Origin of the sequence: Asticcacaulis solisilvae (assembly GCF_052327315.1) — a bacterium.
Taxonomy (GTDB): Bacteria; Pseudomonadota; Alphaproteobacteria; order Caulobacterales; family Caulobacteraceae; genus Asticcacaulis; species Asticcacaulis solisilvae_B.
On sequence record NZ_CP166196.1, the window covers coordinates 4025366 to 4080378 of the forward strand.

At 64.1% G+C, this 55013-nt stretch carries 58 protein-coding genes, 1 tRNA gene and 1 pseudogene (2 of these 60 running past the window's edge); 30 read left to right on the forward strand and 30 right to left on the reverse strand.

Translation table 11 applies throughout. The features are described 5' to 3' along the window. Positions 1 to 538: the 5' portion of a M3 family metallopeptidase gene (locus AB8717_RS18860; protein WP_443748863.1), read on the reverse strand. It extends 1496 nt beyond the left edge of the window; only the first 538 of its 2034 coding nucleotides appear in the window; it begins with the start codon at positions 536 to 538; its stop codon lies off the left edge, out of view. Between the two features lie 194 nt (positions 539 to 732). On the opposite strand from AB8717_RS18860, the gene AB8717_RS18865 reads away from it, so the two are divergent. Beyond that, positions 733 to 1005, forward strand: a complete 273-nt coding sequence (locus AB8717_RS18865) for an usg protein (protein ID WP_443748864.1) — start codon at positions 733 to 735, stop codon at positions 1003 to 1005. Between the two features lie 5 nt (positions 1006 to 1010). Here the strand turns inward: AB8717_RS18865 and AB8717_RS18870 are convergent, their stop codons facing one another. From AB8717_RS18870 to hrcA, 3 genes are all read right to left on the reverse strand, one after another. Continuing rightward, on the reverse strand, positions 1011 to 1163 hold the full coding sequence (locus AB8717_RS18870) for a hypothetical protein (protein ID WP_443748865.1): 153 nt from the start codon (positions 1161 to 1163) through the stop codon (positions 1011 to 1013). 147 nt (positions 1164 to 1310) lie between these two features. Next, positions 1311 to 1928, reverse strand: coding sequence for a nucleotide exchange factor GrpE (gene grpE / locus AB8717_RS18875; protein WP_443748866.1), 618 nt, complete (start codon positions 1926 to 1928; stop codon positions 1311 to 1313). 34 nt (positions 1929 to 1962) lie between these two features. Beyond that, complete coding sequence (hrcA, locus tag AB8717_RS18880) at positions 1963 to 3057, reverse strand: heat-inducible transcriptional repressor HrcA (protein ID WP_443748867.1); 1095 nt, start codon at positions 3055 to 3057, stop codon at positions 1963 to 1965. 131 nt (positions 3058 to 3188) lie between these two features. Here hrcA and AB8717_RS18885 point away from each other — a divergent pair, with 131 nt between their 5' ends. The 3 genes from AB8717_RS18885 (at position 3189) to rph (ending at position 4517) form a co-directional block, all read left to right on the forward strand. After that, positions 3189 to 3413 (forward strand): hypothetical protein, encoded by a 225-nt coding sequence (locus AB8717_RS18885; protein ID WP_443748868.1) that lies wholly within the window; start codon positions 3189 to 3191, stop codon positions 3411 to 3413. Positions 3414 to 3475: 62 nt separating this feature from the next. Beyond that, a complete protein-coding gene (locus AB8717_RS18890; protein ID WP_443748869.1) occupies positions 3476 to 3694 on the forward strand; it encodes a hypothetical protein in 219 nt (72 codons plus the stop codon). A 106-nt stretch (positions 3695 to 3800) separates the two neighbouring features. Further along, on the forward strand, positions 3801 to 4517 hold the full coding sequence (gene rph / locus AB8717_RS18895) for a ribonuclease PH (RefSeq protein ID WP_443750923.1): 717 nt from the start codon (positions 3801 to 3803) through the stop codon (positions 4515 to 4517). On the opposite strand, the gene AB8717_RS18900 is transcribed toward rph, so the two are convergent. Together AB8717_RS18900 and AB8717_RS18905 are read right to left on the reverse strand one after the other, a co-directional pair. After that, a complete protein-coding gene (locus AB8717_RS18900; protein ID WP_443748870.1) occupies positions 4514 to 4726 on the reverse strand; it encodes a helix-turn-helix domain-containing protein in 213 nt (70 codons plus the stop codon). The genes rph and AB8717_RS18900 overlap by 4 nt on opposite strands. Continuing rightward, positions 4723 to 5244: a DUF2975 domain-containing protein gene (locus AB8717_RS18905; RefSeq protein WP_443748871.1), complete on the reverse strand. Its 522-nt coding sequence runs from the start codon at positions 5242 to 5244 to the stop codon at positions 4723 to 4725. The genes AB8717_RS18900 and AB8717_RS18905 overlap by 4 nt, the downstream gene beginning before the upstream one ends. 115 nt (positions 5245 to 5359) lie before the next feature. Between AB8717_RS18905 and rdgB the strand changes: the two genes are divergently transcribed. The 7 genes and pseudogenes from rdgB to AB8717_RS18940 all read left to right on the forward strand — a co-directional run bounded on the left by rdgB (position 5360) and on the right by AB8717_RS18940 (position 11342). After that, a complete protein-coding gene (gene rdgB, locus AB8717_RS18910) occupies positions 5360 to 5974 on the forward strand; it encodes an RdgB/HAM1 family non-canonical purine NTP pyrophosphatase (protein WP_443748872.1) in 615 nt (204 codons plus the stop codon). Beyond that, positions 5967 to 7097, forward strand: a complete 1131-nt coding sequence (gene hemW, locus AB8717_RS18915; RefSeq protein ID WP_443748873.1) for a radical SAM family heme chaperone HemW — start codon at positions 5967 to 5969, stop codon at positions 7095 to 7097. The genes rdgB and hemW overlap by 8 nt, the downstream gene beginning before the upstream one ends. Before the next feature lie 19 nt (positions 7098 to 7116). Then, complete coding sequence (locus AB8717_RS18920) at positions 7117 to 7329, forward strand: hypothetical protein (RefSeq protein ID WP_443748874.1); 213 nt, start codon at positions 7117 to 7119, stop codon at positions 7327 to 7329. Beyond that, positions 7326 to 8195, forward strand: coding sequence for a 16S rRNA (cytidine(1402)-2'-O)-methyltransferase (gene rsmI / locus AB8717_RS18925; RefSeq protein WP_443748875.1), 870 nt, complete (start codon positions 7326 to 7328; stop codon positions 8193 to 8195). The genes AB8717_RS18920 and rsmI overlap by 4 nt, the downstream gene beginning before the upstream one ends. After that, positions 8182 to 8577 (forward strand): YraN family protein, encoded by a 396-nt coding sequence (locus tag AB8717_RS18930; protein WP_443748876.1) that lies wholly within the window; start codon positions 8182 to 8184, stop codon positions 8575 to 8577. Before rsmI ends, AB8717_RS18930 begins: the two co-directional genes overlap by 14 nt. A 59-nt stretch (positions 8578 to 8636) precedes the next feature. After that, a complete protein-coding gene (gene gshB, locus AB8717_RS18935) occupies positions 8637 to 9590 on the forward strand; it encodes a glutathione synthase (RefSeq protein WP_443748877.1) in 954 nt (317 codons plus the stop codon). 203 nt (positions 9591 to 9793) lie between these two features. Next, a pseudogene (locus AB8717_RS18940) lies at positions 9794 to 11342 on the forward strand (YifB family Mg chelatase-like AAA ATPase). Here the strand turns inward: AB8717_RS18940 and AB8717_RS18945 are convergent. Both AB8717_RS18945 and AB8717_RS18950 read right to left on the reverse strand, forming a co-directional pair. Further along, positions 11339 to 11872 (reverse strand): SRPBCC family protein, encoded by a 534-nt coding sequence (locus AB8717_RS18945; protein WP_443748878.1) that lies wholly within the window; start codon positions 11870 to 11872, stop codon positions 11339 to 11341. The pseudogene AB8717_RS18940 and the gene AB8717_RS18945 overlap by 4 nt on opposite strands. Then, complete coding sequence (locus AB8717_RS18950; RefSeq protein WP_443748879.1) at positions 11869 to 12243, reverse strand: ArsR/SmtB family transcription factor; 375 nt, start codon at positions 12241 to 12243, stop codon at positions 11869 to 11871. The genes AB8717_RS18945 and AB8717_RS18950 overlap by 4 nt, the downstream gene beginning before the upstream one ends. Positions 12244 to 12318: 75 nt before the next feature. Here AB8717_RS18950 and AB8717_RS18955 point away from each other — a divergent pair, with 75 nt between their 5' ends. The 3 genes from AB8717_RS18955 (at position 12319) to AB8717_RS18965 (ending at position 16408) form a co-directional block, all read left to right on the forward strand. Then, entirely contained in the window at positions 12319 to 13056 is a 738-nt protein-coding gene (locus tag AB8717_RS18955; RefSeq protein ID WP_443748880.1) for a YoaK family protein, read from the forward strand. Between the two features lie 69 nt (positions 13057 to 13125). Beyond that, on the forward strand, positions 13126 to 14643 hold the full coding sequence (locus tag AB8717_RS18960) for a response regulator (RefSeq protein ID WP_443748881.1): 1518 nt from the start codon (positions 13126 to 13128) through the stop codon (positions 14641 to 14643). 49 nt (positions 14644 to 14692) lie between these two features. Then, entirely contained in the window at positions 14693 to 16408 is a 1716-nt protein-coding gene (locus tag AB8717_RS18965) for an AmpG family muropeptide MFS transporter (protein WP_443748882.1), read from the forward strand. On the opposite strand, the gene AB8717_RS18970 is transcribed toward AB8717_RS18965, so the two are convergent. Then, positions 16405 to 18690 carry an NADP-dependent malic enzyme gene (locus tag AB8717_RS18970; RefSeq protein WP_443748883.1) on the reverse strand — a complete coding sequence of 762 codons (2286 nt, stop codon included), beginning with the start codon at positions 18688 to 18690 and terminating at the stop codon, positions 16405 to 16407. The two genes, AB8717_RS18965 and AB8717_RS18970, sit on opposite strands and share 4 nt — an antisense overlap. A 231-nt stretch (positions 18691 to 18921) precedes the next feature. Between AB8717_RS18970 and mutS the strand changes: the two genes are divergently transcribed. The 3 genes from mutS (at position 18922) to AB8717_RS18985 (ending at position 25519) form a co-directional block, all read left to right on the forward strand. Next, entirely contained in the window at positions 18922 to 21627 is a 2706-nt protein-coding gene (gene mutS / locus AB8717_RS18975; RefSeq protein ID WP_443748884.1) for a DNA mismatch repair protein MutS, read from the forward strand. Between the two features lie 43 nt (positions 21628 to 21670). Then, positions 21671 to 24544, forward strand: a complete 2874-nt coding sequence (locus AB8717_RS18980) for a [protein-PII] uridylyltransferase (protein WP_443748885.1) — start codon at positions 21671 to 21673, stop codon at positions 24542 to 24544. Positions 24545 to 24655: 111 nt separating this feature from the next. Then, positions 24656 to 25519 (forward strand): hypothetical protein, encoded by an 864-nt coding sequence (locus tag AB8717_RS18985; RefSeq protein ID WP_443748886.1) that lies wholly within the window; start codon positions 24656 to 24658, stop codon positions 25517 to 25519. A 143-nt stretch (positions 25520 to 25662) separates the two neighbouring features. On the opposite strand, the gene rplS is transcribed toward AB8717_RS18985, so the two are convergent. The 4 genes from rplS to AB8717_RS19005 are packed head-to-tail and all read right to left on the reverse strand — an operon-like array spanning position 25663 to position 29453. Continuing rightward, a complete protein-coding gene (gene rplS, locus AB8717_RS18990; RefSeq protein ID WP_443748887.1) occupies positions 25663 to 26091 on the reverse strand; it encodes a 50S ribosomal protein L19 in 429 nt (142 codons plus the stop codon). Positions 26092 to 26131: 40 nt separating this feature from the next. Then, the gene (gene trmD, locus AB8717_RS18995) at positions 26132 to 26848 is read right to left on the reverse strand and encodes a tRNA (guanosine(37)-N1)-methyltransferase TrmD (RefSeq protein WP_443748888.1); all 717 of its coding nucleotides are present in this window, start codon (positions 26846 to 26848) and stop codon (positions 26132 to 26134) included. A 45-nt stretch (positions 26849 to 26893) separates the two neighbouring features. Next, complete coding sequence (gene nrtS / locus AB8717_RS19000; protein WP_443748889.1) at positions 26894 to 27121, reverse strand: nitrate/nitrite transporter NrtS; 228 nt, start codon at positions 27119 to 27121, stop codon at positions 26894 to 26896. A 13-nt stretch (positions 27122 to 27134) separates the two neighbouring features. Next, positions 27135 to 29453, reverse strand: a complete 2319-nt coding sequence (locus AB8717_RS19005) for a TonB-dependent receptor (RefSeq protein ID WP_443748890.1) — start codon at positions 29451 to 29453, stop codon at positions 27135 to 27137. Positions 29454 to 29683: 230 nt separating this feature from the next. Between AB8717_RS19005 and AB8717_RS19010 the strand changes: the two genes are divergently transcribed. Next, entirely contained in the window at positions 29684 to 31168 is a 1485-nt protein-coding gene (locus AB8717_RS19010; protein WP_443748891.1) for an ankyrin repeat domain-containing protein, read from the forward strand. Positions 31169 to 31247: 79 nt separating this feature from the next. On the opposite strand, the gene rpoN is transcribed toward AB8717_RS19010, so the two are convergent. The 7 genes from rpoN to AB8717_RS19045 all read right to left on the reverse strand — a co-directional run bounded on the left by rpoN (position 31248) and on the right by AB8717_RS19045 (position 36929). Further along, entirely contained in the window at positions 31248 to 32771 is a 1524-nt protein-coding gene (rpoN, locus tag AB8717_RS19015) for an RNA polymerase factor sigma-54 (RefSeq protein WP_443748892.1), read from the reverse strand. Between the two features lie 384 nt (positions 32772 to 33155). Continuing rightward, a complete protein-coding gene (lptB, locus tag AB8717_RS19020) occupies positions 33156 to 33953 on the reverse strand; it encodes an LPS export ABC transporter ATP-binding protein (protein WP_443748893.1) in 798 nt (265 codons plus the stop codon). A gap of 12 nt (positions 33954 to 33965) precedes the next feature. Next, a complete protein-coding gene (locus tag AB8717_RS19025) occupies positions 33966 to 34517 on the reverse strand; it encodes an LptA/OstA family protein (protein WP_443748894.1) in 552 nt (183 codons plus the stop codon). Then, the gene (gene lptC / locus AB8717_RS19030; protein ID WP_443748895.1) at positions 34514 to 35227 is read right to left on the reverse strand and encodes an LPS export ABC transporter periplasmic protein LptC; all 714 of its coding nucleotides are present in this window, start codon (positions 35225 to 35227) and stop codon (positions 34514 to 34516) included. The genes AB8717_RS19025 and lptC overlap by 4 nt, the downstream gene beginning before the upstream one ends. Positions 35228 to 35248: 21 nt before the next feature. Further along, a complete protein-coding gene (locus AB8717_RS19035; RefSeq protein ID WP_443748896.1) occupies positions 35249 to 35869 on the reverse strand; it encodes a ribonuclease D in 621 nt (206 codons plus the stop codon). Positions 35870 to 35958: 89 nt separating this feature from the next. After that, positions 35959 to 36414: a hypothetical protein gene (locus AB8717_RS19040; RefSeq protein WP_443748897.1), complete on the reverse strand. Its 456-nt coding sequence runs from the start codon at positions 36412 to 36414 to the stop codon at positions 35959 to 35961. Further along, positions 36411 to 36929, reverse strand: coding sequence for a hypothetical protein (locus AB8717_RS19045; protein WP_443748898.1), 519 nt, complete (start codon positions 36927 to 36929; stop codon positions 36411 to 36413). Before AB8717_RS19045 ends, AB8717_RS19040 begins: the two co-directional genes overlap by 4 nt. 101 nt (positions 36930 to 37030) lie before the next feature. Here AB8717_RS19045 and AB8717_RS19050 point away from each other — a divergent pair, with 101 nt between their 5' ends. Then, positions 37031 to 38059: an aldo/keto reductase gene (locus AB8717_RS19050; protein ID WP_443748899.1), complete on the forward strand. Its 1029-nt coding sequence runs from the start codon at positions 37031 to 37033 to the stop codon at positions 38057 to 38059. A gap of 3 nt (positions 38060 to 38062) precedes the next feature. Here the strand turns inward: AB8717_RS19050 and AB8717_RS19055 are convergent, their stop codons facing one another. The 5 genes from AB8717_RS19055 to AB8717_RS19075 all read right to left on the reverse strand — a co-directional run bounded on the left by AB8717_RS19055 (position 38063) and on the right by AB8717_RS19075 (position 39983). Beyond that, positions 38063 to 38404 carry a hypothetical protein gene (locus AB8717_RS19055; protein WP_443748900.1) on the reverse strand — a complete coding sequence of 114 codons (342 nt, stop codon included), beginning with the start codon at positions 38402 to 38404 and terminating at the stop codon, positions 38063 to 38065. Between the two features lie 22 nt (positions 38405 to 38426). Further along, positions 38427 to 38699: a GNAT family N-acetyltransferase gene (locus AB8717_RS19060; RefSeq protein ID WP_443748901.1), complete on the reverse strand. Its 273-nt coding sequence runs from the start codon at positions 38697 to 38699 to the stop codon at positions 38427 to 38429. Between the two features lie 7 nt (positions 38700 to 38706). Continuing rightward, the gene (locus tag AB8717_RS19065) at positions 38707 to 38862 is read right to left on the reverse strand and encodes a hypothetical protein (protein WP_443748902.1); all 156 of its coding nucleotides are present in this window, start codon (positions 38860 to 38862) and stop codon (positions 38707 to 38709) included. Positions 38863 to 39255: 393 nt separating this feature from the next. Then, positions 39256 to 39331: transfer RNA gene (locus tag AB8717_RS19070), tRNA-Ala, on the reverse strand. Positions 39332 to 39491: 160 nt separating this feature from the next. Further along, positions 39492 to 39983: a TIGR02300 family protein gene (locus AB8717_RS19075; protein WP_443748903.1), complete on the reverse strand. Its 492-nt coding sequence runs from the start codon at positions 39981 to 39983 to the stop codon at positions 39492 to 39494. A 154-nt stretch (positions 39984 to 40137) separates the two neighbouring features. Here AB8717_RS19075 and aroA point away from each other — a divergent pair, with 154 nt between their 5' ends. After that, positions 40138 to 41415: a 3-phosphoshikimate 1-carboxyvinyltransferase gene (aroA, locus tag AB8717_RS19080; protein ID WP_443748904.1), complete on the forward strand. Its 1278-nt coding sequence runs from the start codon at positions 40138 to 40140 to the stop codon at positions 41413 to 41415. A gap of 57 nt (positions 41416 to 41472) precedes the next feature. On the opposite strand, the gene AB8717_RS19085 is transcribed toward aroA, so the two are convergent. Beyond that, on the reverse strand, positions 41473 to 42120 hold the full coding sequence (locus tag AB8717_RS19085) for a hypothetical protein (protein ID WP_443748905.1): 648 nt from the start codon (positions 42118 to 42120) through the stop codon (positions 41473 to 41475). 114 nt (positions 42121 to 42234) lie between these two features. Between AB8717_RS19085 and cmk the strand changes: the two genes are divergently transcribed. The 4 genes from cmk to mscL all read left to right on the forward strand — a co-directional run bounded on the left by cmk (position 42235) and on the right by mscL (position 45966). Further along, the gene (cmk, locus tag AB8717_RS19090) at positions 42235 to 42876 is read left to right on the forward strand and encodes a (d)CMP kinase (protein ID WP_443748906.1); all 642 of its coding nucleotides are present in this window, start codon (positions 42235 to 42237) and stop codon (positions 42874 to 42876) included. 200 nt (positions 42877 to 43076) lie between these two features. Then, a complete protein-coding gene (rpsA, locus tag AB8717_RS19095) occupies positions 43077 to 44765 on the forward strand; it encodes a 30S ribosomal protein S1 (RefSeq protein ID WP_443748907.1) in 1689 nt (562 codons plus the stop codon). A 407-nt stretch (positions 44766 to 45172) separates the two neighbouring features. Beyond that, a complete protein-coding gene (locus AB8717_RS19100; protein ID WP_443748908.1) occupies positions 45173 to 45475 on the forward strand; it encodes an integration host factor subunit beta in 303 nt (100 codons plus the stop codon). Positions 45476 to 45555: 80 nt separating this feature from the next. Further along, on the forward strand, positions 45556 to 45966 hold the full coding sequence (mscL, locus tag AB8717_RS19105; RefSeq protein ID WP_443748909.1) for a large-conductance mechanosensitive channel protein MscL: 411 nt from the start codon (positions 45556 to 45558) through the stop codon (positions 45964 to 45966). Positions 45967 to 46044: 78 nt separating this feature from the next. On the opposite strand, the gene AB8717_RS19110 is transcribed toward mscL, so the two are convergent. Further along, positions 46045 to 46992, reverse strand: a complete 948-nt coding sequence (locus AB8717_RS19110) for a glucokinase (RefSeq protein ID WP_443748910.1) — start codon at positions 46990 to 46992, stop codon at positions 46045 to 46047. Between the two features lie 13 nt (positions 46993 to 47005). Then, positions 47006 to 47953, reverse strand: a complete 948-nt coding sequence (locus AB8717_RS19115) for a glucokinase (RefSeq protein ID WP_443748911.1) — start codon at positions 47951 to 47953, stop codon at positions 47006 to 47008. A 121-nt stretch (positions 47954 to 48074) separates the two neighbouring features. Here AB8717_RS19115 and AB8717_RS19120 point away from each other — a divergent pair, with 121 nt between their 5' ends. The 6 genes from AB8717_RS19120 to AB8717_RS19145 all read left to right on the forward strand — a co-directional run bounded on the left by AB8717_RS19120 (position 48075) and on the right by AB8717_RS19145 (position 54214). Next, entirely contained in the window at positions 48075 to 48737 is a 663-nt protein-coding gene (locus AB8717_RS19120; protein WP_443748912.1) for a phosphoribosylanthranilate isomerase, read from the forward strand. Positions 48738 to 48814: 77 nt separating this feature from the next. Next, entirely contained in the window at positions 48815 to 50047 is a 1233-nt protein-coding gene (gene trpB, locus AB8717_RS19125; RefSeq protein WP_443748913.1) for a tryptophan synthase subunit beta, read from the forward strand. Next, positions 50047 to 50862 carry a tryptophan synthase subunit alpha gene (trpA, locus tag AB8717_RS19130; RefSeq protein ID WP_443748914.1) on the forward strand — a complete coding sequence of 272 codons (816 nt, stop codon included), beginning with the start codon at positions 50047 to 50049 and terminating at the stop codon, positions 50860 to 50862. Before trpB ends, trpA begins: the two co-directional genes overlap by 1 nt. 24 nt (positions 50863 to 50886) lie before the next feature. Continuing rightward, positions 50887 to 51819 carry an acetyl-CoA carboxylase carboxyltransferase subunit beta gene (locus tag AB8717_RS19135; protein WP_443748915.1) on the forward strand — a complete coding sequence of 311 codons (933 nt, stop codon included), beginning with the start codon at positions 50887 to 50889 and terminating at the stop codon, positions 51817 to 51819. Between the two features lie 88 nt (positions 51820 to 51907). Next, a complete protein-coding gene (locus AB8717_RS19140; protein WP_443748916.1) occupies positions 51908 to 52873 on the forward strand; it encodes a TraB/GumN family protein in 966 nt (321 codons plus the stop codon). A 39-nt stretch (positions 52874 to 52912) separates the two neighbouring features. After that, positions 52913 to 54214 (forward strand): bifunctional folylpolyglutamate synthase/dihydrofolate synthase, encoded by a 1302-nt coding sequence (locus AB8717_RS19145; protein WP_443748917.1) that lies wholly within the window; start codon positions 52913 to 52915, stop codon positions 54212 to 54214. Here AB8717_RS19145 and trxA read toward each other — a convergent pair. Together trxA and addA are read right to left on the reverse strand one after the other, a co-directional pair. Continuing rightward, positions 54211 to 54537 carry a thioredoxin gene (gene trxA / locus AB8717_RS19150; protein ID WP_443748918.1) on the reverse strand — a complete coding sequence of 109 codons (327 nt, stop codon included), beginning with the start codon at positions 54535 to 54537 and terminating at the stop codon, positions 54211 to 54213. The two genes, AB8717_RS19145 and trxA, sit on opposite strands and share 4 nt — an antisense overlap. A 78-nt stretch (positions 54538 to 54615) precedes the next feature. Further along, a protein-coding gene (addA, locus tag AB8717_RS19155) for a double-strand break repair helicase AddA (protein WP_443748919.1) crosses the window boundary here: on the reverse strand, positions 54616 to 55013 show its end. 3109 nt of this gene lie beyond the right edge of the window; only the last 398 of its 3507 coding nucleotides appear in the window; its start codon lies off the right edge, out of view; it ends in the stop codon at positions 54616 to 54618.

Sequence of the window (55013 nt, forward strand, 5' to 3'; positions counted from 1 at the left end):
TGGCGCGCGTGTCGTCGTCCTTGTCGACGCCACTGAGGCGATAATTGGTCAGCTGCTTTTTCAGCGTAAAGGCGGTCTTGGCGTCCAGGCCCTTGGCCGGGATCGCCGCCAGGCGGTCGTAGATCGGCCGTGAAAGGCCGATCGCCGTGCCGAGGTCCGAGAGCCTGGGCAGACAGGCTTCGGCGGCATCGCGGACTTCCTTGACCGTGCTGGTCTGCGACACCAGGTACATTTCGTTGTTGGCGTCGCCGACGATCAGGTTGAGCGTGTCGTAGGACTTGTAATCGCCGGCGATGGTCGCTGCGCCTTTACGCGCTTCCAGTGCCTTTTCGGCCTTGGTGCCCAGCGCCAGGGCAGCGTCGCAGCGGGCCGTGATCGCGGCCGGCGAGGTTTCGGTGACCGGCAACTGGGCCAGGAAGGCATTGGCTTCGGCATCGAGCGGCGAAACCGCCGGCTTGGCTTTCGGTGCCGCATAGGCGGAGGCGGCGGTCCCGGCCAGCAGGACAGCGGCAAGAGTAAGGCGGAGGCGATTGGACATGGAGTGCCCCTTCATTTCAGGAAGCGGCGAGTTAAGCACAATTGTAACAATTGGCAACCGGGCAAGGCCGGCGTTTGGCAGCACTCGCTGTCAGTTGCTGTTAATTATTTGTAATTAAACAGTTTTTAACAGAAAATAACTTGAAGTCCAGCACCATTTTGTTACGCTGACCAGCCTCTGTTGAGGAGTAGCCTATGCGTGTTTCGCCAGAGTTCGAGCGCCAGATGCGCGGGTACGGCATGACCACCGCGCACATTCTCTATCACATGCCCGATTTCCATTCGGTCCTGCAAACCTATGTCTGGCAGGACTACGATATCGCCCCGGACTTTCCGGCGCTGAAGAAGTTTCTCGATTTCTGGGAGGCCCATCTCGACGGGCCGCTGCATTCGGTCCGCTACGCGCACAAGTCGCTGATCGGACCCAGCGAATGGCGGGCCATCGACGGCGAATTCCACCTGCACTGACCGCGTCAGCGCAAGGCCAGCCAGGCCATCCCGGCGGCAATCGCCACCATTATGATCAGGGCGGCAAGCATGGGCAGCAACCGCTTGCGCGGGCTGCGCGGCCTGTTGTGATTGTGCGGGCCTGAGCCCCCCTCGTGTGCAAGACGCAATCGGGACATGCCGACGGTCTCCATCCCCTGTTTTCAATAGCTACGGCGGGAATAGGCCCGCCCCGGAATCCCGTCAAGAGTGTCGTCTGTGAAATATTTCAGACACGAAAAAAGCCTCCGGCACAACCGGAGGCTTTTCGGCAATCAAAGGGCGGGTCAGGCCTGGGTGTCGATCCGGTCGCCGGCGTCTTCACCCGAGGCGTCATAGCCGTTCTTTGCAGCGTTTTGGGCCGGCTGGGAGGCCGCCGCCGTCTTGGCCGCCACGGCGACCATGGCCGGGCGGATGACGCGGCCGAACAGCTCGTAACCGGCCTGCATGACCATGATGACGCCGCCGCCTTCGACCTCGGTCGACGGCTGCTCCATCACCGCCTGGTGCAGGTTCGGGTCGAAGCGGTCGCCCTTGAGCGGCGCGATCTTCTTGACGCCGTTCTTTTCGAAGGCGCCCGCCAGTTCCTTTTCCGTCATGTCGATGCCGGCCACGAAGTTCTTGAACGCGGGGTCTGCGATGTCGGCCGGAACCGACGACAGGGCGCGGCTCAGCACGTCGGCGACGTTGAGCAGGCTGGTGGCGAAACGCTGGATGCCGTAGGCGCGGGCATCGTTCGATTCGCGCTCGGCGCGGCGCTTCACGTTCTCGACCTCGGCGGCGTAGCGCATGGCCTGTTCCTTGAGCTGCGCGTTTTCGGCCTGCAGCTCTTCCAGCGCCTTGTTGAGCAGGGCGGTGCCGTCCTCTTCCAGGTTGCTTTCAGGCGTGCCGGTATCTTCGCTCATATCAAAGTCGTCCTTACATCACGGGCAAAGGCCCCTAATCGAGGAGCCGGCCCAATAGCTTTGCGGTATAGTCCACAAGTGGGATGATACGTGCGTAATTCAACCGGGTGGGCCCGATGATGCCGATGGCGCCGACCACCCTGGGTCCGCCCGTCCGGCTTTCACGCATCATGTAGGGCGCTGCAATAACAGCCGAGCCCGACAAAGAAAACAGTTTCGATTCGGCGCCGATGAAAATTCTGACGCCCTGGGCGTCCATGACGTCGTCGAGCAGGTCGATCAGCTCTTCCTTTTGCTCGAGATCGTCGAACAGCGAGCGTACCCGTTCCAGGTCCTCCAGCGTCTCGGCGCCTTCCAGCAGGTTGGAGCGGCCACGCACGATCAAGGCGCGTTTTTCCTGGTCGCCGCCCGACCAGACGGCCAGTCCGGCTTCGATCAGCGCCGCGGCCGCCTCATCCAGACGCAGGCGTTCCGTGTCGAGTTCCGCCTTGAGCAGCGTCCTGGCCTCGCCCAGGGTGCGGCCCTTCAGCCGCGCATTGAGATAGTTCGACGCCTCCATCAGCACGGACGGCGTCGTGCCTGGTGCCAGCGGCATCAGGCGGTTTTCGACGCGGCCGTCGTCATAGACCAGCACGGCCAGCGCCTGGTCGATGCCCAGCGAAATGAATTCGACGTGCTTGACCCCCGATTCGAAGACCGGCGTCATGACCAGGCCCGCGCCCCCGGCCAGGCCCGACAACAGGTTGCCGGCTTCGTGGAGCGCCGCGTCGAAGGTCCGGCCCTTGGCCATCAGCCGCGCCTCGATATCCTGCTTGGCGTTTTCGCTGAGGTCGCCGATTTCGAGCAGGCCATCGACGAACAGGCGCAGGCCCTGGTGGGTCGGCAGGCGGCCGGCCGAGATATGCGGCGCCGACAACAGGCCCAGCGCCGACAGGTCCTGCATGGTGTTGCGGATCGAGGCCGGCGACAGGTGCACGCCGCCGCGCGACAGGGTGCGCGAGCCCACGGGCTCACCGGTTTCGAGATAGGTTTCGACGATCTGGCGAAAGACTTCGCGCGCACGCTCATCGAGCTCGCTCAGCGGCGCGGCGGAATTCATCAGGCTTTGAAAACGCGGAGAGTGACGCATGCGCCCCATATGGTCTTGACGAAGCTATTTTACAAAAGACAGGCGATTCCGCCAAGGTTTAAAGAACGCATGGCTTCCTTATTGCATCCGGCGTCACAAGCTTGCAAAACTTCCATCTTATGGATGCCGTCATGACCCGTATCGCCCTGCCCGCCGCCCTCCTTGCCGCGACCTGTGCGCTTGGCGCCTGTTCGATGGCCCCGGCCTCATCCTCGTCCCTGGCCTCGACCGGCTATCACCCCAAATACCTGCCGGCGGCCGACGTCATCGCCGCCAGCGAAAAGAGCGGGAAATTCGGGGGCGCCACCTATATCTGCGGCGACCGTGACTGCGCCACCGCCATCCGCGCGGATTAGTCCAAACTTAGCCACAAACGCCGGTAATATCGTCCCCCATAACAACCTTTATGGGGGCAGATATGAAACGAACCCTGGCGATCCTCGCCGCCGCCGGCCTGGCCTTGGGCGGTTGCGCCGATCTCGACCGCATGGGCAAGCCGGCGACCGACTATGACGGTCCCGACAAATCCGGTCCGCCGCCCCATTGTGCAAAGCCCCAGGACCCGCCCAAGGGCGACCATCCCAGTACGCCGTCACCGTCCGAAAAGGATGCAAACGAAACCTGTCGCGGTCTCTGAAAGTAAAGGGTTTTCACGGGTCCAGTAAGCTGTTAGGCAGGCGGCACCGTCCCCCTGATCCAGAGCCGTCATGTCCCAGTTCGAAGCCCTTTCCGCCCTCAAGACCATCCGTCCCTCGAACCGCAAACCCGATCAGCTGCGCGACGTGGTGATCGAAACCGGCGTGACGCGTTACGCCGAAGGGTCGTGCATGGTCAGCTTCGGCCACACCAAGGTCCTGGTCACCGCCTCGCTGGAACAGGGCGTGCCGTCCTTCCTCAAGGGCAAGGGCCAGGGCTGGGTCACCGCCGAATACGGCATGCTGCCGCGCTCGACCCACACGCGTTCGCGCCGCGAAGCGGCTGCCGGCAAGCAATCGGGCCGCACCCAGGAAATCCAGCGCCTGATCGGCCGCTCGATGCGCGCCATCATCGACCTGAAGGCGCTCGGCGAACGCCAGATCACGCTCGACTGCGACGTCATCCAGGCCGACGGCGGCACGCGTACCGCTTCGATCACCGGCGCCTGGGTGGCGCTCAGCATGGCGTGCGACAAGCTGGTAGCGGACAAGGTCATCGAATCGAGCCCGATCATCGACCAGGTCGCGGCGATTTCGTGCGGCGTCTTCGAGAACACGCCGGTGCTCGACCTCGACTACGACGAGGACTCCAACGCCGAAACCGACGCCAACTTCGTCATCACCGGCAACGGTCATTCGGTCGAGATCCAGGCGACGGGTGAAAAACGCGGCTTTTCGCGCGACGAATTCAACGCCCTGTTCGATCTGGCGCACGCCGGCTGCAAGACCCTGTTCGAGCTGCAGAACAAGGCGCTCGGCCGTTAATTCGGTTCGTCTTCGCTATATTCCAGGATATCGCCGGGCGTGCACGACAGCGCCCGGCAAAGGCAATCGAGCGTCCGTAAGCGCAGCGCCATGGCGCCCTGGTCGCGCAGAACCTCGAGGTCGCGCACGGTGATGCCTGTACGGTCGGACAGCTCCACGATCGACAGGCGCTTGCGCGCCAGCATGTCTGCCAGGCGGATGCGGATCATATGGTCAGGTCCGCTTCCTGGCGCAGGCGCGCGCCTTCCTTGAAGATTTCGGCCAGGACGAAGACCACCAGCACCGAGAACCACGCCGTCACCGCGCGCAGGCCGTAACCCTGGTCGAGGCGCACATGCATCACGTGCTCCATGAAGGCGCGGCCGACATAGCTGAGGATTTCGAGACCGGCCAGGCCGAAGCCGATCCAGCGCAGGCGCCGTGTATTGTCCGGATGGAAGGCGTCGCCGGCGGCCAGGGTCGAAAACACCTGGCGCGTCAGGTGCGTCACCAGCAGATAGCCGCCAAGCGACAGAGCAAAGGCAAGCATCATCAGGGCTTCCATACCCGACGACATGTCGGCCGACAGGTCGAAGCGGCGCACCATTTCGGCGGCCATGTTCGGCATGACCAGCAGGGCGACCGCCGCCAGGACCACCACCACCAGAAGGCTCAGCAAACCGTAATAGACGACGTCGAGCGCGGTCTTGAGCAGGCTTGAGATCGAACGCGGGCCGAGGAAGCGCATAGGGGGTCCGGAGCGGTGAAGGACGGTCCTTCATCCCATAAATCGCAGGCTTCGCACAACGGCTCTTTTCATTTGCCGTGCCTCGGTTACAAGACGGCCCGAATAAGGAGCCGTCATGAGCCTGTCGCTGATCCCCGGTCAAAAGCTGATCGCCGCCACCCACAATCCGGGCAAGGCGGTCGAAATCGCCGCCATCCTGAACGGCCGCTTCGAAATTGTGACCGCCGGCAGCCTCGACCTGCCGGAGCCCGAAGAGACCGAAACCACCTTTGTCGGCAACGCCATACTGAAAGCCCGCCACGCGGCACTGCGCGCCGGCATGGTGGCGCTGGCCGACGATTCGGGCCTGAGCATCGCGGCGCTGAACGGCGATCCCGGTGTCTACAGCGCGCGCTGGGCGGGGCCCGACAAGGATTTCACCCGCGCCGCCGAGGTCATCTGGCACAAGATGGACGTCGCCCGTGAGCAGCAGGGCGACGCCTTCACCACGGCCGCCTGGTTCACCTGCGCCCTGGCCGTCGCCTGGCCGGAAGGCCATGCCTGCGTCTTCGAAGGCCGCATCGACGGCACGCTGGTCAAGCCGCGCGGCGCCAAGGGCTTCGGCTACGATCCGATCTTCCAACCCGAAGGCTTCGAGACCACCTTCGCCGAAATGGACGCCGACGCCAAGGACGCCATCAGCCACCGCAGCCGCGCCTTCGCGCAGCTGAAGGCGGCGCTCATTGACTGAGCCCGTCAGCCTTTACGTCCACTGGCCGTACTGCGCGCGCATCTGTCCCTATTGCGATTTCAACGTCACGCGCGACCGCGGCCAGGCGATCCAGCGCACCCTGTTCGACGCCATCCTGACCGACCTGCGCACCCAGGCCGAAGCGATCGGCCCAAGGCGGCTGGCAAGCGTCTTTTTCGGCGGCGGCACGCCATCATTGCTGCCGCCGGAGTGGGTCGCGGACCTGGTCGCCGAGGCACGCAGGCTCTTTCCAGCCGCGGAGCCGATCGAAATCACGCTGGAAGCCAATCCGACCGACGCCGAGATCGGCCGCTATCGCGCCTTTCATCAGACCGGCATCAATCGCCTGTCGCTGGGCGTGCAGTCGCTGGACGACGACGCGTTGAAATTCCTCGGCCGCAACCATTCCGCCGCCGAAGCCAGACGCGGCATCGAAACCGCGCAAGGCGCGTTCGGCCGCGTGTCGCTCGACCTGATCTACGCCCTGCCCGGCCAGTCCGCCGAAGCCTGGCGCAAGGCGTTGACGGACGCCGCGGCGCTCGGCGTCGAACATATCTCGCCGTATCAGCTGACCATCGAATCCGGCACGGCGTTCGGCCGCGCGGTCCGCCGCAAGCTGTGGGCGCCGCCAGACGAAGAGACAGCCGAAGCCTTCTATTTCGCCACGCAGGACACGCTGGAACGTTCAGGCTTTGAAGCCTACGAGGTGTCGAACCACGCGCGCGGCCCCGCCGCGCGGTCGCAGCACAATGTGCTGATCTGGGAAGGCGTCGACTATATCGGCGTCGGGCCGGGCGCTCATGGCCGCCTGACGAAGGCCGGCATCCGCCACGCCACGACAGCGCTCAGCGATCTTAAAACCTATATTGCCCGCGTGAACGAGACGGGCACCGGCCACGACAGCGAAGCGCTGAACGCCATCGAAGCCCAGGAAGAAGCCGCCATGCTGGGCCTGCGCCTGATCGAAGGGCTGGACCTTGCCCGTACGCCCGACCTGGGCCTTGGCACTCGCGCCGCGCCCCTGATCGCCGACGGTTTCATGGCGATCGATGGCAACCGCCTGCGTGCCACGGCAAAAGGCCGGGTCGTGCTGGACAGGCTGCTGTTCGAACTCCTATCATAGGCGCCGGAGACTTTTATTCATGACCAGAACCGGCCTTATCGCCTACATCATCGCCTTCGCCGTCGCCGTGGCCCTGTTCGCCGCCAATGCGCTCGGCCTGTTCAAGGACATTCCGCACGGCTTCCAGATCGCCGTCGTCGTCTTTGCCGTCGTCTGGGTCGCGGCGCGCATCGTGCTCGGCCGCATGGGCCACCTCAAGGGCGGACGCGGCCGGACGCGGCCGGATCAATGACAGAGGCCTTCTTCGCCCCGCCGCCGCGGCCCGTCACGCCCGGCCTCTACGTCGTGGCCACGCCGATCGGGAACCTGCGCGACATCACGCTGCGCGCGCTCGACGTCCTGCGCGCCGCCGATGTGGTGCTGGCCGAGGACACACGCGTCGCCGCCAAGCTGCTGTCGGCCTACGACCTGAAAAAGCCCTTGCTGCGCTATGACGACCATGCGGGTCCGGCGGTCCTGCCGGAAATCATCGAGCGCCTGCACGCCGGCCAGGTCGTAGCGCAGATATCGGACGCCGGCACGCCGCTGATATCCGACCCGGGCTTCCGCCTGGTCGAGGTGGCGCGCGAAACCGGCGTCAACGTCCATCCGATTCCCGGCGCGTCTTCCGTATTGGCGGCGCTGTGCCTGGCGGGCCTGCCGACCGACCGCTTCCTGTTCGCCGGCTTCGTGCCGAACAAACAATCGGCGCGCCAGACCTTTTTCGGGGACTTCATCACGCAAAACGCCACGCTGGTCTTCTTCGAAACCGGCCCGCGACTGCATGAGTCCCTGACGGACATGCTCGCCGTCTTGGGCGACCGCGAAGCCTGCGTCTGCCGCGAACTGACCAAGCTTTATGAGAATGCCTATCGCGGCACCCTGTCGGCCCTCGCCGCCGACCCGCACCTGCAGGAACCCAAGGGCGAGATCGTCATCGTCGTGGCGCCGGCGCCCGAGGAAAAGCCGTCAGTCGACTCGCTCGACGACGCGCTGAAACTGGCGCTGGAACACTATTCTCCGTCCGACGCGGCAAAGCAGCTGGCCCAGGTGTTCGGCATTCCGCGCAAGGTCATCTATGAAAAGGCCCTGGCGCTAAAGAGCCATGACCGTGGATAGAGCCGCCGCCCGGTCGGCACGCGGCAAAAAGGCGCGCCGGCGCGGGCGGATGCTGGAATATGTCGCCCTGGTCCACCTGATGCTGAAGGGTTATCGCATCCTGGGGTTTCGCCTTCCCATGCCGCAAGGCGAGATCGACATCCTGGCGCAGAAGGGCAAACGCCTGGCCGTGATCGAGGTCAAGTCGCGCGGCGATGCCGACGCCGCCCTGACAGCCGTGACGGCGATCCAGCAGGACCGGCTGTGGGAAGCGGGGCTGGCGCTTCAGGAAACCCGCCCGCAGCTGGCGGCGCTCGATCTCAATATCGATCTCTATACGCTCACGCCCGGCCGATGGCCGCGCCACACCAAAAACGCCTTCGAAAAGATAGAGCGGTTTTAGCCTTGCGCCGCCCCCTCCCGCACCGCATATGAGCGGGGCAAAATTCTGAGAGGTTTCCCATGCCGCTGCGCGTCGCCGTCCAGATGGACCCGATCGAGAAGATCAATATCGGCGGGGATACGACCTTTCTGCTGATGATGGCGGCGCAGCGGCGCGGACACCAGCTGTTCGTCTACGAACCCCGCCACCTGACCCTGCTCGACGGCAAGCCCTTCGCCCGCGCCCGGCCCGTCTCCCTGCGCGAAGTCAAGGGCGACCACGTCACGGCCGGCGACTATCAGGACCTCGACCTGTCGAAGGATGTCGACGTCATCCTGATGCGCCAAGATCCGCCCTTCGACATCGCCTACATCACCGCCACCTACTTCCTGGAAGTCGTCCACCCGAAGACGCTGGTCGTCAACAATCCGACCAGCGTTCGCGACGCCCCGGAAAAACTGCTGGCGACGCGTTTCCCCGGCCTGCAACCGCCGACCATCATCTCGTCCGACTACGAAGCCCTGCACGCCTTCTTCGAAGAGCACGGCGACTGCATCCTGAAGCCCCTGCACGGCGCCGCCGGCAACGGTATCATCAAGCTCAAGGCCGGCGACCGCAATCTCGACGCCCTCGTCGAATTGATGGGCAGCATCAGCCGCGAACCGGTCATCCTGCAAAAGTTCATCCCGGCGGTCAGCGCCGGCGACAAGCGCATCATCCTGATCGACGGTGAGATCGTCGGCGGCATCAACCGGGTGCCCGAAGAGGGCGCGGTGCGCTCGAACCTGCGCGTCGGCGGGCGGGCGGAAAAACTGGTCCTGACCGACCGCGACCGCGAGATCTGCGAGACGCTGAAGCCGGTGCTGAAAGAAAAGGGCTTGATGTTCGTCGGCATCGACGTTATCGGCGACTACCTGACCGAGATCAACGTCACCTCGCCCACCGGCGCGGTCCAGATGAAGGCCTTCGAAGGCATTGACGCCGGCGACGCTTTGTGGGATCGCATCGAGGAAACCCGCCGTTCGGCCGGTTGAGTTGCCTTTACGGCAACTCGGGATATACGCGAAATTTTGCACATTTTTCCGAAGTTTCCCCCGCGTTAACTTTTTAATTCCTCATAAGTTCATTTTTCGTTCTTGATTTGTATTTTGTCCCGCCCTAGGGTGTGGATAATTTCGAGTCATTAGGAAGTAATGTCCGACGATTCGAGTGGCCTTCACGCGGATCAGGGGGATTCATGCCGGCGCGAGTGACGACGATCGCTTTCGAAGGCGCCGAGGTGCGCAGGATCGAGGCCGAGGTCGTCCTGACGAAGGGGCATGTCGCCTTCCAGGTGGTCGGATTGGGCGACAAGGCCGTCGCCGAAAGCCGCGAGCGGGTGCGCGGTGCCTTTGCCGGCATCGGGCTCGGCATTCCGAACCAGCGGATCGTCGCCAACCTGTCGCCGGCCGACATGCCCAAGGAAGGCACCCACTACGACCTGCCCATCATGCTGGCCCTGATGGTGGTGATGAACCTGATCCCGCAGGATGCGCTCGACAGCTATGTCTGCGTCGGCGAGATGAAGCTGGACGGCCGGATCGCGGCCATTGCCGGCGCCCTTGCCCGCGGCGATCGCCGCCAATGGCTGGGGCATGGGGCTGATCTGCCCGCACGACAACGGGCCCGAAGCCATGTGGGGCGGCAACGACACCGTGCTGGCGCCGAAATCGATCATCGCGCTGATCAACCATTTCAAGGGCACGGCCATTCTGGAGCGGCCCGTGCGCGGCGAGCTGGCGGCCGGAGCACAGCCCTTCGACCTGCGCGAGGTCAAAGGCCAGGAAGTGCCCAAGCGCGCCCTGGAAGTCGCGGCGGCCGGCGGTCACAATCTGCTGTTCGTCGGCCCGCCGGGCTCGGGAAAGTCGATGCTGGCGCAACGCATGCCCGGCATATTGCCGCCGATGAGCTCGCACGAACTGCTCGAAACCTCGCAGATCTGGTCGATGGCCGGCCTGATCGCCAAGGGCGAGCTGACGCGCGAACGGCCGTTCCGCGCGCCGCACCATTCCGCCTCCATGGCCGCCCTGACTGGCGGCGGCATGCGCGCCAAGCCGGGCGAAGTCTCGCTGGCGCACAACGGCGTGCTCTTCCTGGACGAATTGCCGGAATTTTCGCCGCAAGCGCTCGATGCGCTCAGGCAACCCCTTGAAACCAACGAAGTCGTCGTCGCCCGCGCCAACCACCACATCAGGTATCCTGCGCGGGTCCAGCTGATATCGGCGATGAATCCGTGCAAGTGCGGCTACGGCGGCGTCGGAAAAGGGGCGTGCGGCAAGGCGCCGCGTTGCCTGCGCGACTACCAGGGCCGGGTATCGGGACCGCTGATCGACCGCATCGACCTCCAGATCGACGTGCCGCCGGTCACCGCCGCCGACCTGGCCCTGCCGGCGCCGGCCGAAGGCAGCGCCGAGGTCGCCGCCCGCGTCGCCGTGGCGCGGAAAATCCAGTCGGACCGGGCCGAAGCCCTGAACCTGCCAGCCGGCAACGCGCTTAACGCCACGGCCTACGGGTCGGGACTGGAAGCCATCGCGGTTCTCGATCCGGCGGCCAAGGCGCTGTTGACCCAGGCAGCCGAACGCAACGGGCTGACGGCACGGGGCTGGACGCGGACGCTCCGGCTGGCGCGGACGATCGCCGATCTCGAACAGTCGCCGAACGTCCTGCGCCGCCATATCGCCGAAGCCCTGATCTATCGCCGGACGACCGCGCCGGAGACAGGCGCGGTCACCAGCCTGCAGATTTAGGCCGGCAGGCGCTTGTCGTAATCGGCCTTGAGGCGGGCCCAGCCATCCCAGAACGGCGCCGGATTGCGGCCTTCGAGGCGCGCCGCCATGATGTCGAGGTGCATGTGCCAGCCGGCGCTGACGCTGAGCAGGTAACCGCGGTTCGGGACGCCGCTGTGCGTCAGGGTCAGCAGGACCTGGTCGCCCCTGGCGGTCAGTTCGAACGTTACGCCGCCCGACTCGCTCCAGGTGATGGCCAGCTTGTGCGGCGGATCGTACACGACAACGCGGCCTTCCATGCGGTGCTCCTCCCCGAAGCCGTCGGGACGGCGGCCCGGCGGATCGGTCAGTTCGTCATTGCGCCAGATGAATTCGAAGGCGCCGTCAGTCTTCATTTCCATCGGTCCGGCGGCCAGCCACAGGCGTCGCAGGCTTCCGTCGGTCAGATAGTTCCAGATGCGGTCGATGGGTCCGGGCAGCAGGCGCTCGATCTTCAGCGTCTTCGGTTCGGTCAGCACGCCGTAGGCGTCAGCGGTGGCAAGTCCGGTCATTGGTCTTCTCCTTTGGGATTCAACGGATTTGAAGTTTTCGCGGCGTCTTCCTCGCGAAGCAGCCGTTCGAGCACATCCAGACGGCTGTTCCAGAAGCGCTCATAGACACTCAGCCACTGATGGGCCGTGGCCAGCGGGCCGGGATCGAGACTGCACAGGTGCGTGCGTCCCCGGACCTGGCGGCGGATCAGGCCGGCGACTTCGAGCACCTTGATGTGCTTGGACGCCGCCGCCAGCGTAATCGAAAAGGGCTCAGCCAGTTGGCTGACCGTCCGTTCACCGCCGGTGAGGTCACGCAGCATCTGCCGCCGCGTGGCATCGCCCAGGGCATGGAAAACGGAATTGAGTTGGGGTGTTTCATGTTCAACCATGTGGTTGAATGTAGATCGCCGACTTTTTATTGTCAACCATTTGGTTGAATAATTTTCCCGGCCTATATCCGGACCATGACCTATCGCCCCGCCAATCCCCAGGACAGCCTGCCGGTCGCGATCCTGCTGATCTTCGCGGCGGGCACGCTCGACGCCTATACCTTCGTGGCGCACCACGCCGTCTTCGCCAACGCCATGACCGGGAATCTGGTGACCCTGCTGGTGCGCGCCATGGAAGGCGACTACACAAAGGCCTACAGCTACCTGGTGCCGCTGATCGCCTATGCCTTCGGTGTCGCTGCGGCTCATGCCCTTCGTCAATGGCCGTTCCGGCGCTGGATTCCGTCGCCCTCGCGCACCTCGCTGGCCATCGAAATCCTGTTCCTGGCCGGGCTGGCCATTATCGGCGACCATATCGGTGACGCGGCCGTCGCCGGCATCGCCTTCGTCGCCGCCATCCAGGGGACCAGCTTCACCCGCATCGGCGGCTTTGCCTTCACGTCGGTGTCGACCAGCGCGAACCTGCGCCATTTCCTGGAAGGCCTGCTCGACTGGACGGTGTTTTCCCGCCTGCGCCACGCGCCCAGGGACTCAGGCGACACGCCGCCGGACCGGGTCGTCCGCGCCCGCCGTTTCGCCGGCTATTACGGCAGCCTTTTCGCCTTCTTCGTGGCGGGCGCCGGCATCGGCGCCCTTGTGACCCACGCCTGGCCGGAACAGTCCCTGTGGCTGCCGGTCGTCTGCCTGAGCACAGCCCTGGCCCTGTGCCTGCCGTGGAACGTGCGCCTCCAGCACCTGTTCCGCGAGGAATAACCTCCCGCCTGCAAACCCCGTCTTAAACCTTGTGGTCTATGCTGCCTGGACAAGGATAGGGAAAACGCAGTGACCACAGACAGCGGCAATACCGAGAACGGCCAGTCGGCGGAAGAGCGCCTGAAGGCGCGCGAAAGCTTCTTCCGCCTGATGAGCCACGAAATCCGCACCCCGCTCAACGGTGTCATGGGCATGCTGTCGCTGCTGTCGCGCACGCAGCTGTCGCCCGACCAGAAATCCTACATCGCCACCGCCCAGGAATCGGGCGAGCACTTGCTGACGCTGGTCAACGACTTCCTCGACTATGCGCGCATCGACGCCGGCAAGATCGAGCTGGAGACGACGGAGGTCCATCTCGAACCCCTGCTGCAGGGCGTGGCCGAGCTGCTGTCGCCGCGCGCCCACATGAACAATATCGAGATCGCCTGGTCGCTCGATCCGCGCCTTGAATTCATCGTCGCCGACGAAGGCCGCATCCGCCAGATTCTGTTCAACCTCGCCGGCAACGCGCTGAAGTTCACCCAGAAGGGCGGCGTGCTGATCCAGGTCACGCTGACCGGCGACGGCATGATCCGCTTCGCCGTGCGCGATACGGGTCCCGGCATCGCCGAGGAAGCCCGCACGCGCATCTTCGAGGAATTCGGCCAGGTCGATCCCAGCCACGCCACGCGTTACGGCGGCGCGGGCCTGGGCCTGGTGGTCGTGAAAAAGCTGGTCGAAGCGATGAACGGCACGGTCACGCTCGACAGCGAACTCGGCGCCGGTTCGATGTTCAGCGTCCAGTTCCGCGCCCCTTACGGCGTGCGCCCGAAAAAGCCGCTGGTCCGCCCGCTGCACGAAGTCACCCTGGTCTCGCACAACAGCATCCTGGCCGACAGCGCCAAAAGCCATCTGACCGCCTTCGACGGGGGCCTGCGCACCGTGCCGTCGCTCGACGGCCTTGCGCTCGACGATACGCTGGTGCTGCACGACCGCGCGGCCTGCAAGGGCCCGATGCCGGCGCCTTCGCCGCGCAGCCTGATCCTGCTGGCGCCGGAAGAGCGCGACGAGATCGAGGCCTGGCGCGAACAGGGCTGGGCCGGCTACCTGATCAAGCCCCTGCGCCGCGGCTCGCTCATCGAGCGCCTCGACGCGCTCAGCGACATCCGCGCCGCCAGCCCGGCCGCCGCCGCGCAGGACGAACGCATCGCCTCGGAAACCGCCCAGGACAAGGTCGTCCTGCTGGTCGAGGACAACCCGGTCAACGCGCTGCTGGCGCAGATCCTGCTGCAACGCGAGGGCTGCCGCGTCGAACGCGCCGCCTCGGGCGAAGAAGCGATCGACATCATCGCGACGCGCGCCTTCGACCTGATCTTCATGGACCTGGGCCTGCCGGGCCTCGACGGCATCGGCACAACGCGCGCCTTGCGCGCTTCGGGCTGCAAGACGCCGGTCATCGCGCTGACGGCCAACGCCTATGAGGAAGACCGCCGCGCCTGCATGGCGGCCGGCATGAACGACTTCCTGACCAAGCCGATCGAGATCGCCGCCCTGCGCGCGCGTCTGGCGACCTGGACGCAGAGCCAGCCCCAGGCCCGCTCAGCCTAGACAGACTCTTCAAAGCCGAATACCGTCGTCCTGAAAAAGGACGACAAGAATGAGCGAAAGCCCGCAGCCGACGACCCCGCGCCAATCGACCTGGGCGGCCATCACTGCCTATGCGAAGCCCAAGCCGATGCTGATGCTGGGGCTCGGCTACGCCACCGGCATTCCGTACCTGCTGATCGGCGACACGCTTAACGCCTGGCTGCGCGTCGACAATGTGTCACTCAGCGTCATCGGCTTCTTCATCCTGGTCAGCTTCTCGTACGCGCTCAAATTCATGTGGGCGCCGCTGATCGACCGGCTGGACATTCCCTTCCTGACGGCAAAGCTCGGCCACCGCCGCAGCTGGATGATCGTGTTGCAGGTGCTGATCGCCCTCAGCCTGATGGCCATCGCCGCGTCGGATCCCCGGACACAGCTGATCCAGCTGGCCCTGTTCGCCACCCTGACCGGCTTCTTCGGCGCCACGCACGACATCGTGCTGGACGCCTGGCGGATCGAGGCCGCCGAGACCCGCGAAGAACTCAGCGTCATGACCGCGGCTTACCAGTGGGGCTATCGCACGGCCTTCATCGTCTCCGGCGCGGTCCCGCTGCTCTTGGCGACACGCATCGGCTGGCCGGCCGCCTACGCCATCATGGCGGCGATGATCGGCCTCGGCTGGATCTGCGTGTGGTTCGCGCCGAAGGGCGCGCCGCACACCCCAAGAGCCATCCATTACGAAGGCGTGCCGATACGCCCGATCCTGGAAGGCTTCGAATGGATAGTGCGTGGGCTCATCATCGTCGCGGCCGCCGTAATCATGGGGTCGGGCCTGACCGGAAAGCCCGACCTGATCGACGGGATTCTCGGCCTCGCCGGCATCCAGCATAAGCCGTTCGACATCCTTTTCACCACCCCGGCCACCGGCTGGATGCTGCAGATTCCCTTCGCGCTCGGCGGCCTCTGCCTGATGATCGGCGCCTGCTGGCCGCTGCCGTGGAAGACGCGGCCCGGCGCCTATTTCCATACGGCCTTCATCCTGCCCATGGAAGACTTTTTCAAGCGCTTCGACAAATGGGCCGTGTTCATCCTGCTGCTGATCTGCGTCTACCGGGTCAGCGAATTCACGCTTAACATCGCCAATCCCTACTATCTCGATCTCGGCTTCTCGCTCGATGCGGTCGGCGCCATGCGCAAATTCTACGGGGCAGCCATGACCATGGTCGGCGTTGTGATCTCGGGCTGGATCATGGCGCGCATGGGCCTGCGCACCGCGCTGATCGTCGGTGCAGTGACAGGCCCGCTCAGCCATGTCGGCTTCATGATCCTGGCCTGCGCCGGACATAATTTCGAGGCGCTCGCCCTGGCCCTGGCGCTCGACAATATCTGTGCCTCGATCCAGGGCACGGTATTGATCGTCTACATGTCGACCCTGGTCTCGGCGGAATTCACGGCCCCGCAATACGCCTTGTTTTCCAGCTTCTACGCCATCCTGGGCAAGCTGGTGGCGTCGCAGTCGGGCCGCATCGTCGAATCGTCCGCCAAGGCCGCCGATACGGGCGGCTTCAGCGCATTGTTCAAGGGATTGATGGGTCACCTGACGCCCGACGCCTATGTCACGGCGGCGCAGAAGCTGGGCGTCAGCGTCCCGGCCATGGGCGCGGGCTATTTCGCCTTCTTTGCCTACACGATCGTCGTCGGCTTCATCGCCGTGGCCATGAGCGTCTGGCTGTTCGTGCGCTACAAGCCGCAGGCAACCGAAGCGCCCGCGGCTCTGGACGGTTAACTGCGGTGCGCCGCTGATCTGACGTCGTATGCCGCAAACGTCGCCATGGCGAGGATCTTGGACACACTGTCGGACAGCTGGCAGATCTGCACGGGCTTGGACAGGCCGAGCAGCAGCGGGCCGATGACGGTCGCGCCACCGAGCGCTTCGACCAGCTTGGTCGAGATCGAGGCCGACTGGATGGCCGGCATGATCAGGACGTTGGCCGGCGCGGTCAGGCGCTGGAACGGATAATTGGCCCACATGGCCGGATCGAGCGCCACGTCGGGCGGCATCTCACCTTCGAACTCGAAGTCGACGCCGCGCTCTTCCAGCAGTTCGACGGCGCGCATGACGCGCTCCGACCGCTCGCCTGAAGGATTCCCAAACGTCGAATAGCTCATGAAGGCGACGCGCGGCGTATGCCCCATGCCGCGCACGGCCATTGCGGCTTCGATGGCGATATCGCCCAGCTCTTCCGGGCTTGGCGTCTCCGACACGGTCGTATCGGCGATGAAGACGGTGCGGCCCTTGGCCAGCACGACGCTCATGCCCATGATGCGGCCGCCCGGCGCCGGATCGACGACGCGCAGAACCTCTTCCAGCGCGTGGTCGAAGCTGCGCGTGACGCCGGTCACCATGCCGTCGGCGTGGCCCGACACCACCATGGCGGCGGCGAAGGAGTTGCGGTCCTGGTTGATCAGGCGGTCGACGTCGCGCTTCAGGAAGCCCTTGCGCTGGAGGCGCGAGTACAGGAGCTGGCTGTAAGCGGCATTGCGGTGCGACAGGCGGGCATTGATAATCTCGATGCCTTCCTCGGCCGGATCGATGCCGGCGGCGCGCATATTGGCCTCGACCAGGTTTTCCCGGCCGCACAGGATCGGCGTGCCCAGCCCCTGCGCCTTGAAGGCGTGGGCGGCGCGGATGACGCTGATATCCTCGCCTTCGGCGAAGACGATGCGCTTGGGCGAGCGCGAGCGCACGACCGAAGTGATGGTTTGCAGGAAGCCCGCCGACGGATCGAGGCGCTGTTCCAGGCGCTTGCGGTAGGCGTCCATGTCGTCGATCGGCTTGCGGGCCACGCCGGTATCCATGGCGGCCTGCGCCACGAAGGGCGGGATATACCAGATCAGGCGCGGATCGAAGGGCGACGGGATGATGTAGTCCTTGCCGAACTTGAGGCGGCGGCCCTGGTAGGCGGCGGCGACCTCGTCCGGCACGTCCTCACGCGCCAGCTGGGCCAGCGCACGGGCAGCGGCCAGCTTCATCTCGTGATTGACGCGACGGGCGCGGACGTCGAGCGCGCCGCGGAAGATGTAGGGGAAGCCCAGGACGTTGTTGACCTGGTTGGGATAGTCCGAACGGCCGGTGGCGACGATCGCGTCGGAACGGACCTTGGCGACATCCTCCGGCGTGATTTCCGGATCGGGATTGGCCATGGCAAAGATGATCGGATTGGGCGCCATGGTGGCGACCATGTCGGCGGTCAGCACGCCCTTGGCCGACAACCCTAAAAAGACGTCAGCGCCGACCATGGCTTCGGCCAGGGTGCGCTTGGCGGTCTTCGTGGCATGGACCGACTTCCACTGGTCCATATCGACCGTACGGCCTTCGTAGACGACGCCGTGGATGTCGACGACGACGGTGTTTTCTTTCTTCACGCCCAGGGCCTTGACCAGGCTCAAGCTTGACAGGCCGGCGGCGCCGGCGCCGCACAGGACGACCTTGACGTCCTCGATGGCCTTGCCGGTGATTTCCAGCGCGTTGATGAGGCCGGCGGCGGCGATGATGGCCGTGCCGTGCTGGTCGTCGTGGAAGACGGGGATATCGGCCATGTCTTGCAAGGCCGATTCGATGATGAAGCATTCCGGAGACTTGATGTCTTCCAGGTTGATGCCGCCAAAGGCCGCGGTGATGTTCTTGACGACGGTGATAAACTCGTCCGGGTCCTGCGTCGCCACTTCGATATCGAAGCTGTCGATATCGGCGAAGCGCTTGAACAGGACGCTCTTGCCTTCCATGACCGGCTTCGACGCCAGCGCGCCGAGATTGCCGAGGCCGAGGATGGCGGTGCCGTTCGAAATGACGCCGACCATATTGCCCTTGGCGGTATAGTCGTAGGCGGCGTCCGGGTTTTCAGCGATGCGGCGGACCGGCACGGCCACGCCCGGCGAATAGGCCAGCGCCAGGTCACGTTGCGTCGCCATCGGCTTGGTCGGGGCCAGGCCGATCTTGCCCGGCGTCGGATACTGATGGAGATTGAGCGCTTCTTCGTCGCTGAAGGTCTGTTTTTCGCTTGGCATTGGTCCCGTCTTCGTACTGGTCTTTATTATGTTAGCGCTCACATTGCCCCCGCGTCAATGCGCGGCGTATCAATATGCGGTAGTTCACGATCGTATATAGTCTGACAAATAGCGACTGAAAAGCACTTATGCGACCGTTTCAGGTCTAACCTTCAAACCCTAAATGATTGTGCACGGTTTTTGCGACAACTGCACTTCTCTCGGGCGTCAAGAATCGTTAACCTTTGCAACATGAACGCTCCCGCCGATCTCAGCGAAGACACCAAGCCCGCCATCGATCTCGAAGGCGCCACGCCCGTCATGGCGCAATACATCCAGACGAAGGCGCAATACCCCGACGCCATCCTGATGTTCCGCATGGGCGACTTCTACGAGCTGTTTTTCGAGGACGCGGTCACCGCCGCCCAGGCCCTGTCGCTGGCCCTGACCAAGCGCGGCAAGTACAAGGACGAGGACATCCCCCTGGCCGGCGTGCCCGCGCACGCGGTCGACGCCTATATCGCCAAGCTGATCCGTCTGGGCCACCGCGTCGCCGTCTGCGACCAGCTGGAAGATCCGGCCGAGGCCAAGAAGCGCGGCTACAAGGCCGTGGTCAAGCGCGGCGTCGTCCGCGTCGTCACGCCCGGCACCCTGACCGAGGATTCGCTGCTGGAAGCGCGCGGCGCCAACCGTCTGGTCGCCCTGTCGGCGCGCGGCGGGGTCATGGCCCTGGCCAGCGTCGAGCTGTCGACCGGCGACGTCGAATGCCTGGAGATCGAGCCGGAATCGCTGTCGGCGCACCTGTCGGCGCTCAGGCCGTCGGAAAGCCTAGTCGCCGACCGTATCCTGCAGGACGAAAATCTCTATGGCCTGCTGAAGGTGCTGGGCGGCGTCATCCAGCCGCAGCCGGGTTCGCTCAGCGACCCGCAGGCCGGCGAAGCGCGGCTATTGAAACTCTATGGCGTCCAGACGCTCGATGGCTTCGGGGCGTTCAGCCAGTGCGAAATTTCCGCCCTGGGCATGCTGGCCGCCTATATCGACCTGACCCAGGCCGGCAAGCGCCCCGTGCTGAAGCCGCCGGTGCGCGTGCTGCAAACCCATTGCCTCAGCATCGACGCCGCCACGCGCAATTCGCTGGAGATCGACCGCACCCAGCAAGGCAAGCGCGAGGGCAGCCTGATTTCTGCGCTCGACTGTACCGTGACCTCGGGCGGCGGACGCCTGCTGCTGGCGCGGTTGTCGCGGCCGTTGTTCGATCCCGAAGACATCAATGCGCGGCTGGACACGGTCGAATGGCTGCTGCCGCGCCGCGACGTACGCGACGAATTGCGCCACCTGATGCGGTCACTAAGCGACCCGGCCCGCGCGCTGTCGCGCCTGTCGCTGGGGCGCGGCGGCCCGCGCGACCTGTGCATTCTGCACCAGGCCCTGTCGATCGCCGAAAACCTGGCGCACCTTCTGAACGACGCCACGCAGAGCGCCGGGATCGACCCGGCGGTGCCGGCGGAAATCGACCGCTACATCAACACGCTTGTGCCGTCCGACGACCTGTCGCGTATGCGCGACCGATTGATCCGCGCCCTGGTCGATGAACCGGCCCTGTCGCTGAAGGATGGCGGCTTTATCCGCGAAGGCTTCCATCCCGGCCTTGACGAAGCGCGGACCCTTCGCGATGACAGCCGCCAGATCATCCTGGCACTGGAAGCGCGTTTGCAGGCCGAAACCGGCATCGCCATCCGCATCAAGTACAACAATGTGCTCGGCTACTTCATCGAGCTTTCGCAGAAGCTGGCCGAACAGCTGCAAGCCCAGGATACGGCGAAGCAGTTCATTCACCGCCAGTCGCTGGCCAACCAGGTCCGCTTCGTCACGACCGAGCTGGTCGATCTCGACGCCCGCATCCAGCGCGCCGCCGCCCAGGCCCTGTCGCTGGAAATGGAAATCTTCGAGGACTTGCGCGAAGACGTCCGCGCGATGGCCGGGGAAATCCAGGCCGCGCACGACGCCATTTCGTCACTCGACGTTGCCACCGCTAACGCCCACCTCGCCGAAGACACCGACGCCGTGCGCCCCCGCATCGACCATTCGACGCGGCTGGAAATCTCACGCGGCCGCCATCCGGTCGTCGCCGCCGTGCTCAAATCCCAGGGCAAGCCGTTCACGCCCAACGATGTCGACCTCGACGCCACGGGCGCCGACGCGGCGCGGTTGAGCCTGGTCACCGGCCCGAACATGGCCGGTAAGTCGACCTATCTGCGCCAAAACGCCCTGCTGATCATCATGGCCCAGGCCGGCCTGTTCGTGCCGGCCAAATCGATGCATCTGGGTGTCGTCGACCGCCTGTTCTCGCGCGTCGGCGCCGGCGACGACCTGGCCCAGGGCCGCTCGACCTTCATGATGGAGATGGTCGAAACTGCTGCCATCCTCAGCCAGGCAAGCGACAAATCCTTCGTCATCCTCGATGAAATCGGACGCGGCACGGCGACCTATGACGGCCTGGCGATCGCCTGGGCGTGCGCCGAGGACCTGCACGAACGCATCCGCTGCCGGGCCCTATTCGCCACCCACTATCACGAGCTCAGCCAGCTCGAAAAACGCATGAAGGCGGTCAACAATATCAGCCTGCAGGCGCGCGAGCATAACGGCGAGCTGATCTTCCTGCACGAGGCGCGGGCTGGCGCCGCCGACCGCTCCTACGGCGTCCAGGTGGCGCGCCTGGCCGGCATGCCGACCGGCGTTGTCGAACGCGCCCGCGACATCCTGCAACGCCTCGAGGAAGACAACCAGACCAAGCTCAGGCTCGACGACCTGCCGCTGTTTTCGTTCGAACGCGCGCCGAAACCCGTATCCGCCGGGCCGTCCAAGGTCGAAACCATGCTGAAATCGATCAGTCCCGACGAATTGAGCCCTAAGGAGGCTCTTGAAGTTATCTATAATTTACACAAATTGCTGATGTAGTAGGGGTTAGCGCAGGCTCCGAGTTATGGACGATTCCTCCCCCATGCTAAACCATATCCAACCGGCAGCCCCGGCCTACCGCATCGATGGTGCGCAACTGCGCCAGGCCCTGACCCAGGCCTATGAAGATTCGACCGGTGAGACGTCGGACCTGCGCCGCCGCGCCGTCGCCATCCTGAAAGAATCGTGGGACCTGGCGCGCGCGCCGATCGTCGACCGCATCGATCAGGCGCGCAGCGGCCATACGGTCGCCCACGCCCTGTCGAAATGCGCCGACGAGATCGTCAGCGCCCTGTGGGACTTTACCCTGACCCACGTCTACCGCGCCCGCAACCCGACCGAAGGCGAGCGCCTGAGCCTGCTGGCCGTCGGCGGCTACGGCCGCGGTGAACTGGCCCCCTATTCCGACCTCGACCTGCTGTTCCTGCGCGCCTGGAAGGAAACCTCGCACTCGGAATCGGTCATCGAATTCATCCTTTACACCCTGTGGGATCTCGGGATGAAGGTCGGCCATTCGTCGCGCACGGTCGACGAGGCCGTGAAGTTCGCGCGCGGCGACCACACCATCATGACGGCCCTGCTGGAGCATCGCCGCATCGCCGGCGACGCCGACCTGGTCGTCCAGCTCGACGCCAAACTGGCCTCCGAAGGCCTGAAGTCCAATATGTTCGACTTCGTCGCCGCCAAGCTGGAAGAGCGCGACAGCCGCCACGTCAAGGCCGGCACCACGCGCTTCGTCGTCGAGCCCAATATCAAGGAAGGCAAGGGCGGGCTCCGCGATCTGCACACCCTGTTCTGGATCGCCAAGTACCTCGAAGGCGCGGAGCCCAATCCGACGCGTTTTCATGAGGAGACCGAGAAGCGCGCCCGCGGTGAGGGATCGACGCGCGACGCCGGCTGGAAGGTGCTCGACCGCCTGCTGACCGACAAGGAGCGCCAGATCTTCATGCGCGCCTTCGACTTCCTGTGGAAGGTGCGTATCCTGATGCACCTGACGGCGGGCCGCGCCGAGGAACGCCTGAGCTTCGACCTGCAACCCGAAATCGCCACGCGCATGGGCTTTGTCGACCGCACGGGGGAACCCAATGTCGAGCGCTTCATGCGCCGCTATTTCATCACGACGAAAGAGGTCGGGGCGCTTACGCGGACCTTCTGCACCAAGCTCGAGGCTCAGCAGGCCAAGCCGCTGGCGCGCCTGTCCAACATGATCCAGTCTGGCCTGATGAACCTGACGCGCGCCGACCACCCGGGCTTTGCCGTCACCGGCGGCCGGTTGAGCGTCAACAGCCCCGACATCTTCCAGAAATCGCCCGTGGCCATGTTCCTGCTGTTCAAGATGGCGGACCGGCTCGATCTCGACCTGCATCCCGACGCCTTTACCGCCATCGCGCGCAACCTGAACCTGGTGACGCCCAGCCTTCGCCGCGACAAGCGCGCCGCCGAGCTGTTCCTCGACCTTTTGGTGCGCGGTAAGAACCCGTACCGGACCCTGTCGATGATGTCCGAGACGGGACTTCTGGGCCGTTACATCCCGGAATTCGGCCGCATCGTCGCCCAGACCCAGTTCAACATGTACCACGCCTATACGGTCGATGAGCACACGCTACGCGCCATCGACGTGATCCACGGCGTCGAGACCGGGCGGTACAAGGATGAGCACCCGCTGGCCAGCAGCATCATGCCGCAGCTGGTCGACAAGGAGAGCCTGTACCTGGCCATGCTGCTGCACGACACCGGCAAGGGCGGCGAGGACGGCCAGGAGATCGGCGGCGAACGCGCCGCCCGCAAGGCGTGCGAACGGCTGGGCCTGCCCGACTGGAAGATCGACCAGGTCGCCTGGCTGGTCCGTCACCACCTGGTGCTCAGCGACTATGCGCAAAAGCGCGACGTGTCGGATCCCGAAACCGTCGCCAGCTTCGCCGACATCGTCGAGACGCCGGAACGCCTGCGCCTGCTGCTTATCCTGACGGTCGCCGATATCCGCGCCGTCGGCCCGGGCGTGTGGAACGCCTGGAAGGGCCAGCTGATGCGCGACCTGTTCGCCGCGACCGAAAGCGCCTTCCGCGGCGGCCGGGAATCCGACGCCATTTCCAGCGTGCGCCAGGGCCTGAGCGAACGCGCCGAGGCCAGGCGCGCCGAGCTTTCCGAAAACAACGACGACATGGCCGCCTGGCTCGAGACCATGGACGAGAACTATCTGTTTTCGTTCACGCCCGAGGACATCAAGGCGCATGCGGCGCTGGTCTGGTCGACCTTCGACGCCGAGCCGGCAGCCAAGGCCCGCATCGACCTCAGCCGCAACGCCACCGCTTTTTCGATCTCGGCCAGCGACCGGCCGGGCCTGTTCGCCGGCCTTGCCCGCACCTTCGCCAACCTCGGCGCCAACGTCGTCGGCGCCCAGGTCTTCACCTCCAGCGAAGGCAATGCGCTCGACGTCTTCTACGTTCAGGACGGTCAGGGCCTGCCCTTTGCCCACGACGACCCGCAACGCTTGCGCCAGGCCGAACAGCAGCTGGAACAGGCGGCGCTGGGCCATCTGCCGCCGCCGGTGACCTATCGCTCGGCCCTGGCGGCGCGCACGGCGGCCTTCGCCATCGCGCCGACCGTCGCCTTCGACGACAATGCCAACGCCAATATGACGATCATCGAGGTGTCGGGCCGCGACCGGCCGGGCCTGCTGGCCGATCTGGTCGAGGTCATGGCCAAGGCCCACGTCGATATCGCCTCGGCGCACATCGACTGCTACGGCGAACGCGCGGTCGATGCCTTCTACGTCGCCGACCACTTCAGGAAGGCGCAGCTCGGCGCCAGCCAGAAACAGTCGGTGCGCAAGCACCTGCTCGAGGTGCTCGACCAGGCGCCGGCCGTCCCGCCCAAGGCGAAACTGACGCGCGCCCGGGCCAGCCTGGCGCGCTGACGACACATATTCCCCCAAATCGCGTCTGCCTCTAGTGTCGTGCGCCATTAACGTTTATAGTTAACAGGTTCAGGATAGAGGCCGCTTGGCCGAGGGATGGGGAAACGTCGTATGAACAGGAAAATCCTGTTATGGGCCATGGCTCTGGTGGTGATTATTCCGGCCCTGATCGGCACGGGATACTACATCTACTGGGACCAGTTTCAACGCTGGGCGCCGGTGACCATCACGCGCAACCAGGCGGAAATCCAGGCCCTGCTCGACAAGGTCGACTACGTGTCGCCCGGCCGTAACGGCCCGCCCATCTATTTCATCACCTACCGGTCGTGCGCCCAGTGCCGCGCCTTCGAGGAGCAGGAGTTCCCGAAGTACGACGCGGCCGGCATCGACACCCGCGTAATCGTCTACGCCCTGCCCGACAATCAGGGCCTGCACCGGTCCAGCGCCGTCGAGCGTTCGACGATCGCCGAGCTGTGGATTTCGCGGAAGTGGGAAATCTACCAGGCCTGGTTCTCGTCCAGCGACGCCAACTGGCGCGCCACCGGCCTGCCGGTCGCCGACAACGACTTTGCCCGCGACGCCGTGGTCCAGGCCTCGCGCAACTTCCTGACGCAGTTGCAGCCGTATCTGGCCGCCAACAATGTCCGCGTCAGCTATCCGCTAGTCATCTGGCGCGACCAGAACAACATGCTGAAGGTGTGCAGCTGCTCGGACGAGCGCGCTTTCCACTTCATCCGCGAAGACCTGAACGTCTCGAACGCGGCCGTCGGCAGCGAAGGCCCCATGTTCCACATCCCGGACAACCTGCTGCCCAAGATGGGTGACGACAAGTCGTCCGCCGCCGCATCGTCGTCGAGTGCCGCGCCGGCACCGGCCCCCGCTCCGGTCCAGGCGCAACCGGCCGCCCAGGCCGCCAAGCCCGCCGCCGCCGAGGTCAAGCGCAACTACACGGCCGACTTCGGTCCGGACCAGTAAGCCCGGTTGACGCCAAACCGCCTCCATCTCTTCCCTGTCGGGAGACGCGCGGAATAAGAGCTGCCTTGTTATCCGTCAAAATAAAAACGGGCCGGGATTTGCATCCCGGCCCGCTTATTTTTTCTGCCTGCGAAGGCGAAACCTTATTCCTTGCCAGCGTCGCCGTTGCCCATTTGGGCGCGCAGTTCGTCGCCCTTCGAGCCGCGCGTCGAGTTCATCGAACGCTCGACGATACGGGCCGACTTGCCGCGACGGTCGCGCAGGTAATACAGCTTGGCGCGGCGGACGACGCCGCGGCGCTTGACTTCGATCGACTCGATCATCGGCGACAGCAGCGGGAACTTGCGTTCGACGCCTTCGCCGAAGCTGATCTTGCGGACCGTGAAGGTTTCGGTGATGCCGCCCGAGGCGCGCGCGATGCAGACGCCTTCGAAGGCCTGGACACGCTCACGCTCGCCTTCCTTGATGCGCACGTTGACGCGCAGGGTGTCGCCGGGTTGGAAAGCCGGGATCGTCTTGCCAGCCTTCAGCTTGGCAACTTCTTCGGCTTCGATCTGCTGCAGCAGGTTCATGTCTTAACTCCTGATTACGTGGTGTCGCCACCGTTGAGGCTTAGGTGCCTTTTGCCTGTGATTTGGAAAGATGGGCCGCCCAGAGGTCCGGACGCCGCTCCTTCGTTGTTGCCTCTCTTTGCTTTTGCTTCCATTCGGCCATCTTCTTGTGATCGCCTGACAGAAGCACTTCGGGGATGTCGAGGCCTTCGAACGAACGGGGCCGCGTATATTGCGGCTGTTCGAGAAGTCCATCCTCGAAGCTTTCATTATCGAGACTGGCCGCTGCGCCGAGAACCCCCGGAATAAGCCGCACGGCTGCCTCGATCGTCACCATCGCCGCCGCTTCTCCGCCCGCAAGGACGGCGTCGCCGACGCTGATTTCTTCGAACCCACGGGCATCGAGCACCCGTTGGTCCACCCCTTCGAACCGGCCGCACAGGACGATCAGTCCGGGCTTTTGAGCCCATTCCTTGACGCGGGCCTGCGTAAGAGGCCGGCCGCGTGCGCTCATGTAAACAAGGGCACGATCCGAAACCTCAATCGAATCAAGTGCTTTGGCGATTACGTCCGCCTTCAGAACCTGACCCGGTCCGCCGCCGGCGGGGGTGTCGTCAAGAAAGCCGCGCTTATCGCTCGAAAAGGCGCGAATGTCCAGCGTTTCCAGTGACCACAGGTTGGATTCCTTCCATGACGTCCCGATCAGCGAAACGCCGAGCGGGCCGGGAAAGGCCTCGGGGAACATGGTCAGGACGGTGACTTCGTACGGCTTTGACATGAGGCGCGCGACTTACCACACGGCGCGTTAAAACACCAATAGCCGCTATTTGCCGCGCCGCCGGTCGAGCTCGTTTTTCGTTGCCGACCACGTCGCGACACAGAACGGCGTGACGTAGTTCAACGCCACGTGGCCCCAGTGGATGCCGTGCCAGGCCAGAAAGGCCGAACCCTGGTTGATAATATTGAGGATCGTCCCGATGACCAGGGCCACGCGCAGGGCGTTGAACGCCACGCGCTTCGAAAGGGCGATGGACCAGAATTCCTTGCTCACCAGAATTCCTTGCTCAATAGTGCAGCCTCAATGTCAGACCGATCGTGCGCGGATTGCCAAGGAAAGCATCATAGCTGCCGGATTGGAAGGGGGCGGCGAACGCGACCTGGTAATAGGTGACGTCGGTCAGGTTGCGGCCCCACAGTTCCAGCGACCATTCGCCCGATGCGTCCGACAGGGCCACCTGGCCGTCGTACAGCGCATAGGCCTTTTGCAGCTTCAGCGGATTGAGGTCGGAACCGGTATTGTAGGCGCTGTTGTACTTGCCGTTAAACGTCGCGCTGATCCGGAAGTTACCGATGGCATGGACATAGTCGAAGCCGTAGGTCGCCGACCATTTCGGCGCGAACGACGCCGTGTTTCCGGCGATCAGCGGCAGGCCTGCGACGGCCTCATGCCCGAACTTCGCGTCGTCATAGGTCACGCCGGCGTTCAGGTTAAGGTCACCCAGCGCATAGCGGCTGTCGGCCTCGATGCCTTTCGAGCGCAGGTGCGGGATCGAGTCGACGACGAAGGTCGTGCCGAGGAAGGTGTTGAGCTGGAAGTTGCGGAAGGCTTCGTCAAAGGCCGCCAGGTCGAGCGCCAGCTTACCGTCGAGATAGCGGCCCTTCAGGCCCAGCTCCCATGACTGCGAGGTCTCGGCCTTGAACGAGGAATCCGAGTCGACGCTGTAATCGGCCTTCTGTTCGCGGTCGAGGTTGAAGCCCGCCCCCTTCCAGCCGCGCGACCACGAGGCATAGGCCATGATGTTCGCCGTCGCCTGCCATTTCAGGCGCACCGAACCCGTGCCGGCGTCTTCTCCGTCGAGCTGGTACAGGGTGACATTATTGAAGGCCGGGTTCGACCACGGCAGGCACAGCACGCTTTGCGACGCCGTGGCGTGCGCGCAGGCAATGCCGTTGTCGGAATTGCCGAACCGGCTGGTCAGCGACTTGGTCTGGCGGTTGAGGCGCGCACCGGCCTGCAGCGACCAGGCTTCGGCCAACTGCCATTGGGCATGGCCGAATACGGCGAAGTTGCGCTCATGCTGCTGGTAGAGGTCGTGGCTGCCCTGGCCCTGCACATAGGATTGCCCGACCGGCAAACCGGTGATCTGTGAGACCTTCGACGGATTGACGCCGGCCGACAGCAGCAGGCTGACATAGGCCTCGTAGTCCTTGCCGTAGAGGGTTTCGTCGTGGCGCGTCAGGTCTTCCTGGTCGAAGAAGGCGCCCAGCATCCAGTCGAGCGTCGCCCCCTTGCCGTTCAGCCGCACCTCCTCCGATACGGTATCGAAGCGGTTGCCGAAGGCGCCATTCGGATCACGGTAATAGATGTCGGCCGAAGTGAAATCGGCGTCATAACCATTGCGGTGATCCCAGTGGCGCAGGGCGGTGACCGAGGTCAGCTGCACCGTGTCGCTGACCTTGTAATCGACCTGCGCCGAGACGCCGGTATCGACCAGGCGCTGCTTGGTCGAACGGTTCGACCAGGCATTGCGCGCCTTAGGATCGGCGGTCAGCGCCGTGCCGTCGTCGGTCGCCAGGCTGTCGACATAGGCGCGAGTCGGCCCCACCACGATCGGCGTGCCCGTGCAGCAGAATTCGTCGCGTTGCGTATAGTCGGCGATCAGGCGCAGGGCATAGCGATCATTGGGCACGAACAAGAGCTGGCCGCGCACGGAGCCATAGTTCTGGTCGTTGTCGCGCGTTTCATCGCGCGGCCCGGCACCGGTGCGGACGCGGTACTGGCCGTCGCGGTGGCGGCCGGCGACATAGAGCGAACCCGCCCACTGCTTGCCGATGGCGCCGGTGACATAGGCCGAGGCGCCGTAGAGTCCCTGGTCGCCGCCCGTCAGTTCGGCGTCGGCGCGCGGCTTGAAGTCCGGGCGTTCGCTGACGACCTGGATGATCCCGGCCGACGCGCCCTTGCCGTAGACGTCGGACTGGGGCCCCTTCAGGATTTCGATGCGGTCGACCGGACCGAGGTCGCTCATCGCAGTGGCGGTGCGCGGACGCTGCACGCCGTCGATGACCACGCCGACGGACGATTCCAGCCCCGGATTATCGCCGACCGTGCCGACGCCGCGCAGGCGCGCCGTGGTCTGGGCTTCGTTGGCGGTCGAGATCACGAACAGGGACGGCGTCAGGTCCTGGAGGTCCTTGAGATCGTGGCCATAGGCCGCCTGGAGCGCCTCGCCCGTCACCACCGACACGGACAGCGGCGTGCGGCTGAGCGGCTCGGGCCTTTTCTGCGCCGTAACGATGACCTCCTTCGGCTGCGCCAGGGCCGGCACAGCGGCAATCAGGCTCAGCAGGGCCGTTCCGGCGAGACAGGATCTGGCAAAAGACATGAGTCTACTCCGCGCAATACTGGCACGACCTAGGCGCGTTCCCTGGTTAATTTGCCCCTAACAGGCAAGTCTTGCGGGTCGTGTCATGTCTGTTATGATCCCGACTGTGCGCGAAAGGGCGCACCCGGTCCGCGGGCAGGGATTTTCCCACCTTCCATTTCTTAGATTTTCCGAACGACTCTTCTTTGCCCGATATGCGGACCTGCGGCGATCCGAAGAAAGACGTTCGCATGACCATGATCCAAAAACCCCTTTCGGCTGTCGCCGACCGCAATATCGACTTCTATCGCAAGCAGGCCAAGGCGCTGCTCAAGGCCGTGCGCTCCGGCGACCGCGCGGCCAATGACCGCCTGCGCGCCGTGGGCGGCGACGTCTCCGAACCGGCGCTGCATATGGCGCAACTGGCCATCGCGCGCGAACAGGGCTTTGCCGGCTGGCCGCGATTCCATGCCTTCCTGACCGAGTCGGGCCTCGACTTCCAGGCGCTGGCCGATCGTTTCATCGACGCCGCGATGTCGGACGGGCGGCGCGCCCGCGACATCCTGGCCGACCATCCGGATATCGCCGAGGCCGGCGTCTACGCGGCGCTGGTGCTGGGCGACTGGCGCAAGGTCGCGGCCGCCACCGACACCGATCCGGACTGGGTAACACGCAAATCGGGACCGCAGGCATGCGAGCCCATCGTCTATGTCTGCTTTTCGCGCTTTGCCCATCCGCGCTCGGACCATCACGCCGACCTGGCCTTGACGCTGCGCCTGTTGCTCAATCGCGGCGCCGACGCCGATACGGCGGCAGAGACCGAGGACGGGCCGCTGTCGTGCCTTTATGCGGTGGCAGGCCGGCTGGGCAATGCCGACATGACCGAGATTTTGCTCGACGCCGGCGCCGACCCGGACGACGGTGAGTCGCTCTGTCATGCGACCGAACACGCCGACCTCAGCTGCCTGAAACTGCTGCTGGACCACGGCGCGCGCATCACCGGCACCAACGCCCTCAAACACATGCTCGACCGCGAGGATGGCGAAGGCGTCCGCCTGCTCCTGGACGCCGGCGCCGATCCCAATGAGATCAGTCCGGAGGGCGACACCGCCTTGCACTGGGCCGTCAGGCGTGGCCGCAGCGCGGAGATCATCGCGCAACTGCTCGACCACGGCGCCGATATCGACGCCTTTCGCAGCGACGGACGCACGGCCTACGCCATGGCGACGATCACCGGCCAAACGGAAACAGCCCTGCTGCTGGCCAGGCGCGGCGCCGACACGCGGCTGAGCGCGCTCGACGTGTTTATCGCGGGAGAGGACGCGGAGGTCCCGCTCGAAAGCCTCAATTCGCCGTCCAATGCGCGACTACTGATAGAAATGGCCGAGGCCGGCAACATCGCGGCCGTAACGCGGCTGCTCGACGCCGGCATGCCGGCCGATGTGAAGGGTAGCCTGGGCGAAACGCCGCTGCACTGGGCATGCTGGACGGGCAATGCCGACCTGATCAAGGTGCTGATCGGCCACGGCGCGCCGCTCGAGGAACGCGACAGCTCGTATAACGCCACCCCGGCAGGCTGGCTGCATCACGGCGCGGGCGCGGCGGACACCGGCGGCGACCATGCGCGCGGCGCGCGGCTGCTGATCCACGCCGGATCGAGCATGGACGGCTGCCGCGGCAAGAGCGGTAATGCCGGGCTCGATGCCGTGCTGGAAAAGAACGGGTTGGTTTCTTAAGCTCAATCGCCGCATGGCTCCTCGCATACGCTCGGGCGGCCGGTCGGCCTTGCCAAGGCGTATTTTATACGCTTTGGCGTTAGCGTATCGCCCGCTTGCGCTCGACCGAGGACGGAATGCGCAGGGCTTCGCGGTACTTGGCGACGGTGCGGCGGGCGATATCGACGCCGGCTTCCTTGAGGATTTCGACGATGCGGTCGTCGGACAGGATTTCGCCAGAGGCCTTTTCGCCGTCGATCAGGCTCTTGATCTTGTGGCGGACGGACTCGGCCGAGTGCGCCGCCGTGCCGTCCGACGAGGCGATCGACGAGGTGAAGAAGAACTTCAGCTCGAAGACGCCGCGCGGCGTGGCGATATACTTGTTCGAGGTAACGCGGCTGACCGTCGATTCGTGCATGCCGACGGCCTCGGCCACCGTCTTGAGGTTCAGCGGGCGCAGATACTCGACGCCGTAGACGAAGAAGCCGTCCTGCTGGCGCACGATTTCCGCCGACACTTTCAGGATGGTGCGCGCGCGCTGGTCGAGGCTCTTGATAAGCCAGTTCGCCTGGTTCATGCACTCGTTGAGATAGGTCTTTTCCGACTCGGAGCGCGCCGAAGCCTGGACGCGCGCCTGGTATTTCTGGTCGACCAGGATGCGCGGCAGGGTGTCGGAATTGAGATCGATACGCCAGCCGCCGGCGGGATCGGGGCGGACGAAAACGTCCGGCACCACAGTCTGCGACGGTCCGGAATCGAACTGCGCGCCGGGACGCGGATTGAGCGACTTCAGCTCGGAAATCATCTCGGCCAGGTCTTCGTCGTCGACGCCGCACAGCTTGCGCAAAGCGGAAAGGTCGCGACGCGCCAGCAGTTCGAGATTGTCGAGCAGCACGGCCATGGCCGGATCGAAACGGTTGCGCTCGACCAGTTGCAGACGCAGGCATTCCGGCACGCTGGTCGCCATGACGCCGGTCGGCTCGAAGCCCTGGCAGGTCGCCAGAACCTTTTCGACAAGGGCCAGCTCACAGCCCATGCGGTCGGCGACTTCTTCGAGGGCGACGCGCATATAGCCGCCTTCGTCGACCCCATCGATCAGGATCTGGGCGATCGCCATTTCCGGGGCCGAAAAGTGCGCGATCAGCGCCTGGTCGGTCAGGTGTTCGTGCAGTGTCTTTTCACGCGTCAGGGCGCGTTCCAGCGTTTCGTCGTCACCGTCGAAACCGCCGCCGCCCTTGCCGGCCTTGGACCAGTCGACCATGGGGCCTTCCGAGTCGTCGGCGTGGGAGGTTTCGCGCTCGCGCACCGTCGGCGTGTCGTCGCCATAGACATCCGACGCATTGGCGTCGAGGTCGTTATTGGCCACCATGGTGTCGCGGTCGGACAGTTCCAGTTCGCGGCGTTCGTCGGCTGTATCGGCCGCGGGAGCGTCGATCTCCTGGGCCGATTCGGCCGGACCGTCGCCGTCCTCGCGCTGCAAAAGCGGGTTGCGTTCCAGCTCGGCCTCGATGACGGCTTCCAGCTCAAGATTCGACAATTGCAGCAGTTTGATCGCCTGCTGCAGCTGGGGCGTGATTACAAGCCCCTGTCCCTGTTTGAGTTCCAGCCTTTGTCCGAGCGCCATGCCATGAACCTGTGATCGATGCCGGCATACTGCTCGAAATAGATCACTAAAGTCTTGCCCGACGGCACTTTTTTGCCATCGACGGAGGTGTGTGCACCCGTTATCGCCCGACATGGTGGCGCAATGGTTAACGCCGATGAATTTGCGTTAAGAAAATGTGGGGATGGGTTAACCGTGCCAGGAATCCCCCCTTCCGTCCGGTTCGGCTTGACGCCGACCCGGCCCCTCCCTCGCGGAAGCTATACTTCCGCTTCGCTCGATCCGCCTTAAAAGGGGAAGGAAGGGAGTTCAAAACGTCTAATTCCTTCCCCGTTTACGGGGAAGGTGGCACGAGCGTAGCGAGTGACGGAAGGGGCAAGGCCCAAGGCGCGGCCGTTGCCGAGCTTAGTGGAACGATTCGCCGAGGTACACGCGGCGGACTTCCGGATCGTGGGTGATCTGGTCGGCCGTGCCCTCGAACAGGACTTCGCCCGAGTGGATGATCGAGGCGCGGTCGACGATTTCCAGCGTCTCGCGGACATTGTGGTCGGTGATGAGAATCCCGATACCCCGGCCCTTGAGGTAGGTGATGACGTCGCGGATATCGGTGATGGCCAGCGGGTCGATCCCGGCGAAGGGTTCGTCGAGCAGCATGAAGGACGGCTTTCCGGCCAGGGCGCGCGCGATTTCCACCCGGCGGCGTTCACCGCCCGACAGGGCCGAGGCCGGCGAATTGCGGATGTGCGTGATGCGCAGGTCTTCGAGGAGACGGGTGCAGTCTTCCTTGATGCGCGCCGGGTTCTTTTCGCGCAATTCCAGCACCGCCATGATGTTCTGTTCGACATTCATGCCGCGGAAGATCGAGGCTTCCTGCGGCAGGTAGCCGATGCCCATGCGGGCGCGCTGGTACATGGGCTGGTGCGTGATGTCCTGGCCGTCGAGCGAGATCGTGCCATAGTCGGCTTCGACCAGGCCGGTGATCATGTAGAAGCAGGTCGTCTTGCCGGCGCCGTTGGGGCCCAGCAAACCAACCACCTCGCCGCGGCCGAGCTTGAGCGACACCGTCTTGACGACCGCACGCTCCTTGTAGCTCTTGCCGATACCCTCGACCACGATGCCGTCGGCCACGCCGGGACGCGGCGCGTGCAACACGCTGTCATCGGGATTGGCGGAACTGGAAAGGACGTCGGTTTCGAGAGCCATAATTGCCTGCTTCTAGTGACCCGCCGGCACGGGCGCTGCCGCCTTGGCCTGGTCCTTGTTGGGGTAGATCACGCCTTTGACCCGGTTCTTGCCGGCCTGGCCCGGGCTGGGATCGAGCGTCGAAATGCCCTTGGACACCTGCGAGGTCAGGCGGGCGCCGGTCATGACGTTCTGGCCCTGCGTCATGACGACGTCACCGGTCATGACCAGGGTATCGTCCGACTTGGTATAGACCGCGTTGTCGCCACGGACGGTCGTGTCCTGCCCCTGCGCGTCCTTGGTGATGTAGTAGATGTTGCCGTTGGCTTCGATATTGGTGACCTCGCCACCCTGGGTCGCCTGGACCATCTTGGCGTGGTCGGCGCGCAGGCGGGCCTGGTCCTGGATGATTTCAACCCGGCCGTCGAGGTAGAAGGTGTTGGTGTTCTGGTCGGAATGAACCTGGTCGGCGCTCCATTGCACCGGCCCGCCCTGCTGCGACACCTGGGCGAACGTCGCCGACGCCGCCAGTCCCAGCGCCGCCGCGCATACCGCGAAAACCTTGACCGTCTTGCTGCTGATCATGAACGCCCCTTGTTGCCGGCCTTGCCGTTGACCACGCCGTGAGCCTGGGCTTCGCCCCGGCCACGGACAATGATATCGCTGCCGTTCTTCGAAATGACGAAGGATTCGCCCACTATATGACCCATGGAGCCGGTTCCTTCAATGTGTTTGTCGCCCGATATGCTCATGTCCTGCATGTTCATGACGGCCTCTTCCGTACGGAAGGTCATGTCGGAATTGCCCGAGACCATGACGACATTGCCGATCAGGCGGAAGGTCTTGGCGTCAGCATCGTAGATGCCGTTGGCGGCTGAAATGTGACTCGCCTTGTCGCCGTCGCCCTTGAACTCGATGACGGGCGCCTTCAGCGTGGCGATGGTGGTGTCCCCCGCCTTCTTGATCGCCTCGAGCCCGCTGATGATCCACGGCGATCCCTGGCTGTTCAGCCCGGAATAGCGCGGATTGGTCATGCGGATTTCCGTGCCGCTGACATTGTAGACGTTGAAAGACCCGATGACCGAGGTGACGACGATCCAGCCGACATTGAGCAGGCCCAGCCCGATGATCAGGCCGGGAAACACCCGGCGCAGCGTCCGGATGCGGCGCGAGCGCCGGCGCACGGCCGCGACCTGGCCGGCCAGGACCTGGCGGCGCTGGTTGGCTTCGCTTTCAGCGTCGATAGCGGGCTCGAAGCGCGCATTGATATCGGTAAGGTCGGTAAAGGTGCTCATCTGGCCCTTGGTCTCAGGGCCTTATGCCCAGCTGTGGGCGAAAATATCGCAATCTTCCCATCCTGCCAAATCCAGTTTGACGCGGTGCGGAAGAAAATCGAAACAGCCCTGCGCCAACGCGGTGCGGCCTTCGCGCGCCAGCATGGCGTCGAGCTTGTCGCGGCAGGCGTGCAGGTACAGCACGTCGGACGCCGCATAGTTCAGCTGATCCTGGCTGAGCGTCTGCGCGCCCCAATCCGAGCTTTGTTGCGCCTTGGACAGATCGACCGCGAGCAGTTCGCGCACCAGGTCCTTGAGACCGTGGCGGTCGGTATAGGTCCGCGCCAGCTTGGAGGCGATCTTGGTGCAATAGACCGGCGTGGTTTCGACGCCGAGGTGCAGCATGAACATGCCGATGTCGAAGCGCCCGTAATGGAACAGCTTAAGCACGGCCTTGTCTGTCAGCAAGCGCTTCAGGTTCGGACAATAATAGGTTTCGCGGTTCATGCGCACGACATGCGCATTGCCGTCGCCGCCCGACAGCTGGACGACACAAAGACCGTCGCGGCGGAAGCGCAGGCCCATGGTTTCGGAATCGATGGCCACCACCGCGCCGAGGTCAAGGCCGTCGGGCAGGTCGCCTTCGTGGTAGTATACGGTCAAGGGGCACGCCTTCTCAGAAACTTTGATCTTCTCCCATTCGGCCTAGACCCAAATGGTAAAAGAATCAATGAACCTTGACTCAGCCCGCCCTATCGATGCGCGACGAAGCGAAACATCAGCCTGCCGCACGCGCCTGGTCCGACGACCAGCACCAGAGCCAGGCTGATTTCAACCAGGGCCTGCGCGGTGTCGAGCGCCTTGCCGTTGACCACCGCCCGCACCAGATGATCGAGCGCCGGCAGGGCCACCAGCCCGCCCGCCAGCATCATCACCACGGTCTTCCAGCGGACATAGTCGCCACCGAGGTCGAGACTGTCGCCCGGCGGCGTAAAGGCGGCGATCAGGCGGCGCGGCGGGTAGAAGGCCATGGCCGCGACGACGGAAAGCGCCAAGGCCGTGATCGCCTCGAGGCCCATCCGCCAGGCGGCGGGCCCGAAATCGCTGAAGGCTTCTTCCAGCGCCTGCTTCGCGAAGTCGAGCGCCAGCAGCGACACGGCGATGGCAAAGCCCATCAGGCACAGGCGGACAAGACCGGCGGCCGTCATGCGGCCCCGCTTCCGCCGCGGGCGCGCAACCGGTCAAGCCCTTCGGCGATCTGCCGCGAAAAGGCGACCAGCACGGCGCCAAGACCCAGCAAGAGCACGGTCAGCACCTGGACCGGAATGAACAGGCCCAGCTTGACGTCGTCGGGCCGGTTGAGGATGCCGTCGACGAATTCGAAGGCCGGGCGGGCGGAATAGAGGATGGCCAGCCAGCCGATAGCGAACAGGACGACGGCCTGCAGGGAACGGCTGTCGGCGCCGATTTCGGGCGCCGCCGGGAAAGGCCGCGACAGCCAACCCGAAATCCGGCCGGCGCCGAACCACAGGGCGCAGACGACCGTGCTGTAGCCCAGGAGAACGGTCAGCTGCGCCATGAAGGTGCCGCCGTCGTCGGGTTCGCCGGAAATATGCAAAATGAACAGCGCCAACAGTTGCAGCAGCGCGCCGAGCCCATATGTAACGGCGAGGTAAGCGGCCAGAAGCCGGCAGGCCGAAAAGGCTATCGCGCGCATATTCATGTGACGCCCTTGCGCGTACGCGATTCGTTTACACCCTGACGGTTCGCCTAACTGTGTTTTTTGTCAAGTTTTCTTAATATATCCGGATTGGAGCCCTCCCCATGGACTATCGTCGTCTCGGCAATTCAGGCCTGAAAGTCCCCGTCCTGAGTCTCGGCACCGGCACCTTCGGCGGCAAAGGCGACATGTTCAGCAAGTGGGGCAACAGCGATGTCGCCGAAGCCAGGCGCCTGGTCGATATCTGTCTCGATGCCGGCCTGAACTTCTTCGACACGGCCGATGTCTATTCGCGCGGCGCGTCCGAGGAAATCCTGGGGGCGGCGGTCAAGGGGCGGCGCGACGACGTGCTGATCTCGACCAAGGCGACCTTCAGCATGGGCGATGGCCCGAACGACAAGGGATCGTCGCGCCATCACCTGGTCCGCGCCGCCGAAGCCAGCCTGAAGCGCCTGGGCACCGACCATATCGACGTCTATTTCATGCACGGCTTCGACGCCCAGACGCCGGTCGAGGAGACGCTGTCGGCGCTCGACAACCTGATCACGGCGGGCAAGGTGCGCTATATCGGCGCCTCGAACTTTTCGGGCTGGCACCTGATGAAGGCGCTGGCGACCTCGGAAAAGTACGGCCTGGCGCGCTATGTCGCCTATCAGGGCTATTATTCGCTGATCGGCCGCGACTACGAATGGGAGCTGATGCCGCTGACGCTCGACCAGGGCGTCGGCACCATGGTGTGGTCGCCGCTCGGCTGGGGCCGCCTGACAGGCAAGATCACGCGCAACTCACCCTCGACCGAAGGCCGCATCGCCCAGGGCGGCGAGGCCGGCGGCCCGCCGGTCGATAACGAACGCCTGTTCACCGTCGTCGAGGCTTTGCAACAGGTGGCGGAGGAGGCCGGCAAGTCGGTGCCGCAGGTGGCGCTGAACTGGCTTTTGCAGCGTCCGGGCGTCGCCAATATCGTCATCGGCGCGCGCAACGAAGAGCAGCTGCGCGCCAATCTCGGCGCCATCGGCTGGAATTTGACGGCTGCGCAGGTCGAAACGCTGGATGCCGCGAGCCGTGTCACGCCGGCCTATCCCTATTGGCACCAGGCCGGCTTCGACCGCAATCCGTCGCCGGTCAAAGGGTAGACGTCACGGAAACCGGTGGGTGACCACGATCTGCCCCACGATGGCGGCGTTGAAATCGTCAAGGTCTTCGGCGGGAATCCAGTATTCGCTATGTTCCCGCCCGCCGACCGTCTGCACCGGATAGGCATCCAGGAAGCTTTTGTCGACGTCGAAACGCGTGACGAAACCCGAGCCGCTGTCCGGCACGTTCCAGTCGCGCGCGATCTGGATGGCATAGGCTTCGTTTGTGACAGGATAGAAGATCGGCTGTTCCAGCAGGCGCGGCGGAAACGCCTTCATACCCACCGCTTCGATCAGCGCCAGTTCTCTTGGTCCCACGGGACGCCACAAGGTAATAGTGTTCATGGATCTGCTCGAAATTTCGCCGTCAGGCGAGCAGACTATGATACTCGTCGTGGCGGCGCATCCAGGCGGCAGCATAGCTGCAAATCGGAATGATGCGCCAGCCCTTGTCGCGGGCCAGTTCGGCAATGCCTTCCATCAGGCGGCCGGCAGCGCCGGTGCCGCGCAGTTGCGGCGGCGCTTCGACATAATGGATGCGCAGATGACTGTTCTCGAGGCTGTAGTCGGCGAACACGATATGGCCGTCCACTTCGAGTTCGAAGCGTTTGGCCGGCCTGTTATCTGTGATCCGCGACACGGCCCGGTCAGCCGGCGAACGGCTCGCCGTGCATCGGACGCGATACACCCGCGAAACGCGGACGCGACGCCAGAGTCGCACTGCGCGCGGACAGCTGAACCGACATTACCGGCGCCATCGAACGGGCCGCCGAAATCCAGTTTTCGCTTTCAATCTTTTTCATAGCCAACACCATGCCCTGTAAGCCGAACGCCCACCGGCGCCCGTGTTTCATTTTTAGACAATCAGCATATCAAGATTCGATGAGGAATGTATAAACGGCTCAGGTTAAGGTTGTGGTGACGATGTGGGGAGTGAGAGACGTTAGAGACCGGCATTAACGGCTGGCAGTCGCGGTCTCACGTGTGGAAACCACGCGGAGTGACGCGCCGCGTTTTACGCGGCTTGCCCTTCGGGCGCCTCCGCTACGCTGCGGCGTCGCTCGCCCTTTCGGCCATTCTTTTGCGCTAACGCCGAATGTCGGCCCAGTCCGCTCTCTGAGCGCGGCGCCGAACCGCGCGGTTCGACACACAAATCCACCATTAAAAAACCCGCCCAAGAGGGGCGGGTTTTTTAATGGTGGAGCTAAGCGGAGTCGAACCGCTGACCTCTTGAATGCCATTCAAGCGCTCTACCAACTGAGCTATAGCCCCATCTTTAAGGATGGTCCGGAAGGGTCGCCCCGTCCGAGGCGGCGACTACTATTTCAACGCCTTCCGCCGTGCAAGCCTTTTTTCAAAAGTTTTTTCGATTTTTTGTGGGCAGCCGCCCCGCAACGAAAAAGGCCGCCGGTAACACCAGCGGCCTTTCATCTTAGATATTGTCGTCGTCGTCGGCGCCGGGAATGCCCTCGATATCTTCGTCGAAGGCATCGTCCTCATCGTCTTCCAGGAAGGGCACGTCATCGGCATCGTCGTCGCCCAGATCGGCGTCTTCGATATCCATGTCGACCGAGTCCGGAGTCCCGACGCGGCCCGGATCGGCCGGATCGAGGTCTTCGTCTTCTTCGGCCAGCAGGCTTTCGTCGGCCACCACTTCGTCGATTTCGGGGGTTACCGTTTCCGGTTCTTCCTCGTCTTCGTCCTCGCTGGCGGTCTTGCCCTTCACCTGATCTTCGGCCTCCTCATCGGTATCCTCGTAGTCCGGCGCGGTCGTGCGCACGCGGGCGCGACGGGTGCGGACGGCTTCTTCGGGGTCGAATTCGAAGGCGCAGCGCGGGCAGTGGGCGGGGCGATTGTTCAGGTCGTAGAACTTCGCCGTGCAATTAGGACAAATCTGTTTGGTGCCAAGGGCGGGATCAGCCACGGGTCGTCCTTATCTATCGGGATAGAAAAAATGCGTTTGCGTTCGGCCCCCTTGCCACTAGATAGGCCTCCTGTCAAAACCTTAAATTCGCTCAGGCCTCACTTTTTCGTCGCGATTTTCGCGCGGCCGCGAGCCAGGCCATATCCATACGTCCATGACCCCCAAAGAAGCACACGCCGTAAGACTTGTTCCGCATGCAACCGGAGCCCGCCCGCCCCTGGCCGGAAAGATTGCCCTGCCGGGGTCGAAGTCGATCACTAACCGGGTGCTGCTGATCGCCGCCCTGGCCGCCGGCAAGAGCCATATCAGCGGCGCGCTGAAAAGCGACGACACCAAATATATGGCGCGCGCCCTCGGCCAACTGGGCGTCACGGTCACCGATACCGGCGATACGGACTTCCTGGTCGACAGCACCGGAACGCTGACCCCGTCGGCCGAGCCCCTGTTCCTCGGCAATGCCGGCACCGCCGTGCGCTTCCTGACCGCCGCTGCCGCCAATATCGCCGGCACGACGGTCCTGACCGGCGACGAACACATGCAAAAGCGGCCGATCGCGCCGCTGGTCGAGGCACTGAACGAAGCCGGCGTCGAGGCGACCGCGCCGACCCGCTGCCCGCCCGTCACCGTCGTCAGTCAAGGCGGGTTCGCCAAACGCACCATCGCCGTCGACGCCAGCCTGTCCAGCCAGTACGTCTCGGCGCTGCTGATGGCCGGCACCAAGGGCGACGCGCCCTTCTCTTTAAGCGTCAAGGACGGCGATATCGGTGCTTTGGGCTATATCGACATAACGCTCGCCTGCATGCGCGCCTTCGGCGCCGGCATCACCCAGACCGGGCCGCTGGCCTGGGATATCGCCAACACGCCTTACGAAGCCCGCGATTACTGGGTCGAGCCCGACGCCAGCGCCGCCACATACATCTGGGGCATAAACGCCTTGCTGGGCGCCAATATCGACATCGGCATCGCCCCCCGGGACATGATGCAGCCTGATGCCAAGGCGTACGACGTCATTTCGCAGTTCCCGAACCTGCCCGCCGTCATCGACGGCAGCCAGATGCAGGACGCCATTCCGACCATCGCCGTCCTGGCGGCGTTCAGCGCGAAGCCGGTGCGGTTCGTCGGCATCGCCAACCTGCGCGTCAAGGAATGCGACCGCATCAATGCCGTGGCGACCGAGCTCAACCGCATCCAGCCCGGCCTGGCCGAGGAAATCGGCGACGATCTGCTGATTACGCCGGACGCGACGCTGATCGGCCGCACGGTCGAAGCCGACATCCACACCTATCACGACCACCGTATCGCCATGGCGTTCGCCATGGCCGCCCTGGTCGTCGGCGGCGTACGCATCCTCGATCCGGGCTGCACGGCCAAGACCTATCCCGGCTACTGGCGCGACCTGGCCAGCGTCGGCGTCGAGATGACGTTCGAATAAGCGCACCCCAAAACGTGTGGCGCACTTTTTGGATAAGGTGCGCGACCAGGCAACGGCTTATTTTTGCTTAAGCTCGGCCTTGGTCAGGGGCCTTTTGAGCGTCAGCCTGGCAAGGCCGTTGCTCAGGTCGGCGAACTCCGCCTTGCGCGCAAGATAGACCGCGCCCGTATTGTCGAAGTCGTGGATCAGCATGTTGACACCCAGCGGCGACCCGCCCGCTTCACCGCCGTTGACCAGGGTCACCAGCTGGCGCAGGTGGACTTCGTCGATCGTCTGCAACAGCTTGCGCACGCTGTTGTCGTAGCCGAGGAAGCGGATCAGCGCGACCGTGTTGTGTTCGCGGACATAGTCGTAAAAAATCTCGGCGTCCCGCGCCAGCTTCAGGGCCGCGCCTTCGCTGGTGAAGAAGTAGGAATACATGCGCAGCTGCGCGCATTTCAGCCGGTAGTCCGCGGGAATTTTGATCGGCTGGAGCTTGAACTTCAGGCGGAAATAACGGTCGCCGAACAGGATCTGCCTTTGGTTGAAGGCCATGACCACTTCATTCAGTTCGCTGAAAAAGCTCGTCAGTTCCGCACCGGCGCCATCGGTGGCGCGCAACAAGCCGACGGCCGCGCCATGTGCGACAAGGCGCTCATCCTTATAGCCGTTCAGAAATGACGAAAACTCTTCCGCCACCCCGCCCATAAATGTGCCTATGCTCATCGGTGCAACCCCCGGACCGTCAGCGGACATTAACCATTTTTCACGACTTTTCAAACCATCCCGGCCTTGGTAAGCGCTTTTCGGACCGATGTTGCATATCTCACCCGCAAAACCATGACCCAGACGCCCCTCATTATCGCCTTCGACGGACCGGCCGCCTCCGGCAAGGGGACGCTGGCGACCGTCATCGCCGCCGACTACGGCCTGCCCTTCCTCGATACCGGCCTGCTCTATCGCGCCGTCGGGCACCTGGCCTTTCACAACGACGTGCCGCTGCACGATCCGGCGGCCCTGTCGGAACTGGCCGGCGAAATCACGCCCGAGCTGCTGGCGCTCGACGCCCTTCGCGGCCGTGAAGCCGGCGAGCGCGCCTCCCAGGTCGCCGCGGTGCCTGAGGTCCGCGCCGCGCTCAATGCCTTCCAGACGGGCTTCGCCAACCAGCCGGCCGGCGCGGTCCTCGACGGCCGCGATATCGGCACGGTCATCGCGCCGCACGCTCATGTGAAGATCTTCGTCACCGCCGCCCCGGAAGTCCGCGCGCACCGCCGCTGGCTGCAGCTCAGCAAAGCCAATCCCGCCCTGGCGCCCGGCGATGTCCTGAACGACATCCGCATCCGCGACGCCCGCGATTCCGGCCGTGCCGACGCTCCGCTGGAAATGGCCGCCGATGCGCTCTTGCTTGATACGTCCGACTTGGGTATAGAAGCCGCCATCGCGGCTGCGCGATCCCTTGTGAAAGACCGTTCTGGCCGATAGGCCAAATCCCCCGCGGCTCTTCAGAGGCAAGCACAAGAGACGTCTCGGGCGGTTAGCCGCCGCAGCGCACCCAGGGCCCCGGCCCACAATCCCATAACCCAAAGCCGCACCCCCGCGCACCTTCCCCAGAGGCATTCCGCCTCCGTTTGTCATTTGGGGATCAAAGGACCGGGACACGCGCCCACACCAAAAGAATCTGAATGAGCGATTACAATCCCTCGCGCGACGATTTCGCTGCGCTTCTCGACGAAAGCCTCCAGGGCCGCGACATGCTCGAAGGTCAGGTCGTCCACGGCCTGGTCGTAGCGGTCGAAAAGGACTACGTGCTGGTCGATGTCGGTCTGAAGACCGAAGGCCGCATCCCCCTGAAGGAATTCGGCTCCGAAGGCGCGAACCTGAAGGCCGGCGGCACCGTCGAGGTCTATCTCGAGCGCGTTGAAAACGCCATGGGCGAAGCGGTCATCAGCCGTGAGAAGGCCCGCCGCGAAGAAGCCTGGACCCGCCTGGAAGCCATCTTCAACCGTGGCGAACCGGTCATGGGCACCATCGTCGGCCGCGTCAAGGGCGGCTTCACCGTCGACATGGACGGCGCCTCGGGCTTCCTGCCGGGCAGCCAGGTCGACATCCGTCCGGTGCGCGACATCGCCCCGCTGATGGGCAAGGAACAACCCTTCGCCATCCTGAAAATGGACCGTCCGCGCGGCAATATCGTCGTGTCGCGCCGCGCCATCCTGGAAGAAGCCCGCGCCGAACAGCGCACCGAGCTGGTCGGCCAGCTGGCCGAAGGCGAGATCCGCGACGGCGTCGTCAAGAACATCACCGATTACGGTGCGTTCGTCGACCTGGGCGGCATCGACGGCCTGCTGCACGTCACCGACATGTCCTGGAAGCGCGTTTCGCACCCGTCGCAGGTCCTCAACGTCGGCGACCAGGTCCGCGTCCAGATCATCAAGATCAACCCGGACACGCAACGCATCAGCCTCGGCATGAAGCAGCTGCAATCCGACCCGTGGGAAAACGTCGACGTCAAGTATCCGGTCGGCGGCAAGTTCTCGGGCCGCATCACCAACATCACCGACTACGGCGCCTTCGTGGAGCTGGAATCGGGCGTCGAAGGCCTGGTGCACGTTTCGGAAATGTCGTGGACCAAGAAGAACGTCCATCCGGGCAAGATCGTCTCCACCTCGCAAGAGGTTGAGGTCGTCGTCCTGGAAGTCGACGCTTCGAAGCGCCGCGTGTCGCTCGGCCTGAAGCAGGCCCAGGAAAATCCCTGGGATCAGTTCCTGCGTCAGCACCCCGTCGGCTCGACCATCGAAGGCGAAGTCAAGAACGCCACCGAATTCGGTCTGTTCGTCGGCTTCGAAAACGACATCGACGGCATGGTCCACCTGTCGGACCTCGACTGGAACATTCCGGGCGAGGAAGCCATCGCCAAGTACAAGAAGGGCGACAGCGTCAAGACCAAGGTCCTGGACGTCGACGTCGACAAGGAACGCATCAGCCTCGGCATCAAGCAGCTGGGCAACGATCCGATGACCGGCGACACCTTCAAGAAGGGCCAGACCGTCACCGTAACCGTCACCGAAGTCACCTCGGGCGGCATCGAAGTCCGCTTCGGCGACGACGACGCCCCGATGTCGGCCTTCATCCGCAAGTCGGACCTGTCGCGCGACCGCAACGAGCAGCGCGTCGAGCGCTTCGCCGTCGGCGATCGCATCGACGCCCAGGTCACCAATGTCGACAAGGCGGCCCGCAAGGTCTCCGTGTCGATCAAGGCCCTGGAAATGGCGGCCGAAAAGGAAGCCATCGAACAGTACGGCTCGCAGGACTCGGGCGCTTCGCTCGGCGACATCCTCGGCGCCGCCCTGCGCGACAAGGCGGGCAGCTAAGCTTCCTGCCCCGGCCGCGGCGGCGTGAACGCGCTCAGGCGGTTCGGGAAGATGCAAAAAGATAGACGCCGGCGCTGGAAACAGCGCCGGCTTTTTTCTTGAGAAGCATTATCACGCATGTGTGACCAGACGCCGCGCGGTCGGAATTAGCCGATCCAATCGATTGTGCGGCGCCGTATATTCGGATTGTGCAGGAAATGTAACCGCTGGAAGCACAAGGATTTTTCGTACATTTTCTCTTTTCCGGAGAAAATCGGACGGTCGCAGGGCGAAATAGCCGCGATCGGGCCACAAATTTTGCGTGATACCGCTATCAGAATGGTTAATATGCCAACAAGCCCTTGATCGCTTTTTGGTTTTCGGACATGGTGCGAGTCTGATCGGTTCACTTGTTGGGGGATACAGCAATGCTGAAATCAGAGCTTATTGAACAGCTGGCGGCTGAGTATCCGCACCTGACCCAGAAAGACGTCGAACGCGCCGTCAATCTGATCTTCGAATCCATGATCAGCACCCTGGAAAAGGGCGGCCGCGTCGAGTTGCGCGGCTTCGGCGCCCTGTCCGTGCGCTCGCGGCCCGCCCGCGCCGGGCGCAATCCCAGAACCGGCGAATCGGTCAAGGTGCCCGCCAAGCACGTTCCTTTCTTCAAAAGCGGCAAGGAACTGCGCGAACGGCTTAACCTGTCAGGCGACGATACATCCGACGACTGACTTTGACTTGGTCGCGCATCTTATCCAAAAACCGCTACACACTTTTTGGGATGCGCTCTAACCCCCGGGAGGGCTAGCCCATGGGTATCGCTTCGGAATTCAAGACCTTCATGATGCGCGGCAACGTCGTCGACCTTGCGGTCGGTGTCGTGATCGGCGGCGCCTTCGGCAAGATCGTCACCTCGCTGGTCGATAACATCATCATGCCGCCGATCGGCCTGGTGACCGGCGGCGTCGACTTTTCCAGCCTCGTGCTCAAGCTGCCCAAGATCGATCCGGTCAAGCCGCAGGTCGTCATCTCCTACGGCCTGTTTATCAATACCGTCATCCAGTTCCTGATCATCGGCGCGGCCATCTTCCTGGTCGTCAAGGCGATCAACAAGCTGATGCCGCCGCCCCCGCCGGTCGTCGTCGCCGAACCCGGCCCGACGCAGGAAGCCCTGCTGTCCGATATCCTGGCCGAGCTGAAAAAGCAGAACGCCGCGAAATAGGCTTTCCGGTCTCAAATAGAAAACGCCGGCTCGCGATCCCGCAAGCCGGCGTTTTTGTATGGAAAACCGATTCGATAATCAGTCGAACAGGGTCTGGAGTCCGACGATCTCCAGGTCCTTGGCCTGGGTGCGATAGACCGGAATCTCTTCGATAAAGTGGCTCAGGCGCCCCTTGTCGACATAACGCCGGCAGAAGGCGTCGTCATCGAAGACCTCGGCCATCAGGTCCATCAGGTCGCCGGTCAGGTAAATGCCGCCGCGCGCGCCCAGGATCAGCGCCACGTCCGACGCCATGGCCGCCAGCCAGGCGCTGCACATGGACAGGGTCTCGACGGCCAGCGGATCGCCGATATTGGCCAGGGCCATGATCTCTTCGGCCGTGGTCGCCCGCGCCTCCGAGCCGTGGATCTGGTTCAGGGCCTTGAACAGTTCGACCAGGCCGGCGAAGGAAATGACGAATTCGCGCGGAACATGGCCGTGACGTTTTTGCAGAATCTTGAAGACTTCCCATTCCTGGTCGGTCACGACCGGAAGGTCCGAATGGCCGCCTTCGCACGGCATGGCGGTCCAGCCGCCCATACCGTCCGGCGCCAGGGCCGCCTGGCCCAGACCAAAGTGTGGCCCCAGCACGGCGATGACCTGTTCTTCCATCGCGTCACCGCCGCAGACCTTGACGCGCTCATCCGAACGCAGGCGGGGAATCGCCAGGGCGCGCGCCACGAAATTGTTGACCAGGTTGACGCGCTGGACGCCGGCCAGTTGCCGCAGGTCGTCACGGTCGATCGTCAGGCCTTTTTCCGGCAGCTGGATCTTGCCGTTCAGTTCCCATCCGCGCGAAGCCAGCGCCGCGCCGATCAGGCGCGGCTGACTATGCGCGCTCAGGAAGTCGGTGATGGCTTCGTCGAAGTCCTTGCGGCCGTTGATGGCGTAAAGCGAAGGCTCGCCCGGCCGCAGCCCCGGCGTGCCAAGGGCCAGCTTCATATAGGAACCGAAGGAAAAGTCGCAGAGCAGGACGTGACCGGTCATCGGCTGTTTTCACCTAATCGAAAAGGGTCGCAAGGCCGATGACTTCCATGTCTTCGGCAGTGGCCCGGTACACCGGAATCTCACCGACATAGCCCTTGAGCCGGCCCTTGTCGTGATAGCGGGCCGCGAAGGCTTCGATATCGAACAGGTCGCCGACCGCGTCGAGATATTCGCCGGCGATATAGACGCCGCCGCGCGCCCCCAAGATCAGGGCGACGTCGCTGGCCATCACCGCCAGCCAACCCATCGAGAGGTTGACGGCCTTCAGCGCCCGGTCGTCGCCGCCGGCGGCGCGCGCGATGACTTCCTCCGGCGAAAGCGCCTGGGGCTCATCCTTTTCGATTTCGGACAGGGCGGTGAAGATATCGGCTATGCCGTGGAAGGAGATGACGCGTTCGCGCGACACATGGCCGTATTTGCGCGACAGGGCCTTCATTACCTGGAATTCGAGTTCGGTGACGCAGGTCAGGTCCGAGTGGCCGCCCTCGCACGGCATGGCGGTGTAGTTGCCCATGCCGTCGGGCGCCAGGCCCGCCTGGCCCAGGCCGTTGTGCGAATTGATCAGCGCGATGACCTGCTCTTCCATTTCGGAACCGCCGCAGACCCGGACCTTTTCGTCGCGGCCGAGGCGCGGAATGGCCAGGGCCTTGGCGACGCAGTCATTGACGAGGTTCAGCCGCTGCACGCCCAGGAAGTCGCGCATCTCGCTGCGGCTGATCTTGAACCGGTGGTTCGGCATGGCCATGACGCCGTGCTCTTCCCAGCCGCCGGCCGACAGGGCCGCGCCCTTGATCTGGGGATTGTCGCAGCGCTCGAGGAAATCCCGCAGGGCCGACTTGAATTCGTCCAGCGTCTCGCAGGCATAGTGCGTGCTGTGACCCGGCCGTTCGCCGCGCTCAGCCAGCGCAACCTTCATGTACATGCCGTTGCTTATATCCGTCAGCAGGATGGTTTCCGCCATTCCCGTGTTCCCTCGCGTTTCCGGCCTCACGTTTCCGGATTTGTCTTTTCGTTTTATTTAAGAACATCGTTTTAGAGGCAAAGTCTTGATTTTTGCTAAAGTCGCCCTTCATTACACCAAAATGACACAGCCTGCGGCACCCCACACGAAGATTTGCGGTATTTCCACCCTGGAGGCGGCGCGCGTCGCTGCCCGCGATGGCGCTGCCTTCCTTGGATTCATTCACTTTGCGAAGAGTCCGCGGCATCTGACGATCAATGAAATGGCCGCCCTGATGCAGGCAGTGCGCGACGACGGCATTGCTCTTCCGCTGGTCAGCGTCACGGTCAATCCCGACGAAACCCTGCTGACAGCCCTGCGCGACGTCGTAAAACCCGACATGATCCAGCTGCACGGCCACGAAACGCCGGAGCGTGTCGCCGAGGTCAAGGCGCTGACCGGCCTGCCCGTCATCAAGGCGATAAGCGTGTCCAATGCCGACGATCTCACCGCGGCAAAGGCTTATGAATACAGCGCCGACTACCTGCTGTTCGACGCCAGGACGCCGAAGGATGCCGACTTGCCCGGCGGCCTGGGCCTGAGCTTCGACTGGACGCTTCTGGCCGGCCGGACGTGGCGAAAACCGTGGTTCCTGGCGGGTGGCCTCGACCCGGACAATGTCGCAGAAGCCCTGCGAATCAGCGGCGCGGAGGCCGTCGATGTCTCGTCCGGAGTCGAGAGCGCGCCCGGCCTGAAGTCGCCTGAACTGATTTCCCGCTTTCTTCGCTCCGTAAAAGCGTTATAAGCCGGGGTTTTCGCCGCCCGACCCTGCGGCATGCGCTTGCGGACGCATCCCGCGTCCGGCTTTGGAGGACCCTTACGGTGAACGAACCGTTCCAGCGACCCAACAGCTATCACCAGCCGGACGCCCGTGGCCGGTTCGGTGAATTCGGCGGTCTCTATGTGCCCGAGACCCTGATGCCGCTCGTGCTGGAGCTGAACGAAGCGTGGCAAAGCGCCCGTAACGACGAAGCCTTCTGGGCCGAATATCATTCGCTGATGAAATTCTTCGTCGGCCGCCCGAGCCCGCTCTATTTCGCCGAGCGCCTGACCGGGCATTTCGGCGGCGCCAAGATCTATTTCAAACGCGAAGAGCTGAACCACACCGGCGCGCACAAGATCAACAACTGCATCGGCCAGATTTTGCTGGCCAAGCGCATGGGCCGCACGCGCATCATCGCCGAAACCGGCGCCGGCCAGCACGGCGTGGCGTCTGCCACCGTCTGCGCGCGCTTCGACCTGCCGTGCATCGTCTATATGGGCGCGCTCGACGTCGAGCGTCAAAAGCCGAACGTCTTCCGCATGAAGCTGCTCGGCACCGAGGTCGTGCCCGTGACCAACGGCAACGGCACGCTTAAGGACGCGATGAACGAAGCCCTGCGCGACTGGGTGACCAACGTCCACGACACCTATTACATGATCGGCACGGCCGCCGGCATGCACCCCTATCCGGAAATGGTGCGCGAATTCCAGACCGTCATCGGCAAGGAAACCCGCCAGCAGATTCTGGAACAGGAAGGCCGCCTGCCCGACGCCGTCATCGCCTGCGTCGGCGGCGGATCGAACGCCATCGGCATGTTCCACCCCTTCATCGACGACGACAGCGTCAAGATCGTCGGCGTCGAAGCCGCCGGCCACGGGCTGGACGTCTATAACGGCCATGCCGCGTCGCTGAACGGCGGCCGTCCGGGCGTGCTGCACGGCAACCGCACCTACCTGCTGCAGGACGACGACGGCCAGATCCTGGAAGGCCATTCGATCTCGGCCGGTCTCGACTATCCCGGCATCGGCCCCGAACACGCCTATCTGTTCGACACCGGCCGCGCCCGCTACGTCACCGCCACGGACGAAGAAGCCCTTGAGGCCTTCGCGCTCACCTCCAAGCTGGAAGGCATCATTCCGGCGCTGGAATCGTCGCACGCCATCGCGCGCGTCGGCGACCTGGCCAGGGAGGTCGGCAAGGGCGGCATCGTCGTGCTCAACCTGTCGGGCCGCGGCGACAAGGACATCTTCACCGTCGCCAAGGCGATGGGCGAAACCATGGGAGGCCTGTGATGGGCGTATCACGCATCGACGCGCGCTTCGCCGCGCTGAAGGCTGAGGGCAAGGCCGCCTTTGTCGCCTACATCATGGGCGGCGATCCGGATCTCGACACCTCGTTCGAAGTGCTGAAAGGTCTTCCGGCCGCCGGCGCCGACCTGATCGAGCTGGGCTTCCCCTTCTCCGATCCCATGGCCGAGGGTCCGACCATCCAGCGCGCCGCCGAACGCTCGCTGAAGGCCGGCACCAAGATCAAGGACATCTTCGAACTGGTGCGCCGTTTCCGTGAAATCGACCAGGACACGCCGATCATCCTGATGGGCTATATGAACCCGGTCGAGCAGCGCGGCTATGAGACCTGGGCGTCGCAGATGGCCGAGGCCGGCGCCGACGGCGTCATCGTCGTCGACTGCCCGCCGGAAGAAGCCGACGGCCTGACCGACGCTCTTGACGGCCAGGACCTGGCGCTGATCCGCCTGGCGACGCCGACCAGCGACGAGAAGCGCCTTGAAACGCTTGTCCGCCGCACGCGCGGCTTCATCTACTACGTGTCGGTGGCCGGCGTCACCGGCGTCAAGGAAGCCGATGCCGACGCCATTGCCGGTCCGGTCGCGCGCGTTCGTGAAAAGGGCGGCCTGCCGGTCGCCGTGGGCTTCGGAATCCGCACGCCCGAGCGCGCCGGGGCCGTCGCCAGGGTCGCCGACGCGGCCGTCGTCGGCTCGGCGCTGGTCGATGAAATCAAGAATTCTTTACCTGAAAAAGCGATGATCCCGGCAAAAGTGCTGGAAAAGGCCGAAAAATTGGCCCACGCTGTCCATTCGGCGCGATGAAGATCCGCAGGAGTAGCAAGATACATGGCCATGCCTGATTCGACAAAAGGCCCCAAGCTTCCCCCCGCCGCCAAATCCGCAGACCGCCGCGAGCGCGGTGGCTGGCTGTCCAAGATTGCCCCCGGTATCTCGAAACTGGTGAACCGCCGCGGCGATACGCCTGAAAACCTGTGGGTCAAGGACCCCGACACCGGCGACATGATCTATCGCCCGGACCTGGAAGCCGCCCAGTGGGTGACGCCGTCCGGCCGTCACATGCGCATCGGCCCGGCCCTGCGCCTGAAATTCACCTTCGACGACGGACAGTGGGAGGCGTTGCCGACCCCCGACGTGATCGAGGACCCTCTGAACTTCTCGGACGGCAAGCCCTATTCCCAGCGCCTGAAGGCCGCCCGCACGGCGACCGGCTCCAAGGATGTCATGACGATCGGGTACGGCAAGGTCCAGGGCGTCGATTGCATCGTCCTTGTGCAGGACTTCGCCTTCTGGGCCGGCACCCTGGGCACGGCCGCCGGTGAAGGCTTCATCGCCGCCGCCCGCGCCGCGATGGAACGCAAGTGCCCCATGGTCATCTTTACCGCCTCCGGCGGCGCCCGCATGCAGGAAGGCGCCCTGTCGCTGATGCAGATGGCGCGCACGACCCTGGCGATCGAGGAACTGAAGCGCGCACAGCTGCCCTATATCGTCGTGCTGACCGACCCGACCACGGGCGGCGTCACCGCCTCCTACGCCATGCTGGGCGACATCCACCTGGCCGAGCCGAACGCCCTGATCGGCTTCGCCGGCCAGCGCGTCATCGAAAACACCATCCGCGAAAAGTTGCCCGAAGGCTTCCAGCGTTCGGAATACCTGGTGGAAAAGGGCATGGTCGACCGCGTCGTCGCGCGGACCGAACTGCCGGAAGTGCTGGGCGCGCTGATGTCGATGCTGATGGGCGGACGGCGCCGGGCGGCGTGACGGCTTGCGTTACCGCCGCACTACCCCAAGGCCATAAAGACAGCATAATTGTCTCCTAACCCTTGATCGGGTATCCGCTGGAGTCCTCATGCGTCTGATTGCCATTTCGCTCCTTCTGCTGTTCGTATCGGGTCCGGCCATGGCCCAGTACGACACCGTGTCGTCGGCGCCCGCGCCGACAGGCACGGCCGAGGACGAATGGGGCAATACCCAGATCGTCGTTACCCACCACTATCCCGGACCGGCCATCTGGCGGGTGAAGAAGGGCAATTCCGAGGTCTATATCGTCGGCGGCCTGCCGGTGATGGAAAAGCGCCTGGACTGGGACCGTTCCCGCATCGGCAAGGTGCTCGACACCGCCAACGTGCTGCTGACCGGACCCAAGGCGAAGGGCGGGGTCATGGGTTTCGCCGCCTGGCAGATGAGCAAGGGCAACGGCTTCTTCAAAAGCCTCTATGACGTCCTGCCGTCCGACGTCGGCGGACATTTCTGGCGCACCGCCAAGAAGAACGGCCTGGATCCGAACGATTACGCCAAGGATTCCCCGGTCGTCGCCGTCATGAAGCTGCGCGAGGACATCTACGAAAAGCACGGCCTCAGCACCAACGACCCCGAAAAGATGCTGATCTTCCTGGCCCGCGACCGGCATACGCCGATGAAACCCATCGCGACCTATTCGGCGGCCAACCTGATCGGCAAGCTCAACGGCATGAGCAAGGACAACAAGTTCGAATGCGTCAGCGCGACGCTGAACGAGATCGACTTTGCCGTCGGCCATGCGCAGACGGCGTCGCGCGCCTGGGCGGTTGCCGATCTCAACACCGCACGCGCCAATTCGCCCAATTCGGCGACCCTGGCCTGCCTGGAAGGCGCCGGTTCGACGCGCGAAATGCTCGACCGCGCCACAGGCGATACGGTCCAGGCGATCAACGATGCCCTGGCCCGGCCCGGCAAGAGCGTCGTGGCCTTTCCCCTGAGCATCCTGCTGCGGCCCAACGGCGCGCTCGACCGCCTGCGCGCGCAGGGTCTCGAAGTCGCCGAACCCGAGTCCTAATCCGTGGACCCGAGTCGGCATTTGGCCTAAAGCACCGCCATGACCGATCGTCTTTTGCCCTTCGACGCGCCGCTGGAGCGGCTGAAAGCGCTGCATCCCAAGCGGATCGACCTCAATCTCGACCGCATATTGCGTGTGTGCGAGGCGCTGGACCGTCCGCAGGACAAGCTGCCGCCGGTCGTCCACGTCGCCGGCACCAACGGCAAGGGCTCGACCCTGGCCCTGCTGCGCGCCATGGCGGAGGCGCAAGGGTTACGCGTCCACGTCTATACCTCGCCGCACCTGGTGCGCTTCGCCGAGCGCATCCGGCTGGCGGGGAAACTCATTACCGACGGCTATCTCGGCGAGGTGCTGAATCGCGTCGAAGGCGCCAATGCCGGCGAGCCCCTTACCTTTTTCGAGTCGACCACCGCTGCCGCCTTCCTGGCTTTTGCCGAGACGCCGGCCGACCTGCTGCTGCTCGAAACGGGCCTGGGCGGCCTGCACGACGCCACCAATATCGTCATCCACCCGAAATTGACCGTCATCACGCCGATCGACTACGACCACCAGGCGTTTCTGGGCAATGAACTCAGCCAGATCGCCCGCGAAAAGGCCGGCATCTTCAAGCGCGGCACGCCGGCCATTTCCGCCCGCCAGGCCGACGAGGCGCGCGCGGCCCTGGAGCGCCAGGCGCTGAAACTGGGGGTCCAGCTCGACATCATGGGCGAAGGCTTCGACGCAAACACCGAGAACGGCCGGCTGGTCTTCCAGGACGAAGACGCCCTGCTCGATCTGTCGTTGCCGCGCCTGCCAGGCGAGCACCAGGTCGGCAATGCCGGCGTGGCCATCAAAGCCGCCCGCATGATCGGTCTCACACCCGAAGCCATCGACAAGGGTCTGCAGACCGCCGTGTGGCCCGGAAGGCTTCAGGCCATCAAGGCCGGGCCGCTGCACGCCGCACTAAAGGATTCCGCGTCGGAACTATGGCTCGACGGCGGGCACAATCCCCATGCCGCCGCAGCGCTCAGGCTTTTCATCGACAGTTTACAGGCGCGCGACGCGAAGCCGTTGACCGTGATCTGCGGGCTGATCAACACCAAGGATTCGGCCGAATTCTTCGCGGCGTTCGAAGGGCTAGACGCACACTTTCATTGCGTGCCGTTCTCGTCCGACGCCATGGTGCCGCCGGATGAGCTGGTCGCCGCCGCCAAAACAAAAGGACTCGACGCCGTCACGGCATCGAGTCCTTCGGATGTCATTGCGCATCTGCCTTCGGGGCCACAGCGCGTGTTGATCTGCGGGTCGCTTTACCTGGCCGGCGATGTGCTGGCGTTAAGCGAAGAGACCTGGCCGACTTAAGCGATGCTGTTCTCATCGAGCCATTCGAGAAGCTTCGCTTTCGGCATGGCGCCGACCTTCATCGACGTCATCTGGCCGTTCTTGAACAGCATCATGGTCGGGATGCCGCGCACGCCGAAACGCGACGGCGTCATCGGGGAATCCTCGATGTTCAACTTGGCGATCTTGACCTTCTCGCCCAGACCTTCGGCGACCTCTTCCAGGATCGGCGCGATCTGCTTACATGGGCCGCACCATTCGGCCCAGAAGTCGACCAGCACCGGCGTGTCGGACTTCAGCACGTCGCTTTCAAACGATTCATCGGTAATCTTGTGCGTAGGCATGATGGCCTTCCTTACTTCCGGCGATTCGAAATCGCGCCAAAAACGTTGCACCATACTTAGTAAGGTGTCAGTCAAAAATCAACGCGACGAAATTTCGGCGAGCCTGAGATTTACTAACGTCTCGCTTAAGGGGGTCAGCTTCGGCCCGTCGGTCCACAACAGCGCTGCCGAAACCTCACGGTCCGGATAGACCTGACGCAGAAGGCCGACATAGCCCGCCATCTGACGCTGGTAGGCTATCGCGGCATCTTCGGCGTGATCGGGCGCTGGCCGGTTCGACTTGTAATCGATGACCAGAACCCGGTCGGGCGTCACCACCAGCCGGTCGATCCGACCCGACAGCATGACGGCGGCGCCCGCCGCATTGGTCCCAACCTGCCCGGCCAGGGCGACTTCGGCGCGGGAATCCGGCCCGAAGGCCTCGGCGAAGCGCGTATCGTCCAGCACGGTCATGACCGCTGAGCGGATTTCATCGC

Bases quoted from the DNA above. Each gene is read 5' to 3' on its own strand.
- AB8717_RS18955 (WP_443748880.1), top strand. From the start codon at position 12,319: ATGACCTATCGCCCCGCCAATCCCCAGGACAGCCTGCCGGTCGCGATC.
- trmD (WP_443748888.1), bottom strand. From the start codon at position 26,848: ATGTCAAAGCCGTACGAAGTCACCGTCCTGACCATGTTCCCCGAGGCC.
- mscL (WP_443748909.1), top strand. From the start codon at position 45,556: ATGGGTATCGCTTCGGAATTCAAGACCTTCATGATGCGCGGCAACGTC.
- AB8717_RS19145 (WP_443748917.1), top strand. From the start codon at position 52,913: ATGACCGATCGTCTTTTGCCCTTCGACGCGCCGCTGGAGCGGCTGAAA.
- AB8717_RS18900 (WP_443748870.1), bottom strand. From the start codon at position 4,726: ATGATCCGCATCCGCCTGGCAGACATGCTGGCGCGCAAGCGCCTGTCG.
- AB8717_RS18905 (WP_443748871.1), bottom strand. From the start codon at position 5,244: ATGCGCTTCCTCGGCCCGCGTTCGATCTCAAGCCTGCTCAAGACCGCG.
- AB8717_RS19045 (WP_443748898.1), bottom strand. From the start codon at position 36,929: ATGAATATGCGCGCGATAGCCTTTTCGGCCTGCCGGCTTCTGGCCGCT.
- aroA (WP_443748904.1), top strand. From the start codon at position 40,138: ATGACCCCCAAAGAAGCACACGCCGTAAGACTTGTTCCGCATGCAACC.
- rpoN (WP_443748892.1), bottom strand. From the start codon at position 32,771: ATGGCGCTCGGACAAAGGCTGGAACTCAAACAGGGACAGGGGCTTGTA.
- rplS (WP_443748887.1), bottom strand. From the start codon at position 26,091: ATGAACCTGCTGCAGCAGATCGAAGCCGAAGAAGTTGCCAAGCTGAAG.
- AB8717_RS19135 (WP_443748915.1), top strand. From the start codon at position 50,887: ATGGCCATGCCTGATTCGACAAAAGGCCCCAAGCTTCCCCCCGCCGCC.
- AB8717_RS19010 (WP_443748891.1), top strand. From the start codon at position 29,684: ATGACCATGATCCAAAAACCCCTTTCGGCTGTCGCCGACCGCAATATC.
- AB8717_RS19140 (WP_443748916.1), top strand. From the start codon at position 51,908: ATGCGTCTGATTGCCATTTCGCTCCTTCTGCTGTTCGTATCGGGTCCG.
- cmk (WP_443748906.1), top strand. From the start codon at position 42,235: ATGACCCAGACGCCCCTCATTATCGCCTTCGACGGACCGGCCGCCTCC.
- AB8717_RS18865 (WP_443748864.1), top strand. From the start codon at position 733: ATGCGTGTTTCGCCAGAGTTCGAGCGCCAGATGCGCGGGTACGGCATG.
- AB8717_RS18945 (WP_443748878.1), bottom strand. From the start codon at position 11,872: ATGACCGGACTTGCCACCGCTGACGCCTACGGCGTGCTGACCGAACCG.
- AB8717_RS19110 (WP_443748910.1), bottom strand. From the start codon at position 46,992: ATGACCGGTCACGTCCTGCTCTGCGACTTTTCCTTCGGTTCCTATATG.
- AB8717_RS18970 (WP_443748883.1), bottom strand. From the start codon at position 18,690: ATGCCAAGCGAAAAACAGACCTTCAGCGACGAAGAAGCGCTCAATCTC.
- AB8717_RS18980 (WP_443748885.1), top strand. From the start codon at position 21,671: ATGCTAAACCATATCCAACCGGCAGCCCCGGCCTACCGCATCGATGGT.
- AB8717_RS19100 (WP_443748908.1), top strand. From the start codon at position 45,173: ATGCTGAAATCAGAGCTTATTGAACAGCTGGCGGCTGAGTATCCGCAC.
- AB8717_RS18870 (WP_443748865.1), bottom strand. From the start codon at position 1,163: ATGTCCCGATTGCGTCTTGCACACGAGGGGGGCTCAGGCCCGCACAAT.
- AB8717_RS19040 (WP_443748897.1), bottom strand. From the start codon at position 36,414: ATGACGGCCGCCGGTCTTGTCCGCCTGTGCCTGATGGGCTTTGCCATC.
- rpsA (WP_443748907.1), top strand. From the start codon at position 43,077: ATGAGCGATTACAATCCCTCGCGCGACGATTTCGCTGCGCTTCTCGAC.
- AB8717_RS19005 (WP_443748890.1), bottom strand. From the start codon at position 29,453: ATGTCTTTTGCCAGATCCTGTCTCGCCGGAACGGCCCTGCTGAGCCTG.
- hrcA (WP_443748867.1), bottom strand. From the start codon at position 3,057: ATGCGTCACTCTCCGCGTTTTCAAAGCCTGATGAATTCCGCCGCGCCG.
- AB8717_RS19025 (WP_443748894.1), bottom strand. From the start codon at position 34,517: ATGATCAGCAGCAAGACGGTCAAGGTTTTCGCGGTATGCGCGGCGGCG.
- AB8717_RS18890 (WP_443748869.1), top strand. From the start codon at position 3,476: ATGAAACGAACCCTGGCGATCCTCGCCGCCGCCGGCCTGGCCTTGGGC.
- rsmI (WP_443748875.1), top strand. From the start codon at position 7,326: ATGACAGAGGCCTTCTTCGCCCCGCCGCCGCGGCCCGTCACGCCCGGC.
- AB8717_RS19115 (WP_443748911.1), bottom strand. From the start codon at position 47,953: ATGGCGGAAACCATCCTGCTGACGGATATAAGCAACGGCATGTACATG.
- trxA (WP_443748918.1), bottom strand. From the start codon at position 54,537: ATGCCTACGCACAAGATTACCGATGAATCGTTTGAAAGCGACGTGCTG.
- AB8717_RS18930 (WP_443748876.1), top strand. From the start codon at position 8,182: ATGACCGTGGATAGAGCCGCCGCCCGGTCGGCACGCGGCAAAAAGGCG.
- trpA (WP_443748914.1), top strand. From the start codon at position 50,047: ATGGGCGTATCACGCATCGACGCGCGCTTCGCCGCGCTGAAGGCTGAG.
- lptB (WP_443748893.1), bottom strand. From the start codon at position 33,953: ATGGCTCTCGAAACCGACGTCCTTTCCAGTTCCGCCAATCCCGATGAC.
- AB8717_RS19050 (WP_443748899.1), top strand. From the start codon at position 37,031: ATGGACTATCGTCGTCTCGGCAATTCAGGCCTGAAAGTCCCCGTCCTG.
- lptC (WP_443748895.1), bottom strand. From the start codon at position 35,227: ATGAGCACCTTTACCGACCTTACCGATATCAATGCGCGCTTCGAGCCC.
- AB8717_RS18920 (WP_443748874.1), top strand. From the start codon at position 7,117: ATGACCAGAACCGGCCTTATCGCCTACATCATCGCCTTCGCCGTCGCC.
- rdgB (WP_443748872.1), top strand. From the start codon at position 5,360: ATGAGCCTGTCGCTGATCCCCGGTCAAAAGCTGATCGCCGCCACCCAC.
- AB8717_RS18985 (WP_443748886.1), top strand. From the start codon at position 24,656: ATGAACAGGAAAATCCTGTTATGGGCCATGGCTCTGGTGGTGATTATT.
- mutS (WP_443748884.1), top strand. From the start codon at position 18,922: ATGAACGCTCCCGCCGATCTCAGCGAAGACACCAAGCCCGCCATCGAT.
- AB8717_RS18950 (WP_443748879.1), bottom strand. From the start codon at position 12,243: ATGGTTGAACATGAAACACCCCAACTCAATTCCGTTTTCCATGCCCTG.
- AB8717_RS18885 (WP_443748868.1), top strand. From the start codon at position 3,189: ATGACCCGTATCGCCCTGCCCGCCGCCCTCCTTGCCGCGACCTGTGCG.
- AB8717_RS19085 (WP_443748905.1), bottom strand. From the start codon at position 42,120: ATGAGCATAGGCACATTTATGGGCGGGGTGGCGGAAGAGTTTTCGTCA.
- AB8717_RS19120 (WP_443748912.1), top strand. From the start codon at position 48,075: ATGACACAGCCTGCGGCACCCCACACGAAGATTTGCGGTATTTCCACC.
- AB8717_RS19055 (WP_443748900.1), bottom strand. From the start codon at position 38,404: ATGAACACTATTACCTTGTGGCGTCCCGTGGGACCAAGAGAACTGGCG.
- gshB (WP_443748877.1), top strand. From the start codon at position 8,637: ATGCCGCTGCGCGTCGCCGTCCAGATGGACCCGATCGAGAAGATCAAT.
- grpE (WP_443748866.1), bottom strand. From the start codon at position 1,928: ATGAGCGAAGATACCGGCACGCCTGAAAGCAACCTGGAAGAGGACGGC.
- AB8717_RS19065 (WP_443748902.1), bottom strand. From the start codon at position 38,862: ATGAAAAAGATTGAAAGCGAAAACTGGATTTCGGCGGCCCGTTCGATG.
- AB8717_RS18965 (WP_443748882.1), top strand. From the start codon at position 14,693: ATGAGCGAAAGCCCGCAGCCGACGACCCCGCGCCAATCGACCTGGGCG.